Source organism: Ferrimicrobium sp. (assembly GCA_022690815.1).
Taxonomy (GTDB): Bacteria; Actinomycetota; Acidimicrobiia; order Acidimicrobiales; family Acidimicrobiaceae; genus Ferrimicrobium.
The window spans coordinates 1-57,671 of record JALCZJ010000002.1; the positions used below are offsets into that span (position 1 = coordinate 1).

Annotated in this window: 51 protein-coding genes, 3 tRNA genes, 1 other RNA gene and 1 pseudogene (1 of these 56 running past the window's edge); 40 read left to right on the top strand and 16 right to left on the bottom strand. The window is 57.8% G+C overall.

Annotated features, from left to right (window positions below):
* Nucleotides 1-137: 137 nt before the first annotated feature.
* Together MP439_00740 and MP439_00745 are read right to left on the bottom strand one after the other, a co-directional pair.
* Complete coding sequence (locus tag MP439_00740; GenBank protein MCI2974596.1) at nucleotides 138-707, bottom strand: TMEM165/GDT1 family protein; 570 nt, start codon at nucleotides 705-707, stop codon at nucleotides 138-140.
* 807 nt (nucleotides 708-1,514) lie between these two features.
* Nucleotides 1,515-1,601, bottom strand: a tRNA-Leu gene (locus MP439_00745).
* Between the two features lie 144 nt (nucleotides 1,602-1,745).
* Here MP439_00745 and MP439_00750 point away from each other — a divergent pair.
* From MP439_00750 to pknB, 5 genes are read left to right on the top strand one after another with little or no spacing between them, the layout of a single operon-like run.
* A complete protein-coding gene (locus tag MP439_00750; protein MCI2974597.1) occupies nucleotides 1,746-2,366 on the top strand; it encodes an FHA domain-containing protein in 621 nt (206 codons plus the stop codon).
* Nucleotides 2,367-2,369: 3 nt separating this feature from the next.
* On the top strand, nucleotides 2,370-2,858 hold the full coding sequence (locus MP439_00755; protein MCI2974598.1) for an FHA domain-containing protein: 489 nt from the start codon (nucleotides 2,370-2,372) through the stop codon (nucleotides 2,856-2,858).
* Nucleotides 2,855-4,033, top strand: coding sequence for a Stp1/IreP family PP2C-type Ser/Thr phosphatase (locus MP439_00760; protein ID MCI2974599.1), 1,179 nt, complete (start codon nucleotides 2,855-2,857; stop codon nucleotides 4,031-4,033). The genes MP439_00755 and MP439_00760 overlap by 4 nt, the downstream gene beginning before the upstream one ends.
* A complete protein-coding gene (locus MP439_00765; protein MCI2974600.1) occupies nucleotides 4,030-5,502 on the top strand; it encodes a penicillin-binding protein 2 in 1,473 nt (490 codons plus the stop codon). The genes MP439_00760 and MP439_00765 overlap by 4 nt, the downstream gene beginning before the upstream one ends.
* Before the next feature lie 12 nt (nucleotides 5,503-5,514).
* Nucleotides 5,515-7,485, top strand: coding sequence for a Stk1 family PASTA domain-containing Ser/Thr kinase (gene pknB / locus MP439_00770; GenBank protein ID MCI2974601.1), 1,971 nt, complete (start codon nucleotides 5,515-5,517; stop codon nucleotides 7,483-7,485).
* Nucleotides 7,486-7,582: 97 nt separating this feature from the next.
* Here pknB and MP439_00775 read toward each other — a convergent pair whose 3' ends face one another.
* Nucleotides 7,583-8,152 carry an aminodeoxychorismate/anthranilate synthase component II gene (locus MP439_00775; GenBank protein ID MCI2974602.1) on the bottom strand — a complete coding sequence of 190 codons (570 nt, stop codon included), beginning with the start codon at nucleotides 8,150-8,152 and terminating at the stop codon, nucleotides 7,583-7,585.
* Nucleotides 8,153-8,180: 28 nt separating this feature from the next.
* On the opposite strand from MP439_00775, the gene MP439_00780 reads away from it, so the two are divergent.
* Nucleotides 8,181-8,426 (top strand): hypothetical protein, encoded by a 246-nt coding sequence (locus MP439_00780; GenBank protein MCI2974603.1) that lies wholly within the window; start codon nucleotides 8,181-8,183, stop codon nucleotides 8,424-8,426.
* 253 nt (nucleotides 8,427-8,679) lie between these two features.
* On the opposite strand, the gene MP439_00785 is transcribed toward MP439_00780, so the two are convergent.
* Both MP439_00785 and ade read right to left on the bottom strand, forming a co-directional pair.
* Nucleotides 8,680-9,858: a thiolase family protein gene (locus tag MP439_00785; protein MCI2974604.1), complete on the bottom strand. Its 1,179-nt coding sequence runs from the start codon at nucleotides 9,856-9,858 to the stop codon at nucleotides 8,680-8,682.
* Nucleotides 9,859-9,946: 88 nt separating this feature from the next.
* Nucleotides 9,947-11,749 (bottom strand): adenine deaminase, encoded by a 1,803-nt coding sequence (ade, locus tag MP439_00790; GenBank protein MCI2974605.1) that lies wholly within the window; start codon nucleotides 11,747-11,749, stop codon nucleotides 9,947-9,949.
* Between ade and MP439_00795 the strand changes: the two genes are divergently transcribed.
* Nucleotides 11,742-13,241: a cytosine permease gene (locus MP439_00795; GenBank protein ID MCI2974606.1), complete on the top strand. Its 1,500-nt coding sequence runs from the start codon at nucleotides 11,742-11,744 to the stop codon at nucleotides 13,239-13,241. The genes ade and MP439_00795 overlap by 8 nt on opposite strands.
* A 260-nt stretch (nucleotides 13,242-13,501) precedes the next feature.
* On the opposite strand, the gene MP439_00800 is transcribed toward MP439_00795, so the two are convergent.
* Nucleotides 13,502-14,092, bottom strand: coding sequence for a hypothetical protein (locus MP439_00800; protein ID MCI2974607.1), 591 nt, complete (start codon nucleotides 14,090-14,092; stop codon nucleotides 13,502-13,504).
* Between the two features lie 181 nt (nucleotides 14,093-14,273).
* Between MP439_00800 and MP439_00805 the strand changes: the two genes are divergently transcribed.
* From MP439_00805 to MP439_00820, 4 genes are all read left to right on the top strand, one after another.
* Nucleotides 14,274-15,521 carry an ATP phosphoribosyltransferase regulatory subunit gene (locus MP439_00805; GenBank protein MCI2974608.1) on the top strand — a complete coding sequence of 416 codons (1,248 nt, stop codon included), beginning with the start codon at nucleotides 14,274-14,276 and terminating at the stop codon, nucleotides 15,519-15,521.
* 219 nt (nucleotides 15,522-15,740) lie between these two features.
* Nucleotides 15,741-17,957 carry a S53 family peptidase gene (locus MP439_00810; protein ID MCI2974609.1) on the top strand — a complete coding sequence of 739 codons (2,217 nt, stop codon included), beginning with the start codon at nucleotides 15,741-15,743 and terminating at the stop codon, nucleotides 17,955-17,957.
* A gap of 712 nt (nucleotides 17,958-18,669) precedes the next feature.
* Entirely contained in the window at nucleotides 18,670-19,113 is a 444-nt protein-coding gene (locus MP439_00815; protein MCI2974610.1) for a hypothetical protein, read from the top strand.
* Nucleotides 19,088-20,191, top strand: coding sequence for a transposase (locus tag MP439_00820; GenBank protein MCI2974611.1), 1,104 nt, complete (start codon nucleotides 19,088-19,090; stop codon nucleotides 20,189-20,191). Before MP439_00815 ends, MP439_00820 begins: the two co-directional genes overlap by 26 nt.
* 90 nt (nucleotides 20,192-20,281) lie before the next feature.
* Here MP439_00820 and MP439_00825 read toward each other — a convergent pair.
* Nucleotides 20,282-20,368, bottom strand: a tRNA-Ser gene (locus MP439_00825).
* A gap of 58 nt (nucleotides 20,369-20,426) precedes the next feature.
* On the bottom strand, nucleotides 20,427-21,362 hold the full coding sequence (pheA, locus tag MP439_00830; protein MCI2974612.1) for a prephenate dehydratase: 936 nt from the start codon (nucleotides 21,360-21,362) through the stop codon (nucleotides 20,427-20,429).
* Between the two features lie 44 nt (nucleotides 21,363-21,406).
* Here pheA and larB point away from each other — a divergent pair, with 44 nt between their 5' ends.
* The 3 genes from larB (at nucleotide 21,407) to MP439_00845 (ending at nucleotide 24,562) form a co-directional block, all read left to right on the top strand.
* Nucleotides 21,407-22,099: a nickel pincer cofactor biosynthesis protein LarB gene (gene larB, locus MP439_00835; GenBank protein MCI2974613.1), complete on the top strand. Its 693-nt coding sequence runs from the start codon at nucleotides 21,407-21,409 to the stop codon at nucleotides 22,097-22,099.
* Nucleotides 22,100-22,105: 6 nt separating this feature from the next.
* Nucleotides 22,106-23,461, top strand: a complete 1,356-nt coding sequence (locus tag MP439_00840) for a DUF111 family protein (protein MCI2974614.1) — start codon at nucleotides 22,106-22,108, stop codon at nucleotides 23,459-23,461.
* A 201-nt stretch (nucleotides 23,462-23,662) separates the two neighbouring features.
* On the top strand, nucleotides 23,663-24,562 hold the full coding sequence (locus MP439_00845; protein ID MCI2974615.1) for an aldo/keto reductase: 900 nt from the start codon (nucleotides 23,663-23,665) through the stop codon (nucleotides 24,560-24,562).
* 253 nt (nucleotides 24,563-24,815) lie between these two features.
* Here the strand turns inward: MP439_00845 and MP439_00850 are convergent.
* Nucleotides 24,816-24,900: transfer RNA gene (locus tag MP439_00850), tRNA-Ser, on the bottom strand.
* A 72-nt stretch (nucleotides 24,901-24,972) separates the two neighbouring features.
* On the opposite strand from MP439_00850, the gene ffs reads away from it, so the two are divergent.
* From ffs to recR, 3 genes are all read left to right on the top strand, one after another.
* Nucleotides 24,973-25,071, top strand: an RNA gene (ffs, locus tag MP439_00855) — signal recognition particle sRNA small type.
* A 63-nt stretch (nucleotides 25,072-25,134) separates the two neighbouring features.
* The gene (gene dnaX, locus MP439_00860) at nucleotides 25,135-27,369 is read left to right on the top strand and encodes a DNA polymerase III subunit gamma/tau (protein ID MCI2974616.1); all 2,235 of its coding nucleotides are present in this window, start codon (nucleotides 25,135-25,137) and stop codon (nucleotides 27,367-27,369) included.
* 30 nt (nucleotides 27,370-27,399) lie between these two features.
* On the top strand, nucleotides 27,400-27,966 hold the full coding sequence (recR, locus tag MP439_00865) for a recombination mediator RecR (GenBank protein ID MCI2974617.1): 567 nt from the start codon (nucleotides 27,400-27,402) through the stop codon (nucleotides 27,964-27,966).
* A gap of 6 nt (nucleotides 27,967-27,972) precedes the next feature.
* Here recR and mce read toward each other — a convergent pair whose 3' ends face one another.
* Both mce and ccrA read right to left on the bottom strand, forming a co-directional pair.
* Nucleotides 27,973-28,407 carry a methylmalonyl-CoA epimerase gene (mce, locus tag MP439_00870; GenBank protein MCI2974618.1) on the bottom strand — a complete coding sequence of 145 codons (435 nt, stop codon included), beginning with the start codon at nucleotides 28,405-28,407 and terminating at the stop codon, nucleotides 27,973-27,975.
* Complete coding sequence (gene ccrA / locus MP439_00875; GenBank protein ID MCI2974619.1) at nucleotides 28,407-29,771, bottom strand: crotonyl-CoA carboxylase/reductase; 1,365 nt, start codon at nucleotides 29,769-29,771, stop codon at nucleotides 28,407-28,409. The genes mce and ccrA overlap by 1 nt, the downstream gene beginning before the upstream one ends.
* A gap of 125 nt (nucleotides 29,772-29,896) precedes the next feature.
* On the opposite strand from ccrA, the gene MP439_00880 reads away from it, so the two are divergent.
* Complete coding sequence (locus tag MP439_00880) at nucleotides 29,897-31,081, top strand: acetyl-CoA C-acetyltransferase (protein ID MCI2974620.1); 1,185 nt, start codon at nucleotides 29,897-29,899, stop codon at nucleotides 31,079-31,081.
* 649 nt (nucleotides 31,082-31,730) lie between these two features.
* Nucleotides 31,731-33,632, top strand: a complete 1,902-nt coding sequence (locus MP439_00885) for a glycosyltransferase family 2 protein (protein ID MCI2974621.1) — start codon at nucleotides 31,731-31,733, stop codon at nucleotides 33,630-33,632.
* A gap of 113 nt (nucleotides 33,633-33,745) precedes the next feature.
* On the opposite strand, the gene fliD is transcribed toward MP439_00885, so the two are convergent.
* Nucleotides 33,746-36,316 carry a flagellar filament capping protein FliD gene (fliD, locus tag MP439_00890; protein MCI2974622.1) on the bottom strand — a complete coding sequence of 857 codons (2,571 nt, stop codon included), beginning with the start codon at nucleotides 36,314-36,316 and terminating at the stop codon, nucleotides 33,746-33,748.
* Nucleotides 36,317-36,436: 120 nt separating this feature from the next.
* The gene (locus MP439_00895) at nucleotides 36,437-37,270 is read right to left on the bottom strand and encodes a hypothetical protein (protein ID MCI2974623.1); all 834 of its coding nucleotides are present in this window, start codon (nucleotides 37,268-37,270) and stop codon (nucleotides 36,437-36,439) included.
* A 194-nt stretch (nucleotides 37,271-37,464) separates the two neighbouring features.
* Between MP439_00895 and MP439_00900 the strand changes: the two genes are divergently transcribed.
* Together MP439_00900 and MP439_00905 are read left to right on the top strand one after the other, a co-directional pair.
* Entirely contained in the window at nucleotides 37,465-38,880 is a 1,416-nt protein-coding gene (locus MP439_00900) for a glycosyltransferase (protein ID MCI2974624.1), read from the top strand.
* Nucleotides 38,881-38,902: 22 nt separating this feature from the next.
* The gene (locus MP439_00905) at nucleotides 38,903-39,769 is read left to right on the top strand and encodes a hypothetical protein (GenBank protein MCI2974625.1); all 867 of its coding nucleotides are present in this window, start codon (nucleotides 38,903-38,905) and stop codon (nucleotides 39,767-39,769) included.
* Between the two features lie 26 nt (nucleotides 39,770-39,795).
* On the opposite strand, the gene MP439_00910 is transcribed toward MP439_00905, so the two are convergent.
* The 3 genes from MP439_00910 to MP439_00920 form a co-directional block, all read right to left on the bottom strand.
* Nucleotides 39,796-40,215 (bottom strand): hypothetical protein, encoded by a 420-nt coding sequence (locus MP439_00910; GenBank protein MCI2974626.1) that lies wholly within the window; start codon nucleotides 40,213-40,215, stop codon nucleotides 39,796-39,798.
* A gap of 331 nt (nucleotides 40,216-40,546) precedes the next feature.
* Nucleotides 40,547-41,116: a peptidylprolyl isomerase gene (locus MP439_00915; GenBank protein MCI2974627.1), complete on the bottom strand. Its 570-nt coding sequence runs from the start codon at nucleotides 41,114-41,116 to the stop codon at nucleotides 40,547-40,549.
* A gap of 72 nt (nucleotides 41,117-41,188) precedes the next feature.
* A complete protein-coding gene (locus tag MP439_00920; protein MCI2974628.1) occupies nucleotides 41,189-41,977 on the bottom strand; it encodes a peptidylprolyl isomerase in 789 nt (262 codons plus the stop codon).
* Nucleotides 41,978-42,048: 71 nt separating this feature from the next.
* Here MP439_00920 and MP439_00925 point away from each other — a divergent pair, with 71 nt between their 5' ends.
* From MP439_00925 to MP439_01015, 19 genes and pseudogenes are all read left to right on the top strand, one after another.
* Nucleotides 42,049-43,257, top strand: coding sequence for an aspartate kinase (locus MP439_00925; GenBank protein ID MCI2974629.1), 1,209 nt, complete (start codon nucleotides 42,049-42,051; stop codon nucleotides 43,255-43,257).
* Nucleotides 43,254-44,267 (top strand): aspartate-semialdehyde dehydrogenase, encoded by a 1,014-nt coding sequence (locus MP439_00930; protein ID MCI2974630.1) that lies wholly within the window; start codon nucleotides 43,254-43,256, stop codon nucleotides 44,265-44,267. Before MP439_00925 ends, MP439_00930 begins: the two co-directional genes overlap by 4 nt.
* 847 nt (nucleotides 44,268-45,114) lie before the next feature.
* The gene (locus tag MP439_00935; protein ID MCI2974631.1) at nucleotides 45,115-45,495 is read left to right on the top strand and encodes a flagellar protein FliS; all 381 of its coding nucleotides are present in this window, start codon (nucleotides 45,115-45,117) and stop codon (nucleotides 45,493-45,495) included.
* On the top strand, nucleotides 45,488-45,766 hold the full coding sequence (locus MP439_00940) for a hypothetical protein (protein ID MCI2974632.1): 279 nt from the start codon (nucleotides 45,488-45,490) through the stop codon (nucleotides 45,764-45,766). The genes MP439_00935 and MP439_00940 overlap by 8 nt, the downstream gene beginning before the upstream one ends.
* 541 nt (nucleotides 45,767-46,307) lie before the next feature.
* A complete protein-coding gene (locus tag MP439_00945; protein MCI2974633.1) occupies nucleotides 46,308-46,646 on the top strand; it encodes a flagellar basal body protein in 339 nt (112 codons plus the stop codon).
* Complete coding sequence (locus MP439_00950; GenBank protein MCI2974634.1) at nucleotides 46,646-47,080, top strand: flagellar basal body protein; 435 nt, start codon at nucleotides 46,646-46,648, stop codon at nucleotides 47,078-47,080. Before MP439_00945 ends, MP439_00950 begins: the two co-directional genes overlap by 1 nt.
* Nucleotides 47,080-47,385, top strand: coding sequence for a flagellar hook-basal body complex protein FliE (locus tag MP439_00955; protein MCI2974635.1), 306 nt, complete (start codon nucleotides 47,080-47,082; stop codon nucleotides 47,383-47,385). The genes MP439_00950 and MP439_00955 overlap by 1 nt, the downstream gene beginning before the upstream one ends.
* 54 nt (nucleotides 47,386-47,439) lie before the next feature.
* Nucleotides 47,440-48,981: a flagellar M-ring protein FliF gene (gene fliF, locus MP439_00960; GenBank protein ID MCI2974636.1), complete on the top strand. Its 1,542-nt coding sequence runs from the start codon at nucleotides 47,440-47,442 to the stop codon at nucleotides 48,979-48,981.
* Nucleotides 48,978-49,988, top strand: coding sequence for a flagellar motor switch protein FliG (fliG, locus tag MP439_00965; GenBank protein MCI2974637.1), 1,011 nt, complete (start codon nucleotides 48,978-48,980; stop codon nucleotides 49,986-49,988). The genes fliF and fliG overlap by 4 nt, the downstream gene beginning before the upstream one ends.
* Nucleotides 49,988-50,629, top strand: a complete 642-nt coding sequence (locus tag MP439_00970; GenBank protein MCI2974638.1) for a hypothetical protein — start codon at nucleotides 49,988-49,990, stop codon at nucleotides 50,627-50,629. Before fliG ends, MP439_00970 begins: the two co-directional genes overlap by 1 nt.
* Nucleotides 50,619-51,929, top strand: a complete 1,311-nt coding sequence (locus tag MP439_00975) for a FliI/YscN family ATPase (GenBank protein ID MCI2974639.1) — start codon at nucleotides 50,619-50,621, stop codon at nucleotides 51,927-51,929. The genes MP439_00970 and MP439_00975 overlap by 11 nt, the downstream gene beginning before the upstream one ends.
* The gene (locus MP439_00980; protein ID MCI2974640.1) at nucleotides 51,926-52,381 is read left to right on the top strand and encodes a hypothetical protein; all 456 of its coding nucleotides are present in this window, start codon (nucleotides 51,926-51,928) and stop codon (nucleotides 52,379-52,381) included. The genes MP439_00975 and MP439_00980 overlap by 4 nt, the downstream gene beginning before the upstream one ends.
* A 410-nt stretch (nucleotides 52,382-52,791) precedes the next feature.
* Nucleotides 52,792-53,007, top strand: a pseudogene (locus MP439_00985) (C40 family peptidase).
* A gap of 9 nt (nucleotides 53,008-53,016) precedes the next feature.
* Nucleotides 53,017-53,529, top strand: a complete 513-nt coding sequence (locus MP439_00990) for a lytic transglycosylase domain-containing protein (protein ID MCI2974641.1) — start codon at nucleotides 53,017-53,019, stop codon at nucleotides 53,527-53,529.
* Entirely contained in the window at nucleotides 53,513-54,976 is a 1,464-nt protein-coding gene (locus tag MP439_00995; protein ID MCI2974642.1) for a flagellar hook-length control protein FliK, read from the top strand. Before MP439_00990 ends, MP439_00995 begins: the two co-directional genes overlap by 17 nt.
* A gap of 22 nt (nucleotides 54,977-54,998) precedes the next feature.
* The gene (locus tag MP439_01000) at nucleotides 54,999-55,454 is read left to right on the top strand and encodes a hypothetical protein (GenBank protein ID MCI2974643.1); all 456 of its coding nucleotides are present in this window, start codon (nucleotides 54,999-55,001) and stop codon (nucleotides 55,452-55,454) included.
* A 204-nt stretch (nucleotides 55,455-55,658) separates the two neighbouring features.
* Nucleotides 55,659-56,972, top strand: a complete 1,314-nt coding sequence (locus MP439_01005; GenBank protein MCI2974644.1) for a flagellar hook-basal body complex protein — start codon at nucleotides 55,659-55,661, stop codon at nucleotides 56,970-56,972.
* A 73-nt stretch (nucleotides 56,973-57,045) separates the two neighbouring features.
* The gene (locus MP439_01010) at nucleotides 57,046-57,288 is read left to right on the top strand and encodes a flagellar FlbD family protein (GenBank protein ID MCI2974645.1); all 243 of its coding nucleotides are present in this window, start codon (nucleotides 57,046-57,048) and stop codon (nucleotides 57,286-57,288) included.
* A 2-nt stretch (nucleotides 57,289-57,290) separates the two neighbouring features.
* Nucleotides 57,291-57,671, top strand: partial view of a MotA/TolQ/ExbB proton channel family protein gene (locus tag MP439_01015; GenBank protein MCI2974646.1) — the 5' portion only. The gene runs 414 nt beyond the window's last position; 381 of the gene's 795 nt are visible here — the first part of the coding sequence; its start codon is at nucleotides 57,291-57,293; its stop codon lies off the right edge, out of view.

Genomic DNA, 57,671 nt, shown 5'->3' on the forward strand with positions numbered 1-57,671 from the left:
GAACTCACAACAACACAACGAGCGAATCAGGTACCCCGAGCAACACCTGATGTAACCAAGACCCCATCCCTAGGCACACACCAATCCCCCTCCCTCGAGGGGGATTGGTGTGTTGATGGGTCCAATCCACACCGTGGCTACATGCCGATCCCGGCGAAGGAGAGGCCAGCAAGGATGAGGATGATGAGGCCAGCCAGTGTGTAGAGCACGCGCTGCGAGAGGTGTTGGGTGAAGCGGGTGAGGGCGATGGCCGCCGTGAGCGAGATCCCCATCCCGAGCGTGGCGGCGAGCCCGACAAAGATCGGGGACCCAGTCGCTAGGGCAAAGCCTGCGGTCGTGGCCTGGGTGACGTCGCCAAGCTCGGCGAGGAAGAAAATCAGGAAGATCTTGGGCCAACTCGTCGTGCGTTGGTCAGGTTTGGCGTCCTCGTCCTCGGTGCGGAAGGCTTTGATGAGCAACAGGACCCCGATCACCGTCAACACGATGCCGACCACCACGTGAATCAGCGTCCCGCGCAGGATCAGTCGAATCGAGTTGGCGATGAACGCGACGAGAAAGGCCTCGATCCCGACTGCTGCGATGGCTGCTGACAAGGTGATAACGGGCCCATTACGTCGGCTGATCAGTACGGCGGCAACCATCGATTTGTCGGTGAGCTCGGCGGCGAGCGTGATGCCGAGGATGACGAGGAATTCGGTGATCGTCATGGCTGACAATCACCGAGGGGGTCGTTGTTGTACGGGGATGCATCGAGTACGGTCACAACTAAGAGCGTTGGTAAGCCGTCGGTCTTCTGACTTGATGGATGCATGCGCTGCGCTCATCCTCCCTCTTTGGCCTCAGTGACTGATCAAAGGGTCTTGATAACGATCGACTGCTGGGCAAATGGCTCTGTGTGGCAGCGATGCTGATACGGTCATCAGCGTAGTGTGAGACCAGCGAGCTGTAGACACTCTGGGCTAGTGCCGCTATCGCCACGTGATTTCATCTTGACCCGATTTGTCCTTTGAAACTGGTCGTTGGCCTGAGGTAGCCAGAGGTATTGGTCAGATGTGCGCTTGGGTGATGCGTTCAGGAGGTCACGTCCCGTGGGCCAGTGGTTACTCATGACGTCGGACACAAACGGCTTGGTCATGCCGCAGCCAGGGGCGTCGCTGGGCGGTTGATGAATTGACCTTGGGGAGGTTGGCCTCGAGCACTTTTGTTGCAACAATGAGGAGGCCTGACCTTTGCGATCGGGGTGCGATGAGCGTCGGCCCGCTATCGTTTGCGACCCAATGCTGGCGCACGTTGTGTTCAAAGAGGGCTCAGCAAGCCGTCATGGGATATGCCTTCAGTGAGATCGGCGTTTACGCAGAGAACTAACATCGGCGAGCTGGGACTGACTGGCCTGAGGTCACTCGATGGCCTGCTCAGTCAATGGATCGTCGGCAAAGCACGCTCCGTGGTTGGGTCGACACTGTCGTGGTTGGGCGCGAACGTAGTAGAGCTTAAGCGTGGTTGCGTTACTACGGTGGTGGGCGAGGGGGGACTTGAACCCCCACGAGGTTGCCCTCACAGGAACCTGAATCCTGCGCGTCTACCAATTCCGCCACTCGCCCGGAGCTCTCATCCTATCGTGGATACGAGCCATCTGCTATACTCCTTGAGTTATCCCGGTGAAAAGAAGGCTGGTTTCATCGATTCCTGGTTATAGTGCTAGTGGAGTGGGTCTCGAATCGTTCGAACGTAAGATCGCGGCTGTGGTGGAGTCAATCTTTGCCAAGGGAAGTCCGCGGGGAATTGAACCAGCTGAGCTGGGTCGTAGACTCGTGCGCGAGATCGAACGATCCAGTCGTGTCGGCGTGCGATCAAGCGTCGCCCCCAACGTCCTTACTGTTGGGTTATCCGTCGAGGACTTACGCGAGTTGAGTCCCCTACGCAATCGGGTGGAGAGCGAGCTGCGCGTGCTGGCCCAAGAGACCGTCGAGGGGGGTGACTACGAACTCCTTGGGCCGATCGATCTCCAGCTGATCGAAGACCCTGAGCTCAAGTCCGGGACGTTCTACATCGATTGCACATTTCGTGAGGAGCGTGGCTTTGGTGATCGGTGGGCGGTCGTGATGCCCGATGGCACGCCGGTCAAGCTCACGATCGGAACGCATGTCATCGGAAGGCTTGCGGGATCAGATATTTTTGTCGATGATCCTAGGGTCTCACGACGGCAGGCAGAAATTGTGGTCGACGAGGGCAGCATTACCGTCTTCGATTTAGGGTCTACGAACGGCACTTTTGTCAATGGCGCAAAGATTTCGAGGCCGACGGAGTTGAACCAAGGTGATGTCGTGACGGTCGGGACGACGGATCTCTCGGTACGCAAGGGTTAATCGATGCCGCTTCTGTTATTGAGCGCGTTAAAGTACGTGCTGATCGCCCTCATCTGGTTGTTTTTTCTCTTTGCCATGCGTGCGGTATGGCGAGAGACGAGGCGTCAGGCACGGACCACCGTCGCAACAAACCTCGTGTCCGTACCCATGAATGAACCAGTTTCCAAGCCCGTGAGTGTCGGCACCCATACCGATAAAACCTCAGGTAAGCTCCTCGTTTTAGAGGGGCCCTATGCCGGCCGTTCGTTCGTCTTCGAGACCCCGTCGGTGGTTGGACGCGACAAGGCGTGTTCGATCGCATTGGCTGAGGATAGTTTTGTGTCCCAACGTCATGCAGAGATTTATCTCGATCGTCGGCACTTGGTCGTTGCTGACCTGGGTTCAAGGAACGGAACGTTCGTCAACGGCGACTTGCTCGAAGCTCCGATGCGAGTCACGAAGGGCGATGTGATCCAGCTCGGCAAAACGGCGATGAAGGTCGTTGCCAAGTGAACGTGACCTACGCTGCGGCGACCGATACCGGCAGGGTACGTGCCCAGAATCAGGATCGTTTGTTTGCGGATGGCTCCGTCTTCATCGTTGCTGATGGCATGGGCGGCCATGCTGGCGGTAACGTTGCCGCTGAGGTAGCCGTTTCTGAGACGGTGGCTTCATTGAAGGCTGGGGACCACCCAGAGGTAGCAATCGATAACGCGAACCGATCGATCCTCGATCGCGCCCAACATGAGGTAGCGCTCGAGGGTATGGGCACGACGTTGACGATGGCGTTGGTCAATGCCGAGGAGTCGCGGGCGGACATCTTCAATGTGGGGGATTCTCGTGCCTACCTGCTACGCGATGGTGAACTCACCCAACTTACGAACGACCATACGTTTGTCCAGGAGTTGGTGGATGCTGGCTCGATCACCCGCGAGCAGGCGATGACCCATCGGGCTCGACACGTGCTGACGAGGGTGCTCGGCGTTGCCCTCGATGTCTCGCCTGACCACTTTCAGGTGCCGTTACAAGCTGGCGACGTCGTGCTTTTGTGTTCGGATGGCCTGATCAACGAGGTTTCCAACGATGAGATCGCTCGTGTGCTTGCAACCCAGAACCCCGAGGAAGCTGTCGACGCCCTCATACGCTCTGCCAATCAGCATGGAGGAAACGACAATATCACGGTCGTTGTCGTCAAGATCGATACACCCGGGCGTGGAGCAGTGCGATTAGAGGAACATTACCAAGAGCCGATGGAGGCTCCCCAGGTGGTTCCGGTCGGGGAACGAGCACTCAAGACCAACCGGATTCCATCACCGTTGCCAAACAGCATGACCCAACGTTCGGCGATCTCTCGTCCGCTGGTGAGAGCCGCGCTATTCCTCATCCTGCTGATTGTGTTTGCAGGTGTCGTCGTGTTTGCCATCGATCTCTATGTCCAGCACTCCTACTTTGTAACAGCATTGGATAATCGCGTTGCGATCTATCAGGGTCGGCAAGGAGGCGTGCTATGGTTCAGTCCCCATGTCGTCGACCTCACCAACATTCGTCTTGATCGGCTTGCCGAGGGCGTTCGGTCACAGATCCTTCACGGCATCAGCGAGGGGTCTCTCTCACAGGCAAAGCAGTTCGTGCATAATGCGACCCAACAGTTCTCATCCACCACCATCGCCTATGGAGGTGCGCTATGAGACGCAGGATTACCTTTGTCGGGGCTCTTTTCCTCTTGATCTTTGCGATCCTTTTCCTCCAGCTCAACGACCTTCAAATCGTGAAGGCCAGTAGCCTCTCTGATGCACCTGGCAATTATTCAGCCATCATCAAAGCATTTTCAACGCCCCGAGGGGAGATCCTCACGGCTAATGGCCAGGTGATGGCGATGTCGGTTCCATCGAGTTCGCAATACAAATACCAGCGTGTCTATCCCCATGGGTCTCTGTACTCGGATGTAACCGGTTACTATTCACTGATTTATGGAACCTCTGGCCTCGAGTACGAGTACAACCAATATCTTGAGGGCAAAGTCGCAACACCAAGCTCATTTTCGCAACTGCTCTCGAAAAGTTATACGACGGATTCGCTGGTAACGACTATCGACTCGAACCTGCAAGCGACTGCTTACAAGGCCCTCGGTGCGCTCAAGGGCGCGGTGGTTGCGCTCAATCCGAAGACGGGAGCAGTCCTCGCTATGGCGTCGAACCCGACGTACAATCCGGCGCCCCTCGCCTCCCCAAGTGGCACGGTGGAGGAGGATGCTTGGAAGAGTTACAACGCGAACCCTGAGCAGCCGCTCTTGAACCGGGCAATCTCACGGGCCTATCCTCCTGGATCAACCTTCAAGATCGTGACAACCTCTGCGATCTTCGATCACGATCCGAAGTTAGCGAGGGTTAACTTCCCACCCGTGGCCACGATCGCGCTTCCCGAAACGACCCATCACCTGCATAACTACGCTTACGAAGTGTGCGGTGGGGAGTTGCCCGCGTTGTTGGCAGTCTCCTGTGACACCGGCTTTGCCCAGATTGGATTGCGCCTTGGTGCGTCGAACCTGCATTCCGAGGCTGAGAATTTCGGCTTCAACCAGGTGCCCCCGATCGATTTACCTGGTGCCGCCGCATCAACCTTTCCACCGACCTCGTTCTTCTCGCAGAATCTTCCCCAACTCGCGTTTTCGGCCATCGGCCAGGGTGATGACCAGGCGACGGCGCTCCAAATGGCGCTGGTGGGTGCCGGTATCGCCAATGACGGCTCCATCATGGCCCCTCACCTGCTTTCACGGATCATCTCAAGTCAAGACTCCACGGTCTTGTCGTACCAGCCAAAGGTTTGGAAGGTGGCTACGTCCCCATCGACGGCGGCAAAAGTCGCACAGCTCATGGTCGGTGTCGTGAAGAACGGTACCGCCACAGGGATCGCCCTTCCTGGTATCGAGATCGCTGCCAAGACCGGAACGGCGCAGACGACCTTGACCCGGCACTCGAATATTGTCGGCCAATCCGATAACTGGATGGTGGCATTCGCTCCGGTGCAAGATCCAAAGATCGCCATCGCGGTGGTTGTCCCCAAACAGGCGGGCCTCTCGGCCAACCCCACCGGGGCACAATACGCAGGCCCAGTCGTTAAGGCGATGATTGCAGCAGCGTTAGGAGTCAAACCGTGAAAGCTGGCTTAGATGACTGAAAACCCACAGGGTCAAACCTTCGGGACTCGCTACCGTCCTGAACGACTCATCGCTCGAGGCGGTATGGCCGATGTGTATGAGGCGCGAGACCTTCTATTGGACCGGCTCGTGGCGCTCAAGGTACTTTTCCCTGAGCTCTCGACGAACCCAACCTTCGTGGAGCGCTTTCGGCGTGAGGCGCAGTCGGCTGCCGCCCTATCGCACCCAAATATCGTGTCGGTGTATGACTGGGGGCCAGCAAACTCGACATACTTCATCGCAATGGAGCTCGTGACAGGCTCAACGCTTGCCGATGTAATCCGAGAGTCTGGTATGGTCGCTCCAGGACGTGCGGCCGTTATCGGAGCAGACGTTGCATTGGCGCTCGCTTTTGCCCATCGACATGGGGTTGTGCATCGCGATATCAAGCCGTCGAACGTGCTGCTCACCGAGGATGGGATGGTCAAAGTCGCAGACTTCGGGATTGCGCGGGCGGTGACTAACGATGAGGACCTCACCCAGACTGGGGCCGTGCTCGGCACTGCCACCTACATCTCGCCAGAGCAGGCTCGCGGGGAGGATCTCGATGGACGAAGCGACGTCTACTCGCTCGGCATCGTGCTCTACGAGATGCTCACCGGTACCGCCCCGTTCCTCGCTGAGACCCCGATCGCCGTTGCCTACAAACACGTCACTGAGCGACCCGCAGCTCCGCGTTCGGTCAACCCTGCCATCCCGCCGGCCCTCGAGACGATCGTGTTGAAATGCCTCCAGAAGGATCGTGTCAATCGATACAGTGATGCCGGTGAACTTCGCTCTGATCTGCTCCGTTTTCTCGATGATCGCCCCATTCATGCCGGGACGGTCGAGATGGCAAGTGTTGTGGCCGCCGACGCCACCATCGTCGCCAAGCCGGTGACCAACACCGGGCCACGGACACAGTTCATCACGGCGATCGAATCCACCTCGTCGATTCCGGTGGTGAGCGCACCCCCGACCAAACGGCGCCACCGCGTATGGCCATGGGTCCTGCTCGTGATCGTGATCCTCCTCTTGGCGGGTGCAGGTGTTCTCTTTGGCAAGCGACTGCTTGCCTCGCAGGCTAAACCCAAACCGACAACGGTCGCCAGCGTCTTGGTACCGAACGTAACGGGAGCTGGTGAGCAAGGCGCCACCTCGGCGTTGAGCCGAGCTGGTTTGCAGTCAAATGTCGAGTTCAGGAATTCGTCTCAGTCATCGGGTACCGTCATCGGCGAGTCACCTCGGGGTGGATCACATGCCAAGAAGGGCTCAACGGTGACGCTGGTCGTCTCCAGTGGCCCTTCGGCAGTAACGGTACCGGACGTCAAAGGGCAGTCGTCGTCGAATGCGGAGTCGACGTTGCTCGCTAAAGGGTTCAACGTCTCGACCAACTACAAGCACGCATCGGCCTCGCAAGGCACCGTTATTGGCGAATCACCTAGTGCTGGTCAGTCGGTCGCGAAGGGCTCAACGGTTATCTTGACGGTCTCAAGCGGGCCATCGCAGTTGACCGTACCCAACGTCGCCGGTGAGAGCGTTGCCACAGCGTCGAACAAACTTGGTGCAGATGGGCTACAGGTGGGTACCGTCACCTATCAGGCCAGCTCCACCGTCGCTAACGGGGATGTAATATCGACCTCTCCCACGTCTGGGTCACAGGTTGCTCCCAATAGCTCGGTGAATTTGATCGTCTCGTCGGGGAGCACCACTGCTGTTCCCAATGTCGCTGGAGACACGGTGTCGGCGGCCACGACCGCACTACAGAATGCCGGGTTTACGGTCGCTTCGCAGAACCAATACCAGTCCAGTTCGACGGTCGCCAGTGGCGACGTCATTGGGACGACCCCTGCCGCTGGGACACAGGAGCCAGCCGGTACCTCGATCACCCTAACGGTCTCGAGCGGTTCGTCCCCGAGCGGTCCGAGCGCGCCAGGCTCCGGATCACCACCAGCCGCAGGTTAGTCAATCCCTGCCGCCCTCAACGGCTTGAAGTTGGTCACAAGTCGTTGGGCGCGAAGTGCTCGATTATGAGTAGCTGGTAGAGAATGGTCGCCCGGGGTTATTGATCGAGGAAGTTGCCGATCATGCGTAGTCCATCGTCCGAGAGGATGGACTCAGGGTGGAACTGGACACCCTCGATAGGGAGCGATCGATGGCGTAGCCCCATGATGACCCCGTCGTTGGTGCGACTCGTGACAAGTAGGTCCTCGGGAACGGTTGTGGGATCGACAACCAACGAGTGATAACGGGTGACGGTTACATGGGGGGCCAGTCCCCGGTAGACGCCAGCCCCGTCGTGGGTGATTACTGACGTTCTCCCATGCATCACCGTCCTGGCCCGGATGACGTTGGCACCAAAAAACTCACCTATGAGTTGGTGCCCTAAGCAGACGCCGAGTATTGGGGTGTCTGGCCGGCTGTTGAGGACGGCGATACCACCGAGTGATGTGGAGGGTTGTCCCGGTCCAGGTGAGATGATGATCGCGTCTGGCGAACCGATCAAGCTGGGATCTCGGGCGATCAAATCCTGTCTGATCACCCTAGGGCTCCCCCCTAGCTCACCAACGTATTGGGCGAGATTGTAGACGAACGAATCGAAGTTGTCGATGACGAGGACGTTGTGGAGCATCCCCACCATCGTAGCTACACTAGGAGGCGTGGCTCGCCAGAAAAAGTCAAAGCACCCCCAGGGAGGCCGGTATACGCCACCGAAACCTCGGCCCGAGGAGTCCAAGAGCAACCTGATCTATCTGATCCTGTTTATCGGGTTGGGGCTCGCGGGTGCGTTGATGATCATCCTCAACTTTTTGTTGGTGCTGCCGGGATCGCAAAGTGGCTGGTACACCATCGGAGGTTTGGTGCTGCTGGCAGGCTGTTTCTACGCAGCGACAAAATATCATTGACGGGGCATACGCAGTGATATCGACTATCCATGTCCCTCAACGGTTGGGATGCGAAAACACGATGATGGTTGTGTACCTCGCGTTATTCGGATCTCGCGCCACTAACTGGGTTCGTCTCAACAGTGGAAGGACGAGCGAACGAGGGGTGCTTGGCAATTGCGGGCGCCCCTCGGTCGCCGTGGCGCGTTAAAAGTTGTAGCGGCCATGGGCCGACAAAATACGTCGACACATCAGCCTTGTGCTTGGTCGCCGGTTAACCTAAGCGCTCGATGATGTAGGCATTAGCCATGCCGCCACCTTCACACATCGTCTGGAGCCCGTAACGCCCACCAGTGCGCTCGAGTTCGTTGACGAGGGTGGCGAGCAACCGAGTTCCTGACGCTCCCAAGGGATGCCCAAGGGCGATGGCTCCTCCGTTGACGTTGACCCGATCGGGGTCGGGACGAAGTTCGTGTTCCCAGGCAAGGACAACCGAGGCAAAGGCCTCATTGATCTCGATCAGATCGATCTGATCGAGGGTGAGCTTGGCGTTGTCGAGCACCCGTTCGGTGGCGGGGATGGGGGCTGTCAACATCATGATGGGGTCGGCCCCGACCACGGTGAAGGAGACAAAACGTGCGCGAGGGGTGAGTTCGAGTTGGGCAGCTCGCTCGCCGCTCATGATGAGCGCTGCTGAGGCACCGTCGGTAATCTGTGAGGAGTTGCCAGCGGTGATCTTGCCATCTTCCTTGAAGGCCGGTCTGAGACCGCCCAGTGCCTCAAGGGTTGTGTTAGGGCGGATTCCCTCGTCGACGTCAAGGATGGTGCCCACAGGGTTGCCATTGGCATCTTTGATCTCGATCGCCAGGAGTTCGTTCTTGAATCTCCCATCGTTCGTCGCTTGGGCAGCACGTTGCTGGCTTCGAAGGGCATACTGATCCAGATCGTCGCGGCTTAACCCCCATTTTTCGGCGATCAGCTCGGCGGAGAGTCCTTGATGAATTAGGCCACCGCGGTCCTGGTAACGTGCCCCAAGGATTGGACCAAAGGGGACCCCGGGACCCTGTCCCATGGACGATCCCATCGGCACTCGGCTCATAGACTCTACGCCACCGGCGATAACGATGTCAGCAGCGCCAGCGAGGATGGCCTGAGCCCCAAATGCAGCCGCCTGCTGGGACGAACCGCACTGACGGTCGACGGTGGTGCCGGGGACCGATTCTGGAAGATGGGCAGCAAGGGCTGCGTTCCTGGCAATGTTGGCTGACTGCTCGCCTACTTGACTCACGCATCCAAAGATAACATCGTCGATCTGGGCGGGGTCGAACGCATTACGTTCGAGCAATCCTTGGATGGCGAAAGCCGCCAAGTCAACGGCGTGCCATCCTGTGAGGCTCCCGTTGCGCTTGCCTCCCGGCGTGCGAACGACATCGACGATAACAGCATCTCGCATGGCTGATCCTTTCATTCCTTATAGGTCCACTGTAGCTGCATGAGTCCATGCGTGCATGGCACCAGTCCTAGCGACGTCGAGGTTGCTCTCAGTCGACGACGAGTGGCGTTATTCGAAAACTTTCGACATCGATCAGGCCCTGGTCGGTTAGCTTGAGCGACGGTATGACCGATAGCCCGAGGAACGAAAGGGTCATGAACGGTGCCTCAAGCTCAGAGCCGAGGGCCGTCCGAATGGTGTCGTGGGTGCTCGCGACCTGTTGGCCCAGGATGTCGGCACCGATGTTGTTCATCAAGCCAGCGATTGGCAGCGCCACCTCGGCAATGATCTTGCCATCGAGGCAAACGACCTGACCACCGCCGATCGAGGCGACATAGTTGGCAGCGGTTGCCATGTCTTGGCGGCCCTGCTCGGAATTGGCGCCGACGATCATGAGATTGTGGGCGTCATGAGCAACCGTTGAGGCGATCGCTCCCCGACGGAGACCGAAGCCCAGCAGGTAACCATGCCCACTGCGTCCAGTTGCGTGGTGTCGCTCGATGACGGTGAGCTGGTTGAGGGCTGGGTCATCGTCAACGAACGTGACCAACCGGGATTTGGTGGCGAGCGAATGTTCCACAACCTCGATGGCCCGAATCGTTTGGCCCGCTTGCACCGAGGTCGCAAACGAGTCTGCATCCAGCGCTGATGGCAGATGCACGGAGTTCAGTAGAGCTTTGGGTGGTGGCATCTGACGAAGCGGAATCACCATGGAGCCCTTACGGGCTACGATTGTGCCTCTTTGTACGACCATGTCCGGCATAAGGTGATCCATTGAGGCGTAGATATTGAGGTCTGCCTGATATCCAGGCGCCACAATGCCAAGGTGTCGAAAGCCGTGGTACTCCGCCGCGTTGAGGGTCGCCATCACCAGCGCGTCTTCGAGGGAGATGCCAGCGTCGCGGGCAACGTCGATGCAATGATTGACGTGCCCACGTGAGACGATGAGGTCGGGTTCTCGGTCGTCACTGCAGAGTGCGACGCGACTCGTTCCGGCCTCGATGACCGTTTGAGCGAGGGTAGCGAGATTTTGACTCGCCGATCCGTGACGCAGAAAGACCCACATTCCCTTTCGTCGTTTTTCGACGACCTCTTCGTAGGTGAACATCTCGTGATCTGATTCGATCCCTGCACATAGATAGGCGTCGAGGTCGTGACTGGTGAGCCCAGGTGCATGCCCATCGACGCGTGCATGACCAGCGGCCGCGATTTTGGCTAGTAGCTCCGGATCCCCTGCAATGACGCCGGGGAAGTTCATCACCTCGGCCAGGCCGATGCCGTTCGCATCAGCGAGCAACCAACGGATGTCGTCGAGGTCGAACGTCGCGCCAGGGCTCTCGAACCTCGAGGCAGGCACGCATGACGAGGCCGAGAATCCAAAGGTGAACGGCAGGCCGCGGGCGGCTTCGATCATGGCGCTGACGCCTATGTGTCCCATCACGTTTGCCATTTCGTGTGGATCGTTGGCGACGGCGGTCGTTCCCCATGGGAGCACCGCGGCCACGAAGTCTGGAATCCAGAGTTTGGTCGACTCAATATGCATGTGGGCATCGATGAAGCTCGGCGTAGCCCAGGCACCATCGAGGTCGAGTACTTCGATGGCGTCACGGGCTCCCCACCCGATCACCGTGCCGTCTGCGATGGCGACATCGGTGGTAAGCCACTCCTTGGTGGTGGGTACAAACAGGCGTAGTCCGCGCAGTAATAGATCGGCTGGGAGGTCGCCTCGCGCCTTTGCGATGAGGTCCCCAGAGTGGCGGCGGTAGCTTTCGAACACTGTTTTAGTGTAGTTGGGGCTAAATGACCATACGAGGTTGTTGAGGTTCATCAAGGCGTCACCGATCTTGACCACAAGATCCGGTACGCTGGTGTCGGCATTGGTTGGGGGTTCTGGTCTGGAGGGTGTCGTGAAGAAAGCGTTGGAGGTACCTGTCGCCGAGGCAGGAACGCTCATCGAGACGAGGGGGATCGATTTCGTTCCCGAAGCCGAGCGATGGGCTCGCCCTCGTGACCTGTTTTGGATGTGGGCGGGGGCTCTCTTCAACGTCGAATACGTGGTCTACGGCGCCCTCGCGATGAGCTTTGGCCTTTCGTTTGCTCAGGCAGTTGGGATTATCTTGATCGGCAACCTCTCATTTTTCCTTCTTGGTCTCACCAGTCTGCAGGGGCCGGATGCCGGGACGACCACCTTCACGATCAACCGGGCGGCCTTTGGTCCAAATGGCTCCAAGTTGTTGTCGCTGTTTAACTGGTTGACCCAAGTCGGCTTTGAGACCGAGGGCCTTGCCTTGATTGTGCTCGCAGCGATTGCGCTGTTTCACCAGGGTGGTATCGACGCTGGCACCGGGCTCAAGATCGTCTTCATCCTCATCGCGGCGATGATCCAATTGATCCTGCCCCTGTTTGGCCACGGTGCCATCCTCCGCACCATGCGAATCTTGTCGGTTCCATTTCTTATCCTGTTCGCCCTGATGGCCGGCCTCTCGGTGGGCAAGCTGAATGTGCATTCAGTGGCGCACGGAGCGAGCTGGCAGGTGATGTTTGCTGTTCTCGCGGTCATCATTTCGGCATCTGGACTCGGTTGGACAGAGAACGGAAATGACTTTTCACGTTATCTTCCTAAGACCGCTTCCAAGCCCAAGACGGTGATCTGGGTATTTCTCGGAACAGCGATCCCCTCGATACTTCTGATGGTCTTGGGGGCGGCAATCTTTACGTTTGTGCCGAGTGCAACCAACCCGATTAGCGGGTTGCCGCACGCCTTCCCTGCGTGGTTCTTAACGCCCTATCTGTTGATCGCGATACTGCAACTATTCGCCATCAACAGCCTGGATCTCTACTCTTCTGGGGTGACGCTTCAGGCGCTTGGGCTCAAGCTCACCCGCCTGCAGGCGGTAGTTCTGGACACCGTGATCTGCGCGGCCCTCACGGCTTATGCCACCTTCTCGAATAGCTTCAATACGTTGCTTGGCGACTTCGTCCTCTTCATCATCGTCTGGGTTGCTCCATGGACGGCGATCTACCTCACGGACTGGCTCCTCCGCCGGCGTCGATACGACGCCGAAGCGTTGCACGCCGAGAGGGGGGGTCTGTATTGGTCCAAGAACGGCGTACACTGGCCCGCCATCATCGCCCAGGTGCTCGGCATGCTCGCTTCGCTGGCCGCTATCAACACCACGATCTTCGTCGGGCCCCTGTCGAAGGCAAGCGGAGGAGCCGACTTCTCAGTTTTCACCGGCATTATCGTCGCTGGCGTCGTCTACTGGCTCCTCGCTCACAACTCAGTCCGAGTTCAGCCGTCGGCGGACGCCCGTTCTGATGCGTTCGACGATAGCACCGCATGATTTCACGGCACCCCGACGCGGGCGTTCACGGGCGTAGCCATTAAAGGGCATGTCCATGGATGGTCTAGCATCGTCATCTGAACACGATCGGCTCTGGCTTGATCGGCTCTGGCTGGAACTGGCATGGGCTTAATGACTGGGGCTTGCAGAGTCTGATTGTGACAGGTCTGATTGTGACAGGTCTGATTGTGACAGGTCTGCTTGTGACAGGTCTGCTTGTGACAGGTCTGCTTGTGACAGGTCTGCTTGTGACCCAGCGACTACCAGCCGCTGGCTGATTTCGACGACGAACTCGAACTCGATGAGGTGGTCGAGGCGTAGGTGGAGCCTCCACCGGAGGAGGTAATCGGCTTGCCGGATGGGCTAATCACGTACCAATAACCGCCAAAGGCGTTGATGCCTTCGCCAGTGATTTGGTGTGGACCACTATCGCTCGCAAAGGTGTACAGAGGATGTCCATCGTAGGTGACCTGCTTCTGGCCGTTGGATCGGGTGATTGTTCCCACGAGTTTGGACGATGCTCCCCCGGAGACCGAAGGCGTGCCGGTTACGGGAGGCCACGCTTTGGCACAGGCTCCGGTGCAGTTTGATTTGCCCTTGGTATCCGCGGTGAAGATGTAGTAGGTCTGTCCGGCCTTCGAGGTGAGGATGGTGCCATATCCCGATGAACTCGACGTGGCTACGGTTGCGCCTGTGCTGACCGTGGATGCGTTGGAACTCTTGGTCGACGTGCTAGACGCTGTCGACTTGGTCGAATTCGATGACGAACTCGTCGTGGAACTTGACGAGCCACACGCCGCCAATGTCAAACCAGCAAGACCTAAACTCACGACCGCTAATCGAATGTTCATCGTTACTTCCTCCCCTAGTGCCATTTTCAATGGCCGTGGTGACCATCTCAACGCTTGACCCAACAAGGTCAGCCGGTTTCTATTCCTCATGAAACATCGCGAAGGGACGCGATTGCTCAGAGGTGCCTTAGGATTTGTGGGGTAGGAGGTAATTATGCAAGCTCCTCGCCCTATGAGAGGAATGAGAGATATCCTGCCCGGTGAAGCCGGTGTCAGGTTGCACACACTGCAGGTCATTCGCGATGCCTACCGTCAGCATGGGTTCTTTGAGATTGAGACCCCCATCGTCGAGACGATGGAGACGTTGACGAGTTCTGGTGCAGGCGAGAATGAGAAGCTGATGTTCAAGGTCTTAAAACGTGGCGAACGGCTCGATGCCGCGCTCGGGGGATCTGAGGATGATCTCGTCGATGCGGCCCTGCGTTTTGATCTCACCGTGCCACTTGCTCGCTTCTATTCGATCAACCAGTCAAAGCTTCCCAAACCGTTTTATGCCATGCAACTCGGTCCAGTGTTTCGGGCGGAGCGGCCACAACGCGGGCGCTTTCGCCAGTTCATGCAAACCGACATCGATGTATTGGGGGATTCGAGCTATCTCGCCGAGGTGCAGCTGTTAATCGCAGCCACCTCGGCGTTGCACAAGATCGGGCTTGAGGGCTTTGAGATTCATCTCAATGATCGCAGGATTCTGGAGTCTATTCTCCACAAGCTCGAGATCCCTGATGATCGTCACATGGCGGCGATGATCGCGCTCGACAAGCTCGATAAACAGAGTGTGCCCGACGTGATTGCTGACTTGGAGTCCAAGGGGATCGAGGGTGATCGCGGTAGACAGCTGGTAAACGTGCTTGGACAACTCAGCGATGCGTCGAACCTCAAGGCCCTTACCGATCTCGGCGTTCCCAAGGAGCTCAGCGCTAATCTGGGGTTGATTCAACAGCATGTGGGGACATCGGTACGAGATGTTCCGGTTGTCTTTGATCCCTTGATCGTCCGAGGGATCGGCTATTACACCTCGACGGTCTACGAGATTGTCCACCCTCGGTGGGCTGGTTCCATCGGTGGCGGTGGACGCTACGATCAGTTGTTGACACGCTTTGGGGCCGAAGCTCCGGCCTGTGGCGTTTCATTGGGGTTTGAGCGGGTCGTTGGACTCGTTGAGGAGCTGGGTCTCTTGCGTGCGACTGGGTCACGCAGACTGACCGTAATTTTTGAACCGGACCATCAGATCGCCGAGGCGCTGAGCAAAGCGCGCTATTTTCGTCGTGAGGGCTTTCTCGTCACGCTTTTGGCGCACCAGAGTGGCGCTCGCTCGCCAATGAAGCGCCTCGCGCTCGCTGCTGAAGAGCTCAAGGCTGAGGGGTCGGTCGATAGTTTTTACTACTTCACCGTCGGAGCCGATGAGGCCCCCAGACTCCTAATGCAGTGATTTCAATTGACATTAGGCCACCTCTAGGTGCGATGATGTCCAGCTGAGGGGTCGACTGTACGTAGACATAGAACGACTGGCAAAGAAATTTGCGGGTTTTTCTCGTTACGCCTACACGGCGCCACTATGTTCTGATATAGTTGATCCTGCGTCAGTTCGACGTCTGCTCGAATTCAATTGTGATTCGGGCGCCTGTAAGCTACCTGTAAGGGGGAGTAGATGCGAAAGAGATTGGTTCGTCACGCGGTGACTCTGGGAGCAGTGGGTGCGTTGGGCCTTACAACGATGGCGATGGCGTCACCGGCAGCGTCGTTGACCGCTGCGCAGGCTCCGGTGCCGAAGGTTAGTGTACCTGGCGGACTTGCGCCAGCAATTGCCGCCAAGGCGAAGCCGATGGGTACGACGGCTGGCTCGACCCAAATGCGGGTTTCCTTCATTCTCACAGGCCGGGATATCACAGCGCTTGAGAACAAGGTTGATGTGGGCTGGAAGGGCGCCTACCTGACGCCAGCGCAGTTTGCGCGGCAATACGGCCAGACCCCTCACTATGTTAACGAGCTCATCGCTTATCTTAAGTCATTTGGCATCCATGCCCAAGTCATGGCTGATATGCTTGATGTTACGTCGCAGGGCACGGCGGCACAATATCAGAACGCACTTTCGGTGCTGTTCAACAACTACGAGGTTCCAGCATCAGCGGTGGCGCCGGCAGGCGCTCAGGCCGGTCCGAGTCAAGTCCAGCATGTCTTTGCTACGCCAGATAACCCGCGGCTTCCTGCAAACCTCGCGGGTAATATCGAGGCTGTACTTGGCTTGACAAACTACGCTCCATATGAGTCGCTTTCGATTCCAGGTAAGCCAGAAGCTACACCAGGAACAGCGAATGCAAGTGGCACCACGATTCCAACAGGGACAGCGAAGAGCTCGCAGCTCCCCCAGGCATTTGAAGAGGACTATCATCTAACCCCTCTACTGAAGGCTGGTGACAAGGGCCAGGGTCAGACCATGGGAATTGTCACACTGGCCAGTGTTGACCCCAGTGTTCCTAGGTATTTTTGGGAAAGCGTGGCCCATATCGCGGCGCTGCCACATCGACTCACGTTGGTGAATGTGGACGGTGGTGCAGGTCCGGTGAGCCTCAGCAGCGGGTCCGACGAGACGACCATCGATGTCGAACAATCGGGGACGATTGCACCGAAGGCCAAGATCGTCGTCTATCAGGCCCCGAACACCGATTACGGCTTCGTCGACGCTTTCTATAAGGGTGCGAGTCAGAATATCGCTGGTTCGCTGTCAGCGAGCTGGGGCGAGTCAGAGACGGCAATCCAATTCTCCGTTGCTGCCGCTCAGGAGTCTCCGGGTTATGCCGCGGCCTTTAACCAGGCGTTCCTCGAGTCGGCGGCACAGGGACAGTCGGACTTCGTTGCCTCGGGCGATCAAGGCGCCTATGATCCGACAGGCGACATCGGGACTTACAACCTTGGTGTTGATAGCCCAGAGGACTCTCCATATGTGACCTCAGTTGGTGGTACGACGTTGGCGGGAAGCCAGGTCTATCCCATCACGAAGACCACGAAGTCAGGCAAGGTTGTGACCACCGGGTATGAAGAGGTCAACATTCCCAAACAGCTGACGTGGGGCTGGGACTATCTGTGGCCGATGTACAGGGCGTTGGGTGCGAAGTCGGAGCAGGCTGCGGCCGCGGGGACTATCGTTGGTTCCGGTGGTGGCTATAGCGTGCTCTTTAGCAACCCGTCGTATCAGAATGGGATCGGTGCGGACACTTTCTCTGATTATGAGTTCATCAACCCGACCGATTATCAAGAGATTCCACCGACCAACTTGAGTCTTCCGACGGGCTTTAAGTTGAACCCGAAGCCGACCCTAAGCACCGGGATCAATGCCGGTTTCCGAGCGACGCCGGATGTGGCTTTCAACGCCGATCCTCAGACTGGCTATGTTGCCTATGATCCACAGTTCAAAAAGCCGTATGGGTCAGCCCTTGTTGACTTCGGTGGTACGAGCTTCATTGGGCCGCAGCTCAATGGCGTGACGGCAGACTACGAGAGTGCGCTTGGGCACCGGATTGGCTTCTGGAATCCGAACATCTATTCGTTCGCAGAGTCGACTCACTCCCCGTTCCATCCGTTGGATTCGAATTTTGTCTACAGCGGGCCCAGTTACTATTCTGGCGAGAACAACGGGCATTTGCTGACGATATCGGGCGAGTTCACCAACACGAACGACTACTACACCGGCACTCCTGGGGCGATTTACAACCCGGGATCTGGCCTAGGGTACGCTAATCTCTCGAAGTTGTATGATGACTTTGCGGCAACGACGGGGGTCGCAAGTGGACCTAGCGGAACGGGTGCGCCCTTGACGCCTAGCGCGCCCTTGACGCCTAGCGCGCCCTTGACACCTGGGGCGAAGTGATAACAAGGTAGTAACTTGTTTTCTTCATGAACGAGGGGTCGCGCGAGGAAACTCGTGCGACCCCTCGGTGTTTTGGTCTTGCTTGGCAGGTTTGGGCGATACTGCGAGCCTAGCCCGACTTTCGCAATTCCTTCCCGAATTCATGTCCAGCCTGTGGATATCTAGGGGTGTGAAGGTTTTATCCACAGGGGTATTGTAGAGTTTGGGCGGATGGAATGCTAGGTTTGGTTATATGTGGTTGTTCGTGTAGTGTCCTAAGAATGTAGATAGTCGGTATTATTGGCACGATCCGTGTGCATCCACTGGTAGCGTCTGTCCTACGTATATCAGGGCCGTCGATACCAAGACCAAGACGGGAAAGAACTACACCAAGTATCAGTTGATCGAGTCCTATCGAAGTGAGAAGGTGCCGAGACAGCGCATCATCTTGACTCTTACCGATTTTTATCTCAATAAGCCTCTTTGGCCTGCCCTAGCGAGAGCCTTCAGTGAACGCCTGAGTGGAGTAAAGTCCATCTTTGCCGAGGATGAGAGGATCAAGCCCTACCTTTAGGCCATCCTCGCCAAGTTAAGTGTCAGGTCAGAGATTGGCTTTGCTGATGTTACCCGCGATGAGAGCGCTGACTATGCGCGCATCGATCTAGCAACTGCTAACCACACCAAGGTAAGAACCCTTGGGCCTGAGCTGATCGGCGATCACTTGCAGGATCTGTTGGGCTTCGAAAGGATGCTTGGACTCGCTGGTCTCAAAGAGCGTGACCTTGGTCTTGCCAAAGCGGTGATACTGGCTCGTCTCATTCACCCAGGTTCTGACCGTCGCACCCATCGGGTCATCGTTTCGAACTCCTCAATTGCTGAGCTGTGTGCGATCGATGTCGCCAAACTCGCCAAGGACCGGGTCTTTAGGGTAGCGGATGCGCTCTATCAGGGTAAGGGGGTGAACGAGTGGGAGCTCTTTCGCTCTGAGAGGACCCTCTTTCCAACCAAGGAGACCCTCTTTCTCTTTGACTTGACCAATACCTACTTCGAGGGTAGCGCCAGGGTCAACACCCTGGCCAAGTACGGCCGATCCATTGGTCCAGAGTTACGCGAATCGTTGGTCCAGGGATATAAGAAAAGTCAGTCCACTCGTGGCACTGGCTCTCGCCGTCGATGATCGGGGCCTACCGGTCTACTCCGAGATCTATGAGGGCAATGTCGCAGAGCCAAGGGCCTTGGCTCAAGTACTGACTCATCTTGGTGCGTTGGGCAAGGACGATCTCTTTACCCCCACGGTCGTCATGGACCGAGGAATTGCAACGACTGAGAACATCGTCCTGTGTGTAACGCGCAACCTCGACTACGTCGTCATCGAACGGGCGAGGCGATCTCGGTTGTACCAAGAACACTTCGCCTCCCCGGAGGGCTTTAGCGAGCACACCGATGCCAATGGATCCTCTTTCAGGCTCAAGAAGTTAACCCAAGGAGAGCGAAGCGTCGTCCTTTGCTCCTCAGTTGGGAGACTCGACAAAGAACGTGGGATCACCACCCAAGCCGAGGAGAGGTTCCAAGCTGATGCTAGCCGCTTGACGAACTCAATCGCCAAAGGGTTGATCCAGCGGACCCAGCTCATCTCAGAGAGGATCGGTCGCATCAAGGCCAAGTACCCAAAGATCGCCAACCACTATGACTTTGTTCTTGCATATAGCGAGGACCAGGGTAAGGTCATCAACCGGCGTCGAGTCGACCGGGTGATGAGTCTCACTATCGAGCCAAAGCCCACCAAGAGTCGAGACGAGTCCCTCCTTGGTGCCTATGTGGTCGAGACGATCCACAACCACTTCGATGAAGATGCGATCTGGGGTCTGTACATGACCCTTACCCAGGTCGAGAATGCCTTTCGGTCCCTAAAGAGCGATCTTGGCCTTCGTCCTATCTATCACCAGTTAGCCGCAAGATGCGCGGCCCATCTGTTCATCTCCGTCCTTGCCTATCATCTGCTCTCAGCCATTGAGCTGACGTTACGCACTCAAGGTGACAAACGAAGCTGGCAAACCATCAAGGAAGAGGTCGCTACTCACGTGAGGAGTACCCTCATGCTCACCAACGACCAAGGGGTGGTGACCCACCTTCGCGTCTTCTCTGTTCCAGAGCCAACCCACCGTGAGATCTCGCCCTCTTGGGTGTCAGAGATCCCTCAAAGAGAATCAAGAGCACTGCGGCCCATTTGTAGGGTCCAAGCCAAACCCTACTAGCTCATCTACCTGGGGAGATGTGAGGTTGTTGCGCAAGTTGGGCTAGAAGCGTAGCCTGCAAACGCGCCCACTGGCTGCGAGGAAGGGAGGTGGCGGAGGGAGTAGGATTCGAACCCACGAGGCTTTTGGCCCAAAGCATTTCAAGTGCTTCGCATTCGTCCGCTCTGCCATCCCTCCGCGTGAGAGAATATCCTAGAGCCTGCACACCCATGGCGAGGCTGTTCACCTCTGGTGGTTATGAGGCGTCAGGGGGTTCGATCTGAGCTAGCAGCTCGTTAATCAGTGGGTCGGTTGTCGTCGCTGGTTCACGTCGTGGTTCGAGGTTGACGAAGGTCGGGTACGAGCCTAGGAACTTGACATGACCGAGGTAACGGTTGAGGTCACCAATGACCTCCTGGACGCGTGGTTCGGCAATGTGGCCAGCCAAGTCAATGGCAAAGCAGTAGATTCCTATGCCGGTCTTTGTGGGTCGAGACTCCAATTTGGTTAAGTTAATCCCTCGTGAGGCGATCTCGGCGAGGATGGAGAGCAGGGAGCCAGGCCGATCCTCAACCTGGAAGCAGACGAGGCTCGTTTTGTCGTTGCCGGTTGGCTGAGGGATCCGATCGTTGTTCAGGAGCAGAAAGCGGGTGGAGTTGGCGCTGTGGTCATCGATGTCAGCGATGAGGACGTCGAGGCCATAGAGTTGTGCGGCTCGTTTGGGTCCGATCGCAGCGATTGTCGTCGAGTCGGTTTGCGCAACCAGGTGAACCGCCTCCGCTGTGGAGTTTGTGTGCTCAAGCTGGGCGTTGGGTAGCCGTTCGCGGAGAAAGCGACCGACTTGAGCAAGCGCATGGGCATAGGAGTAGACGGTTTCGATCTTGTCGAGATGCGTCCCTTGGGCAGCGATCAGTTGCTGGCGCACTGGCAGAATGAATTCGGCATAGATCTGGAGTCGGAAACGGAAGATGAGCGCGTCAAGGGTTGGTGTTACCGTACCTTCGATCGAGTTCTCGATGGGGACGAACCCGTATTCGCAAGCGCCCGACGCGACGTCGGCCAAGACTTCTTCGATGGTTGCCCGGGCTATGCCTTCATAGGCTCGATCGCCCATAAATTCGATCAGAGCCTCTTCCGTGAAGGTCCCGGCTGGCCCAAGATAAGAGATGCACGATGGGGTGGATTCATCCATAAGAGGAGACTAGCGGTCCATGACATGCCCGGTAGGCTCGAATCGTGGATGAAAATTCGAATAATCGGCTGCGTCGAGGCGAATACGGTTGGTTCGATGCTGGCCGAAGGGCACGTATCGGGTTACCGGAGGCCATCTATGCTGCGAGCAAGAGTGATGCGGCACTTGTCGAGATGATCAAATTCGCGCTGGAGGGATCTGGTCCGGTGCTGGTGACCCGCTTTGACCCGACGCGTTTTGAACTCATTGCAGGGCTGGCACCTTGGCTCTCCTTTCCCACCATCGAAGAGGGGAGCGACTATGTGACTCTGGTGACGCGACCACTGGCGATGAACACAACTAAGCGAGTCGGCATCCTCGCTGGAGGCTCCTCAGACCGCGTGATGGCACTGGAGGCCCGAGCGGTGCTGACGGCACTCGGGGTCGATTCACACCTGATCCTCGACTGCGGAGTCTCCGCCATCGAGCGGACGATGGTTGCCCTTGATGAGACTCGTGGCGTTGAGGTTTTGATCGTGCTGGCGGGCTTCGAGGGAGCGTTGGCTACCATCGTGGCCTCGATGGTTTCGGTGCCTGTCATTGGCGTTCCAACGTCGATTGGCTATGGAGTGGCTCACGGTGGTGAGACAGCAATGGCATCGATGCTTGCCTCGTGTGCGCAAGGGCTGATGGTCATGGGCATCGACAACGGCTTCGGAGCCGCGTGTGCCGCGCTTCGCATCCTCGGGATACGTTGAGGCCGGATGCGAACCTTAGTGATCAACCCTGCCAACGGTGTGGCTGGCGATATGTTGATCGCAGCGCTCGTTCAAGCTACGAACTCGGGTGACCGGCTCCAGGAACTGTTTGCGCCGCTAGGAGCGCAAGGTTGGTGTACCCTTTCGTTCCGGGAGGTCACGCGGTCTTCGGTACGGGCCATCTACTGCGAGGTCACACCCGGCGCTCACGCACCATCACTGTCGCTCGACGAGCTGCGCTGGTGGGCGAGCGAGCTTATCGACGATGCAAAAGGGACCGAGATCGCAATGGCAGCCCTCGATCTTCTGGGTGGCGCCGAGCAGATGGTGCATGGCGGCGGCGCACACCTGCATGAACTCGCCTCGGTCGATACGCTGGTCGATATCGCAGGTGTCGCCTATCTCTGTGCGTTGAACCGTATTGACGGTGTGTCCATCATGCCGATTGGGGTGAACTTCGGCTCACTGTCGATGGCCCACGGTCATCTTCCCTTGCCTGGACCGGCGGTTGCTGCGTTGTTAGCCAGGACGAAGTTGGTCGTGACGGTGGCTCCCGGTGAGGAGAGCGTGACCCCAACGGGAGCGGCCCTCCTCGCAGCGCTCGACGAGGTCCTTATCGACTCAAGCGCCGTCGGAACTATCCAGGGTGTGGGATACGGGGCGGGTGCGCGTGATAGCCCTGACGTGGCCAATGTCTGCCAAGTCATGATCGTCGATGACTCAGACATCATGAGCGGAGTCCACGACATGAGAGCGTTCATTGATTGTGCGCCCAACAATCCTCACACCCCCGACTCTTCCTTTGCAGACCCCATATCTACCCCCGCAGGTCCCACAACTGCACGGTCTACCCATAGTGTCGTTGTGGAGCCAGGGTTGGTGGCTAGAACACCAGATGCCCTGAATGCCTGGGTAGAGCACGTTGGAGTGATCGAGACTTATCTCGATGATGTCAGTGGCGAAGTGGTCGGTGCGTTTATCGAGGAGAGTTTGCGCGCAGGAGCGTTGGACGCGTACGTGACGGCCACCACAGGCAAGAAGTCGCGTCCTGGGATGGCCCTGACGATGCTGACCAAACCCCAGGATGTCGAGGCGATGGTGGAGTTGGTGCAGCGTCGACTTGGATCTCCAGGTGTGAGATTTCGTATCCAACAGCGTCGACGGCTCGAACCAAGTTTTGTTGAGGTGGGTATCGATGGCCAGGTAGTCACCGTGAAGGTCACATCGGTTGGGGCAAAGCCTGAGTTCGAAGATCTGCGCAGGGTGAGCCAGCGGCTCGGAATCGAGATTGCTGAACTTCGTGATCGGGTGATGGCGCTCTATAGAGCCACGCAAGCTGGTGGCGATGACAGCGGGGCGTAGGTGCTCGGTTCGGTTTCAGTGTTGTCTTTGACGCGGGTGCATGGGCTCGAGGCACGCGACCGGCGGACTGTGCGCGCGTGAGGACAACCGAAAGCTCCTTCGTGTGGTGTGAGCGCAAGCAATAGGATCATAGGGACAACACAAGAGCAACAGCGGGGAGACATGATGAGATTTCGTCAGTTGGGTCAGTCAGGATTACAGGTGTCTGAGGTCGGGCTCGGCTGTAATAACTTCGGAGGCAGGCTGGAGTTTGAGCCGTCAAAGGAGGTGATCGTCGCGGCCTACGAGGCGGGTATCACCCTCTTCGATACGGCCGACATCTACGGGGGCAATGGAGCCTCTGAGGAGATCATGGGTGAGGTCATCAAGCCCTTTCGCCACGATATCGTATTGGCCACCAAGTTCGGGATGGATATGGGCGACACCAATGTCGCACGCGGTTCGCGTCGCTACGTGATGCGGGCGTTAGAGGCCTCATTGCGGCGTCTCCAGACCGACTACATCGACCTCTACCAGCTACACCAACCGGATCCGTTGACGCCGATCGAGGAGACGCTCGAGGCATTAACCGATGCGGTGCACCAGGGTAAAGTCCGCTACATCGGATCATCGAACTTTGCTGGATACCAGCTTGTTGAGGCTGAGCTCATCGCGCGCTCGATCGGCGCGCAACGGTTCATCTCCGCCCAGAACCACTACTCCGTCCTCGAGCGTGCGGTAGAGGCCGAACTTGTTCCAGCAGCCACCAAGTATGGCGTTGGTATCTTGCCGTTCTATCCACTGGCCGCGGGTCTTTTAACTGGTAAGTTCCGTCGGGGGCAGGCGCCGCTCGAAGGGACCAGGCTCGCGTCGCGTCCCGAGCAACTCGAGCGTGCGCGATGGGACCAGGTTGAACACCTCGAGGGCTATGCCAGAGACCACGATATGGAGTTGCTCGATCTCGCCTTCGCCTATCTGCTCGGTGAACCGGTGGTTAGTTCGGTCATTGCTGGGGCAACGTCTCGGGCTCAGGTGGAACGCAATGTTGGGACCCAGCACCATGTGCTTTCCTCACAGCAGCTCGGCGAGATCCGCGCCCTCATTGAGGCAACGGCCAAGTAGTCGGCTGCCAAACAGCTTGGCCATAGGTATCGGCCAGGTGGGCGATCAGACATCTCACCTCGGTGTACTCGTTGGTTCGCGTCAATGACTGCTCCTGCAATACCAATCGAGCCAAGGGCCAATCGAACCAAGGGTCGATCTGCCGGTGACATCGTGAACGCGTCAGGAGCGCATTAGTCAGAGCCCATTGCCCGAAGTTTGTTGGCGAGAGCGCGCAGGCCAAGGGGTCGTAATCGACCCCTTGGCCTCGGAGCGGAGGAGGTGGGATTCGAACCCACGGTGAGTTGCCCCACACGCGACTTCCAATCGCGCCGATTCGGCCGCTCTCGCACCCCTCCGGACCCCAGAGCCGTCAGACTCCAAGCGTGCTACACTAGCTTATAGTTTCTCTGGGCCGTGTCCATCACGGAGGTCGGGCCCCACGTGGCGGGACCTCGTGAACCGGGTCAGGGCCGGAAGGCAGCAGCCCTCAGCAAGGTATCTCGGGTACCGTGGGTCGCCTGACTTCCGTGATGGACACGGCTCGTCTCTTGCGGGCGTTCGCATCGAGCTGTTGACATTAGGATGACCTCGTGCCTGCCAATTACCAGTCCTTGTATCGGAGGTTTCGGCCTCAGCGCTTCTCGGAGGTGCTTGGCCAGGACCATGTCACGAGGGCGCTCAGGGCTGCGGTCGCCTCCGACACGGTCGGGCATGCCTATCTCTTCTCTGGCCCACGTGGGACGGGCAAGACCTCAACGGCGAGAATACTGGCTAAAGCGTTGAATTGTGAGCATCCAGTTGACGGCGAGCCATGCCTCGCGTGCGGGTCATGTGTCGCGATCGCATCGGGAGCGTCGGGTGAGATTGAGGAGCTTGATGCAGCGTCGAACTCCGGTGTCGACGCCATGCGGTGGCTGATTCAGACGGTTGCAACGGCGGGTGCCGGGCGTTGGAAGGTCTACATCATCGACGAGGTTCACATGCTCTCAACGGCGGCGTCGAACGCGTTGCTCAAGACACTCGAGGAGCCTCCACCACACGTTATCTTCATTCTGGCAACGACGAATCCCCAAAAGGTCCTGCAAACCGTGGTCTCGAGGACGCAGCACTTTGAGTTCCATCTCCTTGATGCCTCGACCGCTGGTGAGGTCGTCGATGACATCGCTGCTCGTACCGGTGTCGAACTGAGCGCTGCGACGCGACAATGGGTGTTGCGTCGAGGACGCGGATCAGCCCGGGACACCCTCTCGGTACTCGAGCAGGTCCTCGCGCTTGATCAGGTGATCCCTGAGGTCGACTCCTCGATCGAGCACGCCGTTGCTAGCCTTCTTGACCTTGACGCTCCAGCAACAGTTCTGGCGGTTGAGAGCCTGCTTGGCGCAGGCAACGATCCGCTTTGGGTAGTCTCTGAAATCCTGGTTCGGTTGAAGGACCAATTTCTTGCCAACCTGCGTGGACAGGGGGGACCCTACCCGCTTGCACGAATCACAAAGGCCATGGAGACGCTTGGACGCCTCAGTGTTGGTGTCCGCGATGCTTTGGATCCAGGTGTCGTGCTCGAGGCCGTCCTGGTACAACTCATCGCCGATGCCCGCATGAGCGACGACCTCGAGGAACGTGTTCGAAAACTTGAGGCGTCTCTGCGCGGTGATGCGAATGGTCTCGCGACGCCTGTTCGGGCTGTGACGATACCAGAGCGGGACACAAGCGTGCAACCAAAGCCTGAAGGCACGCCAGCACCCCGATCATCGAAGGCGGACCTTCAGCGACTACGTGGTGCCATCGGCCGACCTTCGACCCGTGGTGGCAATAGTGAGGCTTCGCCAGCGCCTGATGATCGCTCGCCATCGCGTGAGCCGGTGGCTTCGTCGCCGACGGTGCCCGCACAAGCGATGTCAACAGCCCATGACAGCGCGACAACACGTATAAACGATGAAATGCCCAACGCGGAAACAACATCCGAGGCGGCATCGAGTGAACGGGAGACAATAGATCCCACCGCGGTCGGCGAGACAGCTCTTGAGACCCCAACAGTCGATCACGATGGCGGCGCGAGGCTGGCCGCGGGTGGCTTGCGAGATGAGACGCCAGATGTCAGGGCTGACCCCGTTCCCTTGCAGCAGGTGACCCCGATGTCGGCCGACACCCGACACAACGGCCACGATACGCGAGTCCCTGGCCAAACCCGCGACGAGGCGTCGCGCTCCCTTGATCCAACACCGACGGGTCCGAAGCCACGACACAGCCCCGCAACGAGACAATCATCACCGTCCGTGAGTCAGCTTGAGCGTGACGCTCCTCGAGGGTCCGATGCCGATCGCCCCTCGGCCGCCCAAAAGTCGATTGGTGGTGCAACCCCCCGTGGTGGCGCAGCGGGAGAGAGGCTTGACCGCGCCGCCACCGAACATCTACGATCGTTGATCCAGGCTGAGTGGCTCGATCGGTTCGTGCTCGCGTTCGAGCAGCGCAACCTTCGTACGTGGATCCGTGATACCCGGCTTGTGGTCATCGACGCAGGTGAGATCGGTATCGTGCTCGATCACGAGACCCGACGCAAAAAGCTGGAGCCCTACTTTGACGAGATCGTCGCCACCATGCGCCAGTTGTACGGCGCGAATATCGCGGTACGGATGCTGCTTGAGAGTGAGACCGACGACGCTGGACCGACCGAGGCTCCGGAGGTTGAAGAACCCGAGGAGATGCTGGTCGAGCCTGACGATGTGTCCACACCAGCTGAGTCAACGCAGCGCTTCAGTGAAGATGCGATCGTTGCCAACGTCACTGACGTCTTTCCTGGAGCCAGGTTGATCCAAGGAGAGCTCTAGGCCGTGTATCCTGCGTCGTTGGCCAAACTAATGGATGAGCTCTCGCGGCTTCCCGGCATTGGGCCCAAGTCGGCACAGCGGATTGCGCTGTTCATGGTCAAGCGTGGTCCCCAAGATGCCCAGCGGTTGGCTGATGCGTTGCTGGCAGCCGCCGTCAACACTAAGCATTGTCGTGAATGCTTTTCACTGAGTGAAGACGATCTTTGCAGTGTCTGTGCCAATGTGAGTCGAGACCGCTCGGTGATCTGTGTGGTAGAGGAGCCACGGGACGTGCTTGCCTTTGAACGAGGCCTGTCGTTTCGTGGTCTGTACCACGTGCTTGGCGGGGTGATCAGCCCGATGGACGGGGTTGGCCCAGAGCAGTTGCACCTCGGTGAGCTACTGAACCGACTGAGAGACAGCACTGTGCAAGAGGTTATTCTTGCCACCTCCTCGACCATTGAGGGTGAGGCAACGGCAACGTATCTTGCAAAGCTCATCGCGCCAGCGGGAGTCAACGTGTCGCGGCTCGCTACTGGGGTGCCCGTCGGTGGCGACCTCGACTACGTCGATGAGGTCACTCTCTCCAGGGCCCTTGACGGCCGTTATCGCCTCTAGCAGCTGCTAGGGCTGACTGGGGTCGACCTTCGTTTGAGTTGGTCCCTCTTGGACCAACTCGATCAGGGTGCCGTTGGCACTCTTTGGATGGACGAACGCCACGAGCGTATTGCGTGAGCCTGGACGAGGTTCGGTATCGAGTAGCTCGAATCCCTGCTGTGCTAGCTCGCGAAGGGCTTCGGCACAATCTGGCACACGAAGACCCAGATGGTGCAGCCCTTCCCCTCGTCGGTTGAGAAACCGTGCGACGGTGGAGGACTCGCTAAAGGGTGAGACCAGCTGGATGTAGGAGTCTGCTATCTGAAGCAGTACTTCATCGATCCCGTCCGATGTCACGCGCTCTCGATGAACCAGCTTTGCGCCTAGGTTCTCATAGTGCTCGATCGCGGCATCGAGATCGATGACGGCGATCGCGATATGGTCGATCTCGGTGGTATTCATCAACCCTCCAGTTGCTTGCTGCGGGCGAATCGCTCGAACAGCGTAATCTTGTCCTCTCCAACCCGAGCACGAAAGTCCGGGTCGCTGATACCGAGACCATCGGCAAGGCTGAGGCAGCGGATCCCGACCTTTCCTTCGTGGAGGTTGGCCCGGACCACATTCACTGCCTCGCCGACGTTCACAAGATCGTAGGTTGCTGAGAGTACGGGCTGGACCATCCCCTTGGCGATGAGTTTGTTGGCCTCATAGGCCTCACGGTAGTTGGCGAAGTGGCTTGCCTTGATGGACTTGAGTTTCATCCAGAGGTGGCGATTGTCGTATTCGATGCGATAGCCCGAGGTTGCAGCACAGGTCATGATCAGACCACCACGTTTGGCGACGTAGACCGACGCCCCCATCGTTTCACGTCCTGGGTGCTCGAAGACGATGTCGGGGTCCTCGCCGACGAGTGCTCTGATGTCCCCACCGAATCGACGCCACTCGGTCTCATCTTGGGTGTTCTCGTCCTTCCAGAACCGATAACCGTTGGCAGATCGGTCGATGATGTACTCACAGCCCATCTCGCGCAGTAGCTGGGCTTTCCTCGGCGATGAGACGACGCCTACGGGGATACCTCCACCGTTTAACACGTACTGGACGGCGTAACTGCCAATGCCTCCCGTGGCCCCCCAGATGAGCACCACCTGGCCCTGGGTCATGTGGGCCCCGTTCTTCGAGACGATCATGCGATAGGATGTCGAGTTACACAAGGGATTGATCGCCGCCTCCTCCCAGGTGAGATGGGCTGGCTTAGGCATCAGCTGGTTCGCCTTGACGATGGCAAAGTCGGCGAGTCCGCCGAAGTTGGTCTCAAAGCCCCAGATGCGCTGCTCAGCGGCCAGCATGGAGTCATCGTGGGACGAGGGATCCTGATCGTCTACGTAGTTGCAGTGGATCGTCACCCGGTCGCCGACATTCCAGTTCCGCACCGCTGATCCAACTCGGACGATGATACCGGAGGCATCGGAGCCGAGCACGTGATAGTCAAGATCGTGGCGTCGGTTCCAGAGGTTGTGCGATCGCCCCATTCGCTTGAGAAAGTCGAAGGTGGGTACCGGTTCAAATAAGGACGACCATACGGTGTTGTAGTTGATCGACGAGGCCATGACCGCGATCACCGCCTCGTCGGGTGCGAGCTCGGGCATCGGGACCATATCGACATGGAGTGATCGCGATGGGTCTCGTTCGGCCGAGGGCACGCCGTCAAAGATGTTGACATCTTCTTTGCGGAGAAAGGCCGCGCGATAGTGGGTGGGTAAGGGCAATTGCGCCAACTCCTCGCCGGTGGCGTCGGCGTTGATGGCATCGATCAGTTCGATTGTCATGGGGGTATGCTACCAGTTGATGGCCGGTGTTTGAGGTCAAGCGGCAAGTCAATATCGGTGCATCCCCGAACTTTGGTTGCATCCTGCCCGACTCCTATACTGGTGTTAAGGAGAAAGGACGGCAGATGACGAAGTCTGTGATCGTATCAGGGGCCCGTACCCCAATCGGTAAGCTTTCTGGGAGTCTGGGTTCCATGACGGCCATGCACCTTGGATCGATCGCGATCAAGGAGGCACTCAAGCGAGCGGCACTCGACCCCGAGGCCGTTGAGTACGTGTTCATGGGGCATGTGCTCCAGGCTGGTCAGGGTCAGATCACGGCTCGCCAGGCAGCCGTTGGCGCAGGCATTCCGATGTCGGTTCCCTCCACTACGGTCAACAAGGTTTGTCTCTCCGGGCTCAACAGCATCCACCTGGCTGATCTGATGATCCGAGCCGGTGAGGCCGATATCGTGGTTGCTGGCGGCATGGAGTCGATGACGCAGGCGCCGTACTTTCTGCCTGGGGCCCGCAATGGCTTTCGTATGGGCGATGTCCAACTGATCGACGCGATGCTCTATGACGGACTCTTCTGTGCCTTTGACAAGATGGCCATGGGGCTCGCAACCGAACATTATCTCGGCACCGCTCCGATCTCCAGGGAGCGCCAAGACCACTTCTCGATGCTCTCGCACGAGCGCGCAGCCAAGGCTATCAAGAACGGACGCATGGCCAAGGAGATTACACCGGTGGCTGTTCCGCAGCGTCGTGGGGATGACCTCCTCGTCGAGACCGACGAGGGCGTGCGTCCAGAGACGTCGATGGAGTCGCTGGCAAAGCTACGTCCGGCGTTCGATCAAGGCGGTACCATTACCGCTGGTAATGCGTCTCAGATCAGCGATGGTGCCGCAGCGTTGGTGATCATGTCTGAGGACAAGGCACGATCACTGGGAATCACGCCACTTGCAGAGATCATCGGCTATGGGCAGGTTGCCGGTCCGGACACGTCGCTGCTCCATCAGCCATCCAACGCGATCAACGATGCGTTGCGCCGTGCCCGAATGTCGGTCGGTGATATCAACCTCTTCGAGATCAACGAAGCCTTCGCGGCCGTAGCCATCGCATCCATGGACCATCTGGGCATCAGTGAAGACGTCGTCAATGTCAACGGTGGCGCGATTGCGCTGGGTCACCCAATCGGAGCCTCTGGTGCAAGACTCGCGCTCACGCTCATCACCGAGCTGGTTGAGCGAGGTGGTGGTATGGGTGCCGCCGCGCTTTGCGGTGGTGGCGGCCAGGGCGATGCATTACTCCTGAAGGTTGAGCACTAAGGATCTCTACGACGACTCATCGCCTAGCCTAGCAAGGGTGATCGAAGCACTCTGATTGAAGAGCTTCGTCGGTGCATCGATGAGTCGATTTGGAAGTCGACTTATGGTGCTCCGCGATTCGACTATTGTGTCTGGAAGCCGCCGGCGGGTGTGGTGGATCTTGTGAGCGTGCTCCTTTCATGAGGAGAGCAACTCCGCGTAGTTCGAGTACTTTCGATCGACGGTACTGGGACTTAGTGGCTGCGGGCACTTTACTTGAGGGATGGCTTGCCTTGTGAGGCAGTCAACGGCGAGGCGGCCAACGTCAACGTCAGGCGCGCACCGGCGTTGTCAGGTGGTGGTGGGGCGTCGACGGCGGTTGATTTGCCCTCGGCGGGTCTCAACTACCTCGCTCGCATCAGGTTCGCGTTTAAAGAAGATGATGCTGCTGCTGGCGTAACGACACTGACCCTGCCGATCACGAGACCCAATGCCAGACAGTCGGGGTGGTCATGATGGCCAATGCACGTCTTGTCTTGGTGATGGGTCGTGTGTTCACCACAGAGCATGAGAGTGTTCTTGCTTAAACGTTCCAAGTGATTGTTGATCAAGTCGGGTCCATGGTTGGACGAAGTTGAGAGGAAGTGACTCAATCGAAAGGGGCCTAACCGTGACGAAGCCTGCCCTAGTAATCGTTGCATTGCTTGCAAACGAAGATGCTCGTCGTCCAACCAAGCGCTATCTCGCAGATGTCACCCCTTCGACCTTGCCAGTCGTTTGCCTCCTTCAAGGGGATGCCCTCGATACAAGGGATTGTGAAAAGATCGCAAGAGCGAGCCATGCGATTATTCTGTCGCCAGACGCATCCGTGACCGCTGGATGGACAGACGAGCTGTCATCCGTCGTGAGCGACTATCCCGAGTCCGTCATTGTTCCAGTGTCCCCAAACGTTCATGGTCCTCAGCGGACGATACTAGAAGATCATCAGTCGGTACGCTACCTCAAGGATCAGATGGTGTACGCCAATGAGATGCGTAAAGCATTTCACGGCATCGTGCAACCAATCGCTTATGCCACCGAACTTGTAGCTTGTGCCCCGAGCGCGTGGGCTCTCGATGCACTTGAAATACCTGGCAAAACCATATCAAAGGATGTGTTCACTAACCTCTATCGTTCACATCCACTTCTGCTTGCGCAAGGGTCGGCGGTCTTCGCATCTGTGGTCAAAGAGCAACTCATTCCAGGGGCCGAGCCTCTATCCCCATTGGTGTCACTTTGTATGATCGTCAAAGATGAAGAGGTGATGTTGGGAGACGCTTTGGACTCGGTACGTGGGCTTGTGGACGAGATGATTGTCTACGATACCGGATCAAGTGACGCTACTGTCGAGATCGCCAAAGCGCATGGCGCAACGGTCATCGAAGGCGAGTGGCGAGACGACTTTGCCTGGGCAAGGAACCAGACACTCAACTACGCTCACGGACTTTGGGTGCTCTGGATCGACGCCGATGAGCGTGTGCGTGGAGATATCAACGCCTTGAAGGTGCGCCTTGAAGACCCTTTCGCACCCTTTGAGTCCTACTCCGTCCGTATCCAAAACGTGACTGGTGCGGGGCTGACTTCCACTCAGCACTACGCGAATCGCCTGTTTCGCCGTAAGGATTGCTATTGGAGGGGAGCGCTTCATGAGACCGTGTGGTACCGTGACAGTCGGCGAACATGTTATGCAGCACAATCTGTGGAGTTCCACCTTGAACATCTCGGCTATCTCGATACCACGATGGTTGCGAGGAACAAGGCCGAGCGCAACATCCGCATTGCTGAGCACAACGACTCTGCGGCATCACCCGAAGAGGTGGCGTTGCATGAAGCACGATCACTAACTATGGCATCGCGATACGAAGAGGCTATTGAGTTGGTTCAAACCAAAGTCTTAACCGGGGATTCCCCTGCTATGGAGCGCATTGCAACACTGGCATTAGGTACTTGGCTGCGGGTTGTCAAGCGATACGACGAAGCACTTGATGTCATCGACCGATACGAGTCCCTGGGCTTTGCCCCAGAGTTCGCTGCGAATGATCGGGCGATGATCGCTTACGATCAAGGTGACTTCGCAGATGCTATCGAGTATGCCAGTCAGGTCACTCGCGTGGTGGCAGATCGCGATGGACTCACCGTGCAGCCTGATGGACTCATCGCAATGAAGGCGAGAGCACTTGTGAAGTTAGAACGCCCAGCAGATGCTGCGCGAGTGGTGATCGAAGGTATTTCGCGCGGCGTCATGGACATGCATTTTGGCGAACTTCTGGGCTTTATGGAAGCCGGTGATGTGCCAGTCACAGAGTTAGTTGACGCGCTACTCGATGACAAGAAGCCTCTCATCCTCGCCCAACTGCTCCAGATCGATCCTGAGATTGCTGATAGGGCCTTGACTCAAATGCACGCCATAGATCCTGATGACCGAACGATTCTAGCTGCGGGATCGTTAGTCGCTCGTCACCTGCAACGCGAGCGCCAGGACTATTGGGATGCAGCCTTGGCAGAACAGGGTCTTGTCTCTACGGGTGGGTAGAGTCGATCACACGAGCGGTTGCAATCACATCGCCAAAAGCGACTCGCTCAGGATCGTCGATCGGTAGGCATCGTTGCACCGTCGTGATCGTACTGAACGGTCAAGTATCGACCTTACCCGCCGGTCGAGAGTTGGGCAATCTCACCCGATAGATAGCTGCCTTGATTCTTCAACGTGCCCAACTGGGCCTCCATGTTGTCGAACTCCTGTTGAAGCATCTGCTGCTCATTCTGGATCATCGGCGTATAGCTGTTGTATTGTTGTTGCAGGCTTGAGATCTGCTGGTTGATGCTCGATATTGTGCTAGAAAGCGAGCCAGTCACTGGGTCAGACGCCCCGTAACCGGTGATGCCCATCCCACCTGCGATACCTGCCGTGTAGTTAAAGTTGCCAAGATTGGTCGCACTGGTGATGCCTGTGGCAGTGATCTGGAGTGAGAGTCCCGCCAACGTTGGGTTATCGAGTGGGGCCGTGAGGAACTGTCCACTTCCGGTGGCGGCAACACCATCGATGGTTCCGGCGACATCGGTTCCGGTGTAAGTGGTACCGTTCGCAGTAAGGCCCAGTTGTCCGGTCGTACCACTTGTCGCAACTGTGAAGCTCTGGGCTGAACCATAATTCTCGGACGAGACCACGAGTTGGGACCCCGATGAGGTCGTGTTGACCGTAGCTGCGAGCCCGAGACCCGCCGAAGCAAACGAGGCGTTGATACCGGCTGCGATATTTGCAAGCGACTCGCCCGCGCTAGCGGCATAAGTTGCAGTTATTCCACCAGAGGTGAAGGAAAGTGTCTCGGCGCTTGTGATCGCGCCACCAGCAACGACGCTACCGGTGTCTACGGCTTGGGTGGCCGAATGCGACACGACAACAGCGTAGCTGCCAGGTTGGGTGGCGTTGCTCGCGTAGCTGAACGACACCGATCCAGAATAGGCATTTGAGCTAGCATTTAACGTGCCCCCCTGGGTGAAGATCGATGCGACCTGGGATGGATTCGCATCATAGGCGTTGGCAAAGGTAGTTGCGTTGAAGTCGATGGAGCCGTTCTTGTTGAGTGTGATACCGGCATTGGCTGCGGTTGTGCCATTAGCCCCTACTGCATTGGCAATCACACCCAGTATCTGAGATGTGAGCGCATTGAGATCCGCGTTGCCCATCAGCGGTCCACCCTTACCGGTGGCGGCATTGTACCCCGCATATGTGTTGATGTCAGAGAGAGCGGTGTTGGCCGCAGTGACGAGCGCTTGGACTTGGGTCGCCATTTTCGTCCCGTCGGGTGTGACCGAGAGCGTGATAGGAGATGACCCAGGGGCTTGCGCGGATACAAGGTTAATATCGACGCCCGGCAGTACTCCAGAAACGGTGTTGGTCTGTGAGGAAAGTTCGTAGCCTCCTGAGCCACCGACGCTGATCAGAGCATTCTGGCCTTCGGTTACCGTGTTAAAGCTCCCCACCGATGCCGAGAACGGCGATGCCTCGACGGTGATGTTGCCGTCGGTTCCAGTCGAGTTGGACGAAAGTTGGAGGATGTAGGCATTGGTACCAACCTGCACTGCCGACGCGGTAACACCGGCGTTGGCTGCGTTGATGTTTGAGACCACCGAACTCAAACTTCCGCTACCAGCCGAGATCTCTGAGGCACTAAAGCTGCCCTTGTCAAGCCCAAAGGTGCCGATACCCATTGTGACGGTTCCACCGGTACCATCGGTGAGGGTGGTGGTAGAACCTGCCTGGACGTTGTTGATCGCTGTCGCGGTACCGTCGAGGGTAATTGACCCTGCGGTCCCAACCGATGCCGTTGACTGTGTGCTAAGACCCAGTGAGGATAGGGCTGAGCCTCCGGTGATTTGGAGCGAGGCGGAACTGCCCAACAGTGACGTGCCAACTTCAAGTTGTCCGCGTGTGTTGACCTGTGCATTGAGCAAGGGAGTACCGGAAGTACTCGTTGCGGTGCTGACAGCTTGGGCAAGTTGGGAGGGCGTGTAGGTGCCACTGGCAATCGTAAAGCTCTCGGCGGTCCCGTTAACGGTGGCATCGATCGTGTCATTGGACGAGCCGATGGTGATCGAACTCGCCAGCGCGGATGAGCCAGTTGCCGTGCCCCCCGTAAGGGCTTGGGTGACGGCAAAGGAGTGGTTGCCAACGGCGAGGCCACTGCCAGCGAGGGAACTGACACCAAAACCTGAGGCACTCGATGAGAGCAGGAAGTTGCCGGAGGCGACAGTGGAGGAAAGCGAGCCAAGCGTGTTAGCTCCGGCGAGAACGTTGCCTTGGGCCAGTTGATCGACGTTGAAGCTGATCGTTGACGGCGTTGCCCCCGATGTGGTGGTAGCGGTCGCCACACTGGGATCTGAGGTAGTGGCCGAGGTCACTTGCCAATCAGAGGGTACGTTCAAGTTGTTGGCTGCGGTTTGGAGATTGAGAAAGTCCGACGAGAGCTGTTGATAGTCATTGAGATTGGTATTGAGCGAGTTGATCTGGTTCTGGATGTCTACCTGGGGCTGTTCATAAGCTTGCATGAGTGCGTTGATGATGGAACTGGTATCGAGTCCCGAGATCACACCATTGAACTGAATCGCGGGAGCAAATGGGCTTGTGGTATCCGATGAAGTGGTCGAGCCTGACGAGGTGGTAGAACTCGTCCCTGTGGTCGTGGACGTGCTTGTGGTTGGTGAGATCGAAGACATACAACCTCCTTGATGTCTTGTGTGTTCCCCTGCGTTGAGTTGTCCGGTCTATTACCCAAAATGGGCCGCAGGTGAACCCACGACCCACTTTGAGCGAGAATGAATGGAAGGAAAAGGTAATTACGGAAGAAGCTTGAGAATAAGCTGCGGTAACGCTTGTGCCTGCGACAACATCGCGACACCGGCCTGCATCAACACCTGTTGGGATGAGAAGTTCGTCATCGCCTTAGCCATGTTGGTATCGACCAGTGTTGAGTTTGCCGACGTCACGTTCTGCTGGGCAACCGTATCGTTGGAGATGATGTCCTGGATCTGGTTCTGTGTCGCTCCAATGGCGGCTTCGGCGGATGCGACCTGGGTGATCGCGGCCTGGACGAGCGACATTGCCGAGAATGCTGCCGACGCTGTTCCGATACTTGCATCTGAAGTGCTAACGCCCAACGATGCAGAGCCAAGGTTGCCAATGCTCACGACTACTTGATCGACTGTGGAAGCATAAGCACCGATCTGGAACGACTGGCCAGTGTAGGTTCCGTTTAGCAGTTGGGTGCTACCAAACTGAGTCGAGTTCGCGATCTGGTCAAGCTGGTTTTGTAGGGCTGTGAACTCTTGCTGATCGGCGTTTTCCGAAGTGCTGTTGTTCGCGCCCCCGTTAGCGGCTTGGGTCGCAAGCTGGTTCATGGTTTGCAGAATTGAGATCTGCTGGTTCATCGCACCGGTCGCGATCTGAAGCACAGATACTGCATCTTGACCGTTGTTGATTGCAACACCGAGACCGTTGGCTTGGGTCTGAAGGCCCTGTGAGATCACATAGTCCGCCGCTCCTTGTGAAGCGTTCTGGATCTTGAGGCCCGACGACAGCTGATTGATCGAGGTCTGCATCGCGTTGTTGGTGGCGTTCAAGTTATTGTACGCCTCGATAGCAGAGATGTTGGTATTGACAGATAGGGACATGAATCCTCCTTGAATTCCCACGTAGTTGCCTACGGGACACCAGTATCAGCCTGGCGTCTTGGGAGTCATCGTCTGCATTTTCCGCAAACTTAAGTATGTGATCCAAAAAGATGCGAGCGAGCACACGAAGTCCGATACCTCAAGGTCATCAAAGGGTATCCGATGGATGGTAAGGCACTATGAAGAAGGGGCGCATGGTGGATATTGTCTTTGAGGGAAACACTCGCTTCGACAACAGCTACGGCATCGTCAACTTAAACCTTGCGAACGCACTCCGAGCGCGAGGCCATCAGGTGGCATTCACATCCTTTGACGAAGATGAGGATGGGTTTCTTGCAAGCTGCACCCAGTTAGGCATTGCCCCCTTCCCTCTTAGACCAGTGGGGGTTGGGGATGTCTGCATCCGTGAGTTCTGGCCACCCAAGTGGGATCGCCCGGCGTGTCAGAAGTTTATTGTGATTCAACCGTGGGAGTTTGGTGGCGTGCCTCTTGCCTGGATCGACAAACTCGATCAGGTCGATCAGGTGTGGGCCTATACCCAGTTCGTTAAGTCCTGCTGGGTTGAAGGGGGCGCTGATCCTGCAAAGATCAGAGTTGTTCCCTTAGGGGTTCATCAAAGTAGCCTGAGTCAAGGCAAGAAAGCACCGGGTCAACTGCTGTTCCTTGGTGGTGGTATCTGGCGAAAGGGGGTTGACCTGTTCGTGATGGCCGTAGATGGTCTCAGCGACGGCGAGCTTGCACACACCCATGTGGTCATCAAGGAGTCAGGGAACGACTCGTTTTATCGCAACCAGTCACTAGTCGATATGATGATCGACAAATTTCCCCGTGTTCGTGCTGTTACCGAGGTTTGCCGTGACAGCTTGAGTAGGGCGGAACTCGACCTGCTGATTGCGCAGTCGGTTGCCCTGGTTCACCCGTATCGAGCGGAAGGGTTCTACTTGGGAGGACTCGAAGCCATGAGTCTTGGTACTGCTGTGGTGATGACACAAGGTGGAGCAGCGGACGATTATGCCAACGACCAGAACGCGCTGATGATTCGGGCCACTCATGCTATTGGGGATGGAGACTCCGATGGTGATCTTGGTCCAATCGGTGGCGAGTTTCATTGGATGGAAGCGTCGGTAGATGATCTGACTCGCGCGATTCGCATGGTTCTGACAGATGATCCCTCAACACAAGCTGATGTACAAGCTCGTATCGAACGTGCATACCAGACAAGTCGCCGCTTCTCGTGGGATCAAAGTGCTCAATACGCTGAGAGTGCGATTGCGTCAGAACGAGTGGAGAACGACCACTTCTCCCAAGTTGAAGAGGGTCTTGCTCGTGTTCTTGATACTTGGAGCCTCAGCGACCTAGACGCTGTGACTGCGCTCATGGTTCAGCACCAGGACTTTCACGGTGCTCATGAGCTGTTGGCACGCTTTGGCAAAGCACTGCCCCCAAATGCCCAAGCCATGTCCGACCAACTCCTTTCGTTGCTACCTGGTCGTATCGACATCTGGCGCGATGCCCGATACCGCGTCGCACTACAAAGCTACGCTAGGGGCGGCTCACGTGGAGTAGTCGGTGCCATCTCGCATCGCTGCACCGTTAACCAAGACCTATAAACCTAACGAAGGAGATTCCAAAATGGACGAAGTCAATTCTCAACTGCAAGCAATCCTTTCTCAAATTATCGAACGGCAAGGTCTCGTGGAGCATAAGGTGGCGATGCTGCTCGATCATGCCCAACAGATGCCTCGCTTTTTCAGTCCCACACATGCAACGTTGCTGCTCGACCTTCAGGCCAGGCTCAAGCCAGCCACTGCGGTTGGGGCGAAACGGGTACGTGTTGGCGGTGACAATGACGGTGGCTATGTGATGGTGGATCATGGACTTGATGACACGACTGTGTATAACTTCGGCATTGGCCAGGAGGTGACCTGGGATCAGGCTATGGCGAGTCGAGGGAACACGATCTATCAGTTCGATCACACAATCGATCAACCGCCACCTGTCAATGGCACTACGGTTTTCAAACGTGTGGGTCTTGGTGCGACAACGAACGATACGTTTGTGAGCCTATACGATGCACTAACGGCTAACCAAGACCAGGATCGCAGCGACCTCCTACTCAACATCGATATCGAGGGTGGAGAGTGGGACATCCTTCCGACGCTCACTGTCCGAGATCTGGCACCGTTCTCTCAGATCGTCATCGAACTCCATGACCTGCTGCGATTTATTACCGCAAGTGAATTTCGAGCCAAGGTGGTTGCCTCGTTGGACTCGCTCTATCGTACCCATCAGGTCGTACACGTTCATGCCAATAACTGGGCCTCCCGAGCCATTGCTGGTAGCGTAATAGGCTACGACGTGTTGGAAGTTACGTTACTGCGCAAGAGTGATTGGACGTTTGAGGAATACCAGGACACGTTACCGCTCGCTCTCGACCGTCCAAACGCGCCATTTCGAGAAGAATATGCCCTTGGGGACTGGGCGCATGTCGCATCATGAGGCCATAGGCCGGTTGCGCTCTACTATCAGTGAGCACTGAGGTCACGCACGACGGCCACCGCCACCGTCGGCTCCCCAACACCGCATCGCGGACACGCTGCGCCCCCTGACGGGACGTTGAACCAATAACCCGAGACTACATCCCGGGTCGCCTCGATGTCGCTCACAATTGTCGAAGCACTCACCTGCTGTCCACTCGGATTGGTTGAGATCCCTGCATAGATGACGATCTTGGGGTTGGCGTGGCGAGCTAATGCGGCTGCCCTATCAACAAACGCCTTATAGATGCTGGGTCGACTCTCCAACCCTTGCGCCTGAATATCGATAGCACTTGAATACTTGGCATAGTCCGAAACTATGCCCTTGTCCAGGTAGGTACTCCAGATATTGGCACCAGGGGCAATAACCTTTGCCAAGTCCGCCGCCGGAGCGCTCGTGACCTTCACATCCATCCCGTGTCTGCGATGCGACAGCACACATCGTGGCCAACGGGTGCAAGCCGGTCCTGAGATAGCCCGGCGTAACAAGACCTCTTAACTGGTCTTGCCTGGAATCCTAGCCTGTTGGCCAAGCCTTCAAGCAGCAGCCTCGAGCTCTGCCCATTCGGCATAGTTGCCGACATGGCTCCCAATCGTGTGGACCACGTGCTGCAGGCACGGTGAGGTCCGCCGCCTGGTAGATGTGCCTCTCACCAAGGATTTGCACGGTCTAAACCTTATCGAGATCCAAAATCGTACTGAGTGTTGCCACAATGTAGGTGGGATAGGACGCAGGTCCTTAGAGACTGTGGATGGTGACCGAAGAGATGGTGCATTGCTCCTTCGGTTTGCCGCCCTGTGAGCCAGCCGCATCCAGTGCAGTGAGGACCTCGTCCCCCTCGATCAACTGGCCAAACAGGCTGTAGAGGGGTGGTAAGGAGACACCGCTCGGTCCTGAAATAATGAAGAACTGACTCCCGTTGGTGTTTGGGCCAGCGTTTGCCATAGCAAGACTTCCCCGCTGGTACTCGCCAGGGTTGGGCAGTTCATCGCGAAACTGATAACCAGGCCCTCCTGCCCCTGATCCAGTTGGGTCCCCCCCTTGGACGACAAAGCCTGGAATGATCCGGTGAAAGTCAATCCCGTCAAAGTAATGATAGCGAGCGAGGAAGACGAAGCTGTTGACGGTGATCGGTGCACGGTTGACAAGGAGCTCAAAGCGCATCGTGCCATGGCTGGTCTCCATAGTTGCCTCATAGGAGGCGCCATCGTCCAGACAGTATGATGGACTGGCATCGAACTTCGTCACCTGAGGGCTGGAGCCATCCGGCTCGGGGCAAGGGTAATTCTCTTTCTTCCGTCCGAGCATGCTGTTCTTCCTTCCGTTGTCGGCGTCTCTTTTTACCAGCGTTCGATCAGGAGCGCTGGCGGACCCAGGACCTTACTTGGTCACCTGGATCGTGACGGTGTTGATCTTATAGGTGGTCTTTGGGGGGATACCGTTGTTGGCGGTGCTGCCGCCGGCATTGATCTTTGCGATGACCGAGAGGCCTTTGGTCACCTGACCGAAGACGCTATAAGTGTCGCTTAACTCCTTTTCGCCGGCTGTGCCTGAGACAACAAAGAATTGACTCCCATTGCTGTTTGGTGAGCCGCTGTTGGCCATTGCCACGGTGCCGATGTGGTACGAACCGGCAGGGGGGTTCTTATCGCCAAAGCTGTACCCCGGTGTTCCGAAGTCGTTGTTGGTCGGACTCCCTCCCTGGATGACAAAGCCTGGGATGACGCGAAAGAAAGTCGTTCCGTTGAAGAAGTGATAGAGCGACAGAACGTAGAAATTGTTTGCTGATTTTGGTCCAAGATTTGGCTCAAGTTTGATGTCGAAGGTCCCGGCAGTGGTATTGACCACGGCGAGGTAGTGATCCTTCGGATTAAGACACTCTGGCGGATATTTCTTAAAATGGGTCTTGCGCGGAATGGTAGCGTTTGGATTAGGACAACCGTTGGGGAGCAGGTAGCTAGTCGTCTTGGCGGTGGTCGTCTTGTGGTCGGCCACGGTCTTCTTAGGGGTCGGTTTGGTGAGAAGATAAATACCGACGAAAATTACGATCGCAGCCACGACGACGATGGCGCCATTGCGCAGCGTCTTGCGACGCTTGGCACGCGCCTGTTCGGCTTCTTTCAGTTTCTGTTGGTTTGCTCGAATTCGAGCCCGCTTTTCGCTTGGCACGTCAACACTTTAGTAGCACGAACGCCCATTCACCTCTTGGTCCGCGAGGATCGGCCTGGTAGATTGTTTGCGTGGCTCTCATAATTCAAAAGTATGGTGGCACCTCCGTAGCTGATGCGGATCGTATCCGGACGGTGGCTGACTACGTTGCACGCTCGAGGCGTCGAGGTGATGATGTCGTGGTGGTGGTATCAGCCATGGGCAAGACGACCGATGACCTAATTCGGCTCGCCGGCGATGTCAGCGCCACCATCCCTCCTAGGGAGATGGATATGCTCCTGACCGCAGGGGAGCGGATCTCGGTGTCACTGCTCTGCATGGCGCTTGCTGAACTGGGAGTCTTAGCGGAATCCTTCACGGGGTCACAAGCCGGCATCATCACCGATACCGATCACACCAAGGCAAAGATTGTCGAGATCAAACCCGACCGAATCAGAGCCTCGCTTGGCGCCGGAGTGGTGCCGGTCATCGCCGGGTTTCAAGGGGTTTCGACCGAGCGCAATGTCACGACGCTCGGGCGTGGGGGGTCTGATACGACCGCTGTGGCGATTGCCGCGAGCCTGGGTGCCAATGTCTGTGAGATCTACACCGATGTGTCCGGGGTCTTTACGGCGGATCCGAGGGTTGTGCCGAGCGCCCGCAAGATACCGCGGATCTCGTTTGAAGAGATGTTGGAGCTTTCGGCCTCTGGCGGGCGAGTTCTTGCTCTTCGCTCGGTGGAATTTGCGCGAAATTATGGAGTGAACCTGCACGTGCGCTCTAGTTTTACCTGGGAGCCAGGGACCTGGGTTGTGGAAGAGGAGAAGACGATGGAACAGGCAGTGGTCAGTGCGATCTCTCATGATGCCTCTGAGGTCAAGCTGACGCTCTTGCGGGTACCGGACCAGCCGGGGGTGGCCGCTCAAATTTTTCGGGTCATCGCAGATGCGGGCATCAATGTCGATATGATCGTGCAGAACACGTCGATCGCTGGTCACACCGATATCTCCTTTACCGCTCCCAAGGTCGACCTCGAACTGGCACAAAGGGTCACCGAGGAGGTCGCGAAGCAGGTTCACGCTGGTGAGGTCATCGTCGATGCCGCTATCGGCCGGGTATCGCTGGTGGGTGCTGGCATGAAGTCAAATCCTGGCGTGACGGCGACGATGTTCGAGACATTGGCCAACAAGGGTATCAACATCGAGATGATCTCGACCTCGGCGATTCGTATCTCCTGCGTCATTCGCTCCGACCATCTTGAGACCGCGGTGCAGGCCTTGCACGAGGCGTTCAGGCTATGAGAAGCGCAGGAACCCTCGCGGTCGTCGGTGCGACTGGCCAGGTTGGGACGGTCATGCTGCGGATTCTTGAGGAACGTAACATCCCCTTTGATCATCTGCGGCTCTTTGCTTCGTCTCGGTCTGCAGGGTCAACGATACTGTGTGGTCAACATTCTGTTGTGGTGGAGGATGTCGAAACCGCCGACCTCGCCGGCGTCGATCACGCCCTCTTCTCCATTGGCGCGACGGCGTCACAGCGCCATGCTCCTCGGTTTGCTTCGGCTGGTGCTGTCGTGATCGACAACTCATCAGCGTATCGAATGGATCCAGAGGTACCTCTTGTGGTGCCCGAGGTTAATCCCGGTGATGCCATGAATCGACCGCTCGGAATCATCGCAAACCCCAACTGCACCACAATGATCGCGATGCCCCCGCTCGCTGTGATCGACCGCCTCTTTGGACTTGAACGGGTCATCGCCTCGACCTATCAGGCGGCGTCGGGAGCCGGTAAAGCCGGGGTAGCTGAACTCGATGAGCAGCTGCAGCGCCCAGACCTTGTCAAGCTCACCTTCGACGGTGCCTCGGTGACCTTTGGCCCGCCACAGAAGTTTCCCGCCGTCCTAGCCGGTAACGTGATCCCACTTGCCGGTGAACTCCACGGTGGTGACACGTCTGAGGAGGAGAAATTCATCAACGAGTCTCGTAAGATCCTGGGGCTGGCTGACCTGAAGGTGCATGCCACCTGTGTTCGGGTGCCAGTCTTCACGGGGCACAGTATCGCGATCGTCGCCGAGTGCCACGGTCAGCCAGAGGTCCAGGCGCTTGTGGATGCGCTCGAACATCAGCCCGAGTGCCGGGTCGTGGACCTTCCGACCCCGTTGGCAAGCGCGGGAGTCGATCCAGTGCTCGTCGGTCGGATCCGACTCGATCGGTCGTCTCCGAAGGGAATTGCGTTTTTTGTTGCCGGGGATAACCTTCGAAAGGGCGCCGCACTCAACGCAGTCCAGATCCTCGAGCTCTTGTTAGGCTGATGGTAGCAACGGACATGTCGATGCCGTGTCGATGCTGCTGCTCGGCTGATGAAGCATCCGTGGTATTTGGCGGGAGGTTGCCGAGGTGTGGCCTACATGACAACCCTGCACACGAATCGCATCGTGGTTGACCAGGCGCGGAATGGTTGCGCGTCATTTCGCGAGTGTTGATCGACGGTGTCCGCGTTGCTTGGCTGGCTTGATAGGCCCATCAGACGGGATGCGATTTTGTGATCAATGATACCGCCACGCCGCTCGCTTGGCAGGTCAAGGGCGTGCAGCGATTGGGCCTGGTGAGAGGAGACGGCGTTCCCACCTGACTACACATTGAGCGACGTTGGCCGCTTGGGTCTTGCTCGTGTGAATATCGACGAGCTGCTGCCCTTCGGTGGGGGGTGGAGCGGTGTCTTCACAACGTTCTGATGGTGCAACGGTTTCGCGCATTTGACCGCTTACGTCAGGTACTCCTGTGATGGGTCATCGGGGATTCCTGTGAGGGTCTCTGGTCTCTGTGGCTGCTTGAGCAGCGGCGATTGCGGGGACCTTGGTCCAGGGGTGCGTGTCTGTCAGGTGGTGTTCCTGGTTTGTAGATTCTCAACTGGAACTTCTGAACCGGCGATGCTCACCACCCGTCTTGGCCTCGCCGAGCGTTGGCAATGTGAGCGATTGGACGAGGCGTCAGAGACGTCGGTGTGGCGGGGTAAAACATCACGACAGAACTCAAGATGCTGGCGTTACGGTTCGACACTATGGGAACGGAACCGAGCTTGTTGATCAATCAAGATCGTTGCCCTACAAAAACGACCGTGCGATCGCGATCGCCTAGCGTCGGTAGAAAGGATCTGAGGTGGTTCACTCTGGAAAGCGAAGCTACGCGGAACACGCGGTAGAGACGGCATCACCATCATCGCGTCTCGTGATGATCATCGACCTTCTCGAGAGCGCGCTGCTTCGAGCTGACCGTGCCTATCAGACGCACGATCTCTACGAGATCCACTGTGGGCTAAAAAACGCGCAAACGATCGTGGCGTTGCTTCGCGATAGTCTGGCGCTCGACGTATGGGAGGGCGCTCGCGATGTCTATCGCCTCTACGAGTACGCGCTGGATCGATTGGTGAGATCAAATCTGGCCAAGAACCCCGAACTCTTGATGGAGGCAGAAGAGGTGCTGCGTCCCTTGTTGGATGCTTGGCGACAGGCTGCGGTATTGGTCGGCGTTAATGGATGAATGGATCGCATATTTGGACGCCTATGAGCGGCACCTCGACGCAGTCGAGGACTCCCTTCATGGTGGCCGCGTGGTGGTGTTGGCATTTGCCCATCCACAGCCGAGCTCACGTCTTCCTCGGGACCTCAAAGCTCGCTCGGAGGCACTCGTTGTGCGTACTGAAGCACTGAGTGACGAACTCCGTGCTCGGATGACCGCATTCTCTACCGTGTTGCGTTACTCGCGCATGAAAGATCCGAGTCGAATCGTCCTTATTGATGTTCTCGCATAGCACCCTAGGTGATGCCCGCCGATACACATCACCTCACGTGTCGCTCGGTACTGATGAGATTGCCCAATGCCGTGTAATGACCCGTCAACTCCCAGCGCCAAATGATGATGCATCTTGGATCGAACCAGTGGTTTGGATGTGTTGACTGGCGTTGTGGTGGTACCAGGTCCTAGTAAATCTAGTACATCGAGCATGGTACCAGGAAAATTAATGACGGTCGATCAAACGCTGGGTCGATCGTCGTGATGGCCTATGTCTTCGCTTAGGCATGCTTTGGCCAGTTATCACCACCACATCCAATGTCGCTGTCGGTATATGATAGCTGATCGTGCAACGTTCGAAAGGGTCGATTCGTTGGATGCTGGGATTTGATCGCGTGGTGGCAATCGTTCAAGGGCGGACTCTGGGGCTCACTTCGCCCAAAGCGGTGAGAATTGTGAGAAGTTATTTAAGTCCACAATCAGCGTAACCGAAGCTAACCTTGCGAGCACGGATCGCTCGGAAGTAGGCTATGGATAGCCCTACTTGAAAGGGCGGTACCGTGGGTTCTACCTCGATTCAAGCTCTCCAGTTTGCGCTCGATGGGTTGACGTCCCAGCAGCACGCGATCGCTAACAACCTGGCCAATGTCAATACACCAGGATTTCAAGCGTCGAATGTCTCGTTTCAGACATCACTGTCCAATGCGCTCGCCAATGGCGGTACGGCTTCGGTAACGTTGAGCCCATCAACGAACCCTGAGTCATTGGATGGCAATAACGTTTCGCTCGGAAATCAGCTGGTACGACTGCAAAACAATGCGCTTGCCTATCAGGCGGTTTCGGATCAGTTGACGACCCAATTCCAGATTCTCTCAGGTTCGATGGGAGGCCAGTTCTAATGTCACTGTTTGGTGCTATCAACATTGCAGGAACAGGTGTCAATGCCGAGCAAACATGGCTCGATACGATTGGCTCTAACATCGCAAATGCCAATGACATTGCAGGTGTAAACCAGCCTCAGTATCAGGAGCAAGAGGTGTTTGTCGCGCCAAAGCCATCGGTGAACTCCTCGGGTATCCCGAACTTTACCAACTATGCATTGGGAGATGGTGTGCAGGTGAGCTCGATCGTTACACCGAAGCCCAATGGCGAACTCAAGTATGATCCGAACTCGACCTTTGCGAACAAGCAAGGTATGGTGAAGGAACCAGGCATCAATCTCGGTACTGAGCTTGGCAATCTGGTGACGGCACAGTACAGCTACGAGGCAAATGCCTCGGTCATCAGCCAGGCAAAGGCTGCCTATCTTTCCGTCTTAGGGATCGTGAACTGATGGTCCCCGCAATCGGTGCGATCACCTCAAGCCTTGGTGCCAACCTGCCCCCAATCGGCTCGAGTGCGCCAAGTGGAGCAACCGGTACAAGCTCATTTGGCCAGATCCTTGGTAACGCCATCGACTCGCTGCAGGGCACGCAGGCAACTGCGGCCACCCAAGCGCAACAGGTGGCGACCGGACAGGCGAACCTGAGCGATGCCATGGTTGCCTCCAATGAGTCGTTGCTTGCGACTCAGCTTGTCGTGGCACTACGTAATGGGGCTGTGAGCGCCATCAACCAAGTCATGTCGACGCAGTTTTAAACCGTCGCCATCTATGCGTTCACGTAACCAATCAAGTATGGGTAGGGAGTTGTAATGGCATCGACGGATACCTTGTCTAACGTCACCAAGAGCCTGAAGCGTTTTGCTGACGGCTTCACGACGGGTCAAAAGGCGGTCGTTCTGGTTGGCCTTGCGATTGTGGTGGCGATCGTCTTTGTGGTCTCGTCAATGACCTCAAAGCCGACCTATGGGGTGTTGTTCACAAACCTGTCGGCCTCGGACGCAGGTTCGATCACCGCGAAGTTGACGAGCGCTGGTGTGCCGTACCAGCTTGCAGATTCGGGCTCGGTGATCGAGGTGCCCCAAAATATGGTCGATCAAGAGCGCATCGCGATGGCTCAGGCGGGTCTACCGGCGAACTCGACGGTGGGTCTGTCGTTGCTGTCAAGCGTCGGGATTACCACCTCCCAGATCACCCAGCAGGCCGACTACCAGGCGGCACTGCAAGGCCAGCTTGAGCAGACCATTGAGGCGATCAACGGTGTGCAGACCGCACAAGTCAACCTGGCGTTGCCCCCAACGGATGTCTTTGCGGTCGGCGGCAATCAGACACCGACGGCATCGGTGATCGTGACGCTTGACAACGGTGTGACGCTCTCGTCGACCCAGGTACAGGCCATCGTGCACTTGGTTGCCTCCGCGATCCCCAACATGAATGCCAACGGCGTGACGGTGGTCGACCAAAACGGTGATGTGTTGGCCGCCCCCGGACAAGGGGTGACCGGCACCGGGACGAATTCGGTGGCCCAGGCTTTTGATAACACGATGGAGGCCTCACTGCAGTCGATGCTCGACTCGGTCCTCGGGCCCAATCAGGCCAACGTGCGCGTGGCAGCTACCTTAAACGAGAACCAGGTCACCACCAAGTCCCAACAGATTCCGACGGTGAAGGGCAAGGCGCAATCAGCGCTCACGCAGTCCAGCACCCAGAACCAGACCTTCACCGGAGCGGGGACGGTGGCCGGTGGCACGCTCGGTGCGGTCACTCCGGTGGCGGGTAACGGCACCAACAGCAACTATAAACAAAACTCAACCAACAACAGCTACGCCGTGGGACAGGTTGACCAGACGACGGTGCAGGCACCGGGTCAGGTGCAACGCCTCTCGATCGCGGTGGCGGTCAACTCGAAACTCAAAGGTGGGTACTCGCTCGCCAAGATCAAGAGTATGGTCGCAGCTGCAGCTGGTGTTGTGCCAAAGAGAGGGGACACCTTGAGTGTGGTCGCCTTGCCCTTTGCCACCCAGACAACCACTGCACCAGCCGCATCAAACCCACTTGGCTCCATCTTCTCGCTGGGCAAGATTCTCTTGCTCGTGCTAGGGGTGATTGGTGCCATCCTGTTGATGGCCCGATCCTCCGCGCGAACGGAGGTCGAACCACTCTTCCTCGATGCGGGAGAGATGGCGCCGACCATGGCGTTGGGACCGGGTGATGCCACCCAGTTGATGCCTGCACTCTCGATGCCGACGGCCCAGCCGATCGTCGCTGACGATGTGCTCGATTACATCGATAAGCAACCAGACGATGTCGCCAAGCTCCTGCGCATCTGGATGGGATCCCGAGGCAACAAGTGACGACAGCGAAGGACCTCACCGGCATACAGAAGTCCGCTGCCGTTTTGGTGCAGCTTGGGACTGAGCTGGCAGCTCGGGTCCTGCGTTCCATGAGCGAGACCGAGGCGGTGGCGCTCACACTCGAGATCGCCAAACTCCCGAATCTGGACAAGGAGACGATCGCAGAGTTGATGGAGGAGTTTGTCGAGTCAGTGATCGCGGTCAAGACCGTCGGTCAAGGTGGCATGGACGCAGCTCGAGAAATTCTATCTGCGCGTTTAGGTAAGAGCGAGGCCGATGAGGTCCTCGCTCAGTTCTCGGGGCGTTCAATCGAGAATCCACTCTCGTTCCTCTCGCACGTCGAATCCTTTCAATTGGCCTCCTTTTTGCAGGAGGAGCACCCACAAACCGTTGCTCTCATTCTCTCACACGTCAACTCCACGATGGCGGCCGAGGTGATGGCGGCCATGCCAGACGAGGTCCGTGCCGACATCACTCGACGGATTGCATTGTTGAGCCGTGTCGATCCGGTCATCGTCGAGCAAACCGCTGTGGTGCTTCAGCGAAAACTCGCTGGATTGACGAAGACGGGTCCAGTGGCCATGCACAGTGGCTTGAGTTCGGTGGTCGAGATCCTCAACAACATCGATCAGACCACCGAGCGCCGCATCTTATCCGACCTCGATGCCGTCGATCCTGAGCTTGCCGACCGAATTCGCGAGCAGATGTTTGTCTTTGAAGATGTCCTAAGGCTTGATGATCGGACGCTACAACGGGTGCTGCGGCAGGTCTCGCCGAAGGATCTAGCGGTTGCCCTGAAGGGGGTTGCCCCTTCGATGGTCGCGAAGGTGATGAACAACATCTCTGAGCGTGCCGCGCTTGACCTCGAAGAGGAGATTGAGATCCTCGGGCCTGTGCGTCTCTCTACCGTTGAGGCTGCGCAAGCGGGCGTTGTCCGCGCGGTTCGCGAACTCGAGGCCGCCGGTGAGATCATGATCGCACGATCCGACGAGGAGTTGGTCAACTGATGGAGGCTCGATCCAACCCAGCTGCGGTCATTCGTCTGGACCTTCCCTCCGTCAACAGCGTCCTCGAGGATATCGGGCACGCCTCCTCCGCACCCGCACGTTCGGCGACTCAATGGCGCGAAGAGCTCGAAGCCGTCAGAAGCGAGGCCTTCAATGAGGGAATCGAACACGCCAGAGCCATGCTCGATCGGGAGATGAAGGAGGAGATAGCGCGCTCTCGGTCTAACAACGAGTTGATCGATAGCGCCATCCGTGGCCTCCACCAGGCAAGAAGCCAGCAGTTCGCCATGGAGCTTGCTGATACCGTACGCTTTGGAATCGAGTTGGCTGAGCGAATTCTTCGCACTGATATTGCCCAACCCATCGAGCGGATCCGCCAAATCGTCGAGGAGACCGCTGAGACCGCGGCGACCCAGGAGACCTTTTTGGTTCGTGTCGCTAGCGACAACCTGGACGCTGTGAACCAGACGCTGATGCCAAAACTCCTCGAACAGGGACTTGAGGCGGTGGCGGTCGTCGGGGAAGGGTTCGGGCCTCATGATCTGGTGGTGGAGGCCGGGGCGCGTGTCTTTGACGCCCGCCTTTCGACCGCCTTTGAGCGCGTGATCAACGAGTTGGGGAGCTGGCAACATGATTCCTGACATAATGCGCGAGCGTCTCCTCTCCGTCGTTGAACCCACCCCGCGAGGACGAGTTTGTCGTCTCGTCGGCATGCACTTGGAGGTCGAGGGGGTCGAGGCTGGTATCGGCGATGCCGTCGTCGTGGATCTCGGCGGATCCAAGACCCTGATCGCCGAGGTGGTTGGCCTCGATAACCAGCGTCTGATCTGCATGCCCTTCAAGGAGATGACCGGGGTTCGCTACGGCAATGCCGCCTGGTCGCTCAAGCGGCCGCCACTGTTTCCGGTTGGTCCCTCCCTGCTTGGCAGGGTGCTCGATTCCGAAGGCCGACCAATCGATCAGCTTGGGCCACTTTCACCTGAGGATCTCGTCGTTATCGAGGGTCGTGCTCCATCGCCGATGGATCGCAGCCTGATTGACGAGCAGCTTTCGTTGGGTATTCGGGTGGTTGACTCGCTGGTGCCCTGTGGTATCGGTCAACGACTCGGCGTCTTTGCCGGTGCTGGGGTAGGGAAGTCCTCGCTGCTCTCGATGATGATTCGAGGCGCCGACGTCGATGTCATCGTGCTGGCTCTTGTTGGCGAACGCGGTCGAGAGGTGAAGGAGTTCCTTGAACACGATCTCGGCCCTGAAGGGCTCGCCAGGGCGGCCATCGTCGTCGCGACCTCCGATGCCCCTCCATTGCTGAGGGTCCGTGCCGCCCTGGCGGCAACTCGTGTCGCCGAGTGGTTCCGCGACCAGGGCAAACGGGTGCTATTGGTCATGGACTCGTTGACCCGCCTCGGTCTCGCCCAACGCGAGATTGGTCTCTCAGCTGGCGAACCGCCCAGCGTGCGTGGGTATCCACCGTCGGTGTTTGCCCTGATGGCTCGCCTCTTAGAGCGGGCGGGAACCTCGAGTACGGGCAGCATCACCGGGATCTACTCGGTCCTTGTCGATGGCGACGATCTCAATGATCCGATTGCCGACTCGGCACGCTCGGTCCTCGACGGCCACATCGTCTTGAGCCGCTCACAGGCCCAGCGAGGGCTCTATCCTGCAGTATCGGTGCTTGAGTCGATCTCACGCCTCGAGACCGCGATCTTGGATGAACCCAAGCGAGCACTTGCCCATGAGGCGCGACGCCTCTACGCCGAGCTCGACCAGGTTCGCGATCTGATTGACCTAGGTGCTTATGTCGCTGGATCAAATGTCGATGTGGACCGAGCGCTCGCAGTAGTGCCAAACCTGACACGGCTGTTCGCCCAGGACCTGATGGAGCTCACTCCGGCCACAACCACGTGGGCGAGACTCGCCCAAACCCTTGGGGTGTCGTCATGAACCTCGTTGGACGCCGCCGCGCACTCACGCTGTTGCTTCGCATGGGCGAGATTGAACGCTGGGAACATCTCCTTGAGCTACGCCGAGCGGTTGAGCTTCGCGCCGACGAACTTCGTGAGATGGATGATCACCTGTCGGTGGTTGAAGCCCGTGGTGATCTGGCCGATCTCGGTCCTGAGCATCTGATGATGGCCCAGGAGCATGGTCAAGCGGCCTTGGCGGCCGCCCAGACGATAAGCACCAAGGAACGCGCGCTGATCTCGCTTGACGCGCGCCGTCGCACGCTCGAGGATTTACGAATCGCGACTAATGGAGAACTCGCTCGCATGGAGGATCGGCGCCAACTCTCCGAGGTCCTGGACTTCTTCGTTGCCCGCCAGATCTATAACCGTCAAGACAGGATCCGTCAAGACGGCACCCAACAAGACAGTCAGGAGAGGAGTCACCTATGAATGCGATCCCATCGACCCTTCCGGCACTCACCGATCTCTCCAACGCCTTCAGCCAGCTCGCGAGCCAAGCCACGACGGCGAGTGGCCCAAGTGAGTTCCTCGCGACGCTCAATCAGGTGCAATCGACTATCGGATCGATCCTTGACCCGTCGTCGACGACCTCGACGAGTGCTGCTACGACGAGCACGAATGGTTCGAGTACCGTCACCGGTGGGTCCATATCGGACGCGCTAGGGGCATCCACGTTCGGGTCTACGACTGGACTCACGAGCGCTGGCCTCATCGCCGCTCCATCAACGAGCGCACCATCGCTGACCGCCTCGGCTGCGATCGGTCAGAGCGCGGTGAGCTCGACGACCTCGACCGCCTCGCCGGTGACACAGGCGGTAGCGGATGCCTTGAGTCAGATCGGTGTGCCCTATGTCTGGGGTGGTTCGTCACCCTCAACAGGCTTTGATTGCTCCGGGCTTGTTCAGTGGGCTTATGGTCAGGCGGGTATCGATCTGCCGAGAGTCGCTGATCAACAGGAGCAGGTCGGGACTCAGGTTGCATCCATTCAGGATGCACAACCTGGGGATCTGGTCTTCTATGGCAATCCTGCCTACCACGTTGGCATCTATCTTGGCAACGGGTACATGGTCGACGCACCCGAGACCGGTCAGACGGTGCAGATCCAACCGGTTGGATCTCCTACCGAGATCCGTAGCGTCGCACCCCAGGCGAGTGTCACGCCAGCTGGGATTGGGTCGAATGGCGCACCAAGTGATCTTGCACCTGTCTTCGCCGCGGCGAGTCAGGCCTACAATCTCCCGGCCAACCTGCTCACCTCGGTGGCTACGGCGGAGTCGGGGATGAATCCATCCGCGGTCTCATCGGCCGGCGCCGAGGGGATCATGCAAATCATGCCGCAAACGGCGGCATCGCTTGGGGTGAATCCGATGGATCCAACGCAAGCGATCTATGGGGCGGCCGAACTGCTGGCGCAAAAACTCGCCAAGTTCGGATCCGTACCACTTGCGCTTGCGGCCTATAACGCCGGCGATGGAGCCGTCGAGCAGTACGGAGGGATACCGCCGTATGCCCAAACCGAGAATTACGTTACCGAAGTTATGGGACTCATGGGAGGTCAAAATGTCACCAGTAGCTAAGTCAGCTAGTACCCCGCTTCTTGAGGCGATTCCAGTGAGCACCCCCAAGGCTGCTCCGGGTGTGCCAAAGGGAGCCGCCCAGGCAAATGGCTCCTCCAACTTCGCGGAGACGAGCTTTGCACAGGTGCAGGCACAGGTAAAACATCAAAAATACGGCGCTAATCAGCACACACCAGGGCGAGGCATTCCGGTGACGACGACGCTCACCCCCGCCAAGACACCTCCTAAGGACGAGCCGCCCACAACGGCAAAGTCCGCCCATGTCAAATCGACGAGATCTGGCTCCTTGATCGTTACGCTCGTTGGAGGTGTGCCCCCATCAGCTGGAGCCATGCCCACGGCACCTGCAACGACGGTGTCCGGTGCGGGTACCAAGGGTAAGCCAGCTATACCGGTGGGAACGACCTTGACTCCGATGCTTTCGCAAGCTGGGAGAGGTCGCTCCGAGGCAACCGGGACGCCCAATACGACATCACACGAGGGTCCAGCACCCGTGCTGGTGTCGAGCACTGCAAGCACCCCCGGGGCAAGCCGTTTGTACAACCAATCGATCGCCGCGACGCTCGACGCTGGTGGTACAGCGAAAGGCACCCCGCAGCCAACAAAGCCAACCCGGGTATCGGACGAGATCGCGAGCCAGACAGGCTCGACTCCGTCGTCGATCCCGTCTTCATCGGCTACGACGAACGGGCTTGGGGTGGCACTGGCTGCGTCGGGTCAGACCAGATCTGGGTCGCAACTGAGCGTTGAACAGGTTCAAGAGCTAAGGGGTGACACAGCACGAGGCGAGGTCCTGTCCGCCAAGGCTCATGGGCATGCCAAGGTCCTTGGGCAAGCCGAGTCCGGTACTAACGTGAGGGCCCTTGGGTCGACCGGTCGGGGCGCGAGTGACGCCAGCGAGCAGAATTTTTCCCAGCTCGCTGGGCTTCGTGGCGCTGTGCAAGCGAGTAGCGCATCGGGTGGGCCAGCAGGGCACACCGATACGGCGTTGACCCCGCAGTCCGCATTGGCGACACCGCTGGCGAGTGGGACCTCGGAGACGATCGGGTCCACACCGTTGGGCCAACTTGGCACCGTGGTGGCGCAGGTAGTCCGGGAGGGCAATCTGCCGAGGACGATCACCATCTCGCTTGAGCCCAAGGAGCTTGGACAGCTCCAACTTCAGGTGATGTCGAACGCCGGTGAGATCCAGGTGCTGATTCATGTTGCCGATCCTCTCACGAGGGGCATGGTCAGTGCACAGCTGGGCGATTTGACCAACCTGTTGAACCGTGACCTGGGCTTTGGTGGGCAACAAACCGGTAACCAAGGTGGGCATCCCGAACCTGGCCCGTCGGTCCCTACACAAGAGACTGGCCTCGTTCAGGCTAGCGACGCCCTCAGGGCGCAACCGGACGTGATGCCCGCCGGGCTCAGTACCCATTCGCTCATCGATCTAAGACTGTAACCATGAAAGGAGATCAATACGCATGACCCTACCAATTAGCTCCGTTGGAGCTGCCAGTGCTGCTGGGGCTGCCAGCTCTGATGCAAGCGCGTCAACGGCCTCAAATAACTCGATCGCCTCGTTGTCGTCGAATGAGTTTCTCCAACTCCTGGTGACGGAGCTGACGAATCAGAACCCGCTCTCGCCGATGGACCCCTCGGCGATGGTGCAACAGACATCGAGTCTCTCGATGGTGCAGCTGCTCAACAGCGTCAGTTCCGAGCTCCAATCGCTCCAATCGCAAGAGGGTGTAGTCAACGCTGCCAACCTGATCGGCCAGACGGTCAGTTACACGACTGCCAGTGGCACCCAGGGAAGTGGCGTCGTCTCAGGAGTCGCGATGGCCAACGGTGCACTTAATCTCAACATCAATGGCACCGCGATCCCAAGCTCGGAGGTGACTGGCGTGGGCAAGGTGATCGGAGGGTCGAGTAGCTGAGTCACCCTAAGAAGCAAGAGCCCAGCCATCGAAACCCGCTAAGCCCCACGATGTTGTCGTCGAAATGCAGCCGAGCCACGATGGAAGTTACGTACCAAACCTCGTCGAGACCGCCAGTGGTGAACGCAAATAGCCTTCGCCCACGGCGATGAGACACTACGAATGACCGTAATCAGATAACCGATGAACTCCAAGGAGGAGCACATGACTAAGTCCTTATCAGCAGCCATTACCGGCATTAACGCCGATCAGCAATGGCTTGACAACATCGCCAACAACATCGCCAACTCCAACACGGTCGGCTACCAGGCAACCTCGATCCAGTTCGCAGACCTGCTCTATCAGCAGTCCCAGAATGCAGGCGCCCCTGCCGTGGGCACCCAGGGTGGCACCAACCCCATCGTGATGGGCTCAGGTGTTCGGGTTGCGAGCAACAACACGAACTTCTCTCCCGGCACCATGCAACAGACCGGTGTTGCAACCGACCTCGCGATCTCCGGTAACGGCTTCCTGGTGGTGAACCAGGGTGGGCAAGACTACTACACGACCGATGGCGCACTCCAACTCGATGCCGCTGGCCAATTGGTGACCTCGACCGGCGCGATTGTGCAGGGCTGGGCGCCAGGTGCCAATGGCCAGGTTAATCAAAACGGCCCCTTGACCGGAATAACCATCCCCCAAGGGCAGGTGGCCAATCCAGTGGAGACCCAGAACATCACCCTCGGGGGCAACTTGGCCGCAGGAGCCACGAACTCCGTGACGGTGACGACCACCGCCTACGATTCGTTGGGCGATCCGATCCCGATCACCTTTACCTTTAAGCCCTCGACAACAACTGCCAATACCTGGACTGTCTCGGCCACAGTTCCACCGGCGCCAGGGTCCACCTTGAGCGGGGCTCAGCCGTTGACCTTGGGTACTAATGCAGCCAGTTCACAGCAGATTACCTTTGACTCGACCACCGGTCAGGTCAGCACTGTTAGTGAGTCATCCAATGGAACTAACAACTTGTCTATTGGTGGCTTTGCGAATGCGGGGTATAACAACCTCGCAAACTCAACGATGAACCTCGACTTTCCAGCGGTTGGCTCGACGGGGGCCGTCACCCAGTTCGCTGGCACCTCCTCGTCCCTGGCGGTGACCAACCAAGACGGGAGTCCATCGGGGGCGTTGACCGGCTTTACCATCGGCTCGGATGGGACGGTGCAGGGAACTTATGCCAACGGGACCAAACAGGTGCTCGGTCAGATCGCAAGCGCGCTGTTTGTGAACCCCGAGGGTTTGGCTAAGCAGGGTAACCTGTTGTATCAGTCGACGCTCAACTCAGGCACCCCCCAGCTCGGTGTCGCCGGAACCGGAGGTCGGGGCACCTTCGTTGGTGGATCGGTCGAGGAGTCGAACGTCAACCTTGGCCAAGAGCTGACCAACCTCGTCGTCGCCCAGACCGGTTATCAGGCGAACACCAAGGTGGTCTCAACGACGGCCTCGGTTCTCCAGGCCTTGGTGCAGATGGCATAAAGCTCTCCCGTTTTGGGTCTTGAGCTAGCCGCGGTTTGTGCCGATGCTAGCAAAAGCACATGGGAGGTGCGTTGTGATCGAGGTAACTCGGCTGTCAGGATCGACAGTAGTTCTAAATGCTGATCTGATCGAGAAGATCGAAGCGACCCCGGATACGGTGGTCACGCTCACCACGGGAGCGTGCTTCGTCGTCCGGGAGTCGGTCGCGGATGTGATCGACGTGGTGATCGCGTACAAGGCTCGGATTTTCTGCCAGAATCCAGTCGATGCAGAGCGTCACGCATTGATGGTCGTACATGGAAGTGAGTTGGAGTAGACATGGATGTTGCAACCCCGGTAGGAATCGTATTCGCACTGATCGCCGTTATCGTGGCGATGGTCCTCGATGGCGGCAACCCGGCGGCGTTGATTGCGCCGTCGGCCATGTTGTTGGTCATCGGTGGCACCGTCTTTGTCTCGTTGGCCGGAATCCGATTTAAGGAGGTCGGCCGCATCGTCGGTGCCCTCAAGTCTGCGATCCTCGCCAAGTCGCTGACGGCCGAGGAGACTGTGGAGACGCTGGTCAAGTTCGCGGAGATGGCTCGTCGTGAGGGGGTCCTGGCCTTGGAGTCTGCAGCCAAAGACCTCACCGATCCGTTCTTGCGGAGTGGTATCCAACTCATCATCGACGGTGTCGACGGCGAGAAGATCCGGGAGATT

Coding starts and splice junctions, on each gene's coding strand:
- MP439_00740 (MCI2974596.1), bottom strand. CDS start 707: ATGACGATCACCGAATTCCTCGTCATCCTCGGCATCACGCTCGCCGCC.
- MP439_00755 (MCI2974598.1), top strand. CDS start 2,370: ATGCCGCTTCTGTTATTGAGCGCGTTAAAGTACGTGCTGATCGCCCTC.
- MP439_00765 (MCI2974600.1), top strand. CDS start 4,030: ATGAGACGCAGGATTACCTTTGTCGGGGCTCTTTTCCTCTTGATCTTT.
- pknB (MCI2974601.1), top strand. CDS start 5,515: ATGACTGAAAACCCACAGGGTCAAACCTTCGGGACTCGCTACCGTCCT.
- MP439_00775 (MCI2974602.1), bottom strand. CDS start 8,152: ATGCTCCACAACGTCCTCGTCATCGACAACTTCGATTCGTTCGTCTAC.
- MP439_00785 (MCI2974604.1), bottom strand. CDS start 9,858: ATGCGAGATGCTGTTATCGTCGATGTCGTTCGCACGCCGGGAGGCAAG.
- MP439_00800 (MCI2974607.1), bottom strand. CDS start 14,092: ATGAACATTCGATTAGCGGTCGTGAGTTTAGGTCTTGCTGGTTTGACA.
- MP439_00805 (MCI2974608.1), top strand. CDS start 14,274: ATGAGAGATATCCTGCCCGGTGAAGCCGGTGTCAGGTTGCACACACTG.
- MP439_00810 (MCI2974609.1), top strand. CDS start 15,741: ATGCGAAAGAGATTGGTTCGTCACGCGGTGACTCTGGGAGCAGTGGGT.
- pheA (MCI2974612.1), bottom strand. CDS start 21,362: ATGGATGAATCCACCCCATCGTGCATCTCTTATCTTGGGCCAGCCGGG.
- MP439_00840 (MCI2974614.1), top strand. CDS start 22,106: ATGCGAACCTTAGTGATCAACCCTGCCAACGGTGTGGCTGGCGATATG.
- recR (MCI2974617.1), top strand. CDS start 27,400: ATGGATGAGCTCTCGCGGCTTCCCGGCATTGGGCCCAAGTCGGCACAG.
- mce (MCI2974618.1), bottom strand. CDS start 28,407: ATGAATACCACCGAGATCGACCATATCGCGATCGCCGTCATCGATCTC.
- ccrA (MCI2974619.1), bottom strand. CDS start 29,771: ATGACAATCGAACTGATCGATGCCATCAACGCCGACGCCACCGGCGAG.
- MP439_00880 (MCI2974620.1), top strand. CDS start 29,897: ATGACGAAGTCTGTGATCGTATCAGGGGCCCGTACCCCAATCGGTAAG.
- fliD (MCI2974622.1), bottom strand. CDS start 36,316: ATGTCTTCGATCTCACCAACCACAAGCACGTCCACGACCACAGGGACG.
- MP439_00895 (MCI2974623.1), bottom strand. CDS start 37,270: ATGTCCCTATCTGTCAATACCAACATCTCTGCTATCGAGGCGTACAAT.
- MP439_00900 (MCI2974624.1), top strand. CDS start 37,465: ATGGTGGATATTGTCTTTGAGGGAAACACTCGCTTCGACAACAGCTAC.
- MP439_00905 (MCI2974625.1), top strand. CDS start 38,903: ATGGACGAAGTCAATTCTCAACTGCAAGCAATCCTTTCTCAAATTATC.
- MP439_00915 (MCI2974627.1), bottom strand. CDS start 41,116: ATGCTCGGACGGAAGAAAGAGAATTACCCTTGCCCCGAGCCGGATGGC.
- MP439_00930 (MCI2974630.1), top strand. CDS start 43,254: ATGAGAAGCGCAGGAACCCTCGCGGTCGTCGGTGCGACTGGCCAGGTT.
- MP439_00940 (MCI2974632.1), top strand. CDS start 45,488: ATGGATGAATGGATCGCATATTTGGACGCCTATGAGCGGCACCTCGAC.
- MP439_00950 (MCI2974634.1), top strand. CDS start 46,646: ATGTCACTGTTTGGTGCTATCAACATTGCAGGAACAGGTGTCAATGCC.
- MP439_00955 (MCI2974635.1), top strand. CDS start 47,080: ATGGTCCCCGCAATCGGTGCGATCACCTCAAGCCTTGGTGCCAACCTG.
- fliF (MCI2974636.1), top strand. CDS start 47,440: ATGGCATCGACGGATACCTTGTCTAACGTCACCAAGAGCCTGAAGCGT.
- MP439_00970 (MCI2974638.1), top strand. CDS start 49,988: ATGGAGGCTCGATCCAACCCAGCTGCGGTCATTCGTCTGGACCTTCCC.
- MP439_00975 (MCI2974639.1), top strand. CDS start 50,619: ATGATTCCTGACATAATGCGCGAGCGTCTCCTCTCCGTCGTTGAACCC.
- MP439_00980 (MCI2974640.1), top strand. CDS start 51,926: ATGAACCTCGTTGGACGCCGCCGCGCACTCACGCTGTTGCTTCGCATG.
- MP439_00990 (MCI2974641.1), top strand. CDS start 53,017: ATGGTCGACGCACCCGAGACCGGTCAGACGGTGCAGATCCAACCGGTT.
- MP439_00995 (MCI2974642.1), top strand. CDS start 53,513: ATGTCACCAGTAGCTAAGTCAGCTAGTACCCCGCTTCTTGAGGCGATT.
- MP439_01000 (MCI2974643.1), top strand. CDS start 54,999: ATGACCCTACCAATTAGCTCCGTTGGAGCTGCCAGTGCTGCTGGGGCT.
- MP439_01005 (MCI2974644.1), top strand. CDS start 55,659: ATGACTAAGTCCTTATCAGCAGCCATTACCGGCATTAACGCCGATCAG.